Source organism: Halobellus marinus (assembly GCF_032113415.1).
GTDB classification, from domain to species: Archaea; Halobacteriota; Halobacteria; order Halobacteriales; family Haloferacaceae; genus Haloquadratum; species Haloquadratum marinus.
This window is the reverse complement of sequence record NZ_CP134948.1, coordinates 115343-173013: the sequence shown is the minus strand read 5'-3', so window position 1 is coordinate 173013 and position 57671 is coordinate 115343. Positions and strand designations below refer to the sequence as shown.

Below are 57671 nucleotides of genomic sequence, written 5' to 3'. Positions count from 1 at the left end.
GCGGATCTCGTCCGACGGGACGTAACTCTCGGCGAGCATGTCCGCCCGAAGCATGTGCGCGAGCCGTTTGGCGTCGATGCGATCGGTCTTGACCGTCGCATCGGCGATGAGCCGGTTCTTTGATGGATTAACGAGCGTGACGTCGAGATGCTCGTCGAGCATCTCGTACACCGGGCGATAGTGGCCGGACGCTTCGATTGCAGCTTCGCCACCGGCGTACTGTTCGGCGAGTTCACCAAGCCGGTCGTTTGGCAAGCGAATCTCGTCGTGCAGGTTGCCGTCGCCGTCGACGACGGCAACCTGCGAGTATCGGGTGTGGGTGTCTATTCCGAGGTACATATGACGCCTCCGCGAGGGCTGTGGCGTGAACAGGAAATCCTCCTATGCGTGCTCTCTGGCACAAGTTTCCGCGTCTTGTCACGGCCTAGGACCATTCTCTAACCACGTGCTTGATGCACTGGATTGTTATCGGCCTCAGCCAGCCCCTAGCACCTTGTTCACGCTCCAGGGACATAGGTGCGGGATTTTCATGGATTCTCTACTCGAAACCCAATGTGAGTCGAGTAAACGCATCGACCGCTTGTACCGCAAGCGCACGAATCGGCGAAATCACGCTCAAGACAGCCTTGTTCGTGACCTCGTAGAACGCCTATATGACGAAGGTGTCTCGACGCTGCACGTGGGAGACATCAAAGGCGTTCTCTCAACGCACTGGTCGCCGCGTGTGAACGAGAAGACGCACAATTTCTGGGCGTACCGCCGGTTCATCAACCGCCTCAAAGACGTGTGTGAAGAGTACGGAATCACGGTCAATGAGGCGTCAGAGGCGGACGAGTCAAGAGTGTCCTGAGTGCGGCGAGCGCAAAGAAACAGTTCGTCACGAGGATTCGTTGACGTGTCCGTGTGGATTCGAGGGACACGCTGACCTCGTTGCCTCGGAATCGTTCCTGAGACGGCAGAACAACACAATAGGGTTGATGGCACGGCCCGTGTACCTCAAGTGGAACAATCACGAATGGCGGGAACACCACAACCCGCTCTCTCTCGCGGTGGAGACAACAGCCAACGAGGAGTACACAAATCAGAGTACCGCTACACGCGGGAATATCGCTCTCGGGGACTCAGACGACTGAGACTCCCACGAGAGGAATCCCACGACTTCAGTCGTGGGTGGATGTCAATCCTCAGTGTCCATACCAAGTTCGTCACGGATGAGATTGGGATTGTCTAAGATGACCCGGAAGCAGGCCATGTAGAAGTCCCAGTTCTTGTTGAGTTCTGTGTCGTGAGATTTCTTCCATTCATACTCGATGTCATCCCAGAGACCCTCAACGGCGTCGACGACCTCGGGTGAGAGGAATACGTTATTATTTACATAGACATCAGCAAGCGCTCCCAGCTCCCTATCTGGGTTCGGGTATTCGTGGGTATCAGGTCCTCCAGTCGTGCGTGACTCTTGTTCAACTGCCTGCTGAGCAGCCGATGGATCATCAGAATCCACTTCGGCTATCTCCTTAGTGTCACCCGTGGTATTTTCGGGCAACGATTCAGCGCCCGAACTCGAGCTTGGGTCCGAACCGGAGACTCCGAGCTTCTGTGCCCGCTCTGAAACATCGCTCATCTGTGCCTCAAAGTCGTCTTCAGAGGGATCGTCACTCATGCTTCCACCTCTTGGTCGGCCGCCGCAGCGCGAATATCTTCGACGGTCATCGCCTTTGCCGCTTCAACATCCAATCCGAGCGTCGGTGGTGATGTCTGCTTAAGAATCAATTGAAGGAGTTCGTCGTATCGTTCGACTTCGTCGTTCCGGAGCGATTCTGGGTGAGCGTAGATTGACTGCTGGCTCTTTTTGGCCCTCGCGAACGCCGCTCGATGGTCAGTAATAACGCCCTTCTCGTCGAAAGTTTCATTGAACCACTCGACCATTCGCTTGTTCTCGTTGGTCATCTTCGTCGAGTTAACCGTCATCAGGAATGCGAGATACTGAATCTCGAGATCGTGCATCATTCCAAGGACCTCATATTGGTCGAACAACAGATCTGTCGAATGCGGCATCTCCGTCTCCGGCTCCATCGGCACGACGATCTTCTCGCCGGCCGTGACCGCGTTCTTCGCGTATGGTGAGAAATCCGGTGGGCAATCACAGACAACGTAGTGATAGTCGTCTTCAAGTCGTTCTAAGAGTCGCCCCAATCGGTTCTCGCCGGCATCAGCCGAGTCTAGGGGTGTTTTATTTCCATTATAACTCTGGTTGCTGGGGATAAGATCGAACTCTTCGTGATCGGTGTGGATGAGGTCGTTCACATTATCCCAACTTTTCGGATCTAAAAGGATTTCATCTAGCGAGAGCGCGTTCAGGTCTTTGTAGAGGTCTCGCTTCCCAAGGTTTGCGGTGAGAGTGCCCTGTGGGTCAAGGTCGATGGCAAGCACGTTGAAACCGCGAGCTGCAAGACCGCCCGCAATGTTCAACGAGGTGAATGTCTTGCCAGTGCCACCCTTCTGAAACGAGATGGCGAGTACTTCTGGGTAGGTGTCGGTCATAACTACCCTCAAATTGAATTCATACCGTTATAATTGTTCGTCAGACGATTACCGTTCAGAACGGTACTACCGTTAATAATGCTATTATCGATTTGCTTCTATTCCTCCAATTCGGCATTTTAACCTATGTAGGGCCTATTCTGATGCGACAATAATAATGGTAATACCGATTCTAACAGTATATACGGTATTACTATTATTACTACTATTGTCAGTAGTACCGTTATTAGCGATATTACCGTTAAAAAGGCTATTGCTGTTAGTACTATTTGTTACACTATTTCCATTATTCACGGTAACTACATTTTGAACATTCAACATATTAGCACTACTATGACAGACATTAAGATCGCTACCGACTGGGGCACAGTGGATAGATGAGTACTACCCGTCGGAGTCCTGGTCGGGCACATCTTTCTGGCTGGTCGCTGATTCTGAAACGCCGTCTCAGCCATCTGAGCGCGTTCACTCGCCTCGATATGTGAGTAGTGCTCACGAACAACCTCCTCGGAGTTATCCAGGTGTCGTGCAGCCTCCGTGTACCCGAACTCCCGAACCATCACCTCGCCGGCTCCCCGACGAGCGCCGTGCGGCGCCAGATAGCCGTGTTTGTCGTCATCCAACTCGATGTCTGCGTCCTCTGTGAGTCGCTGCAAAATCCGCCGTGCGCTGTGGGTCGTCAACGCCGGAGGGTCGACATCGTACTCGACACAGAGTTCGATCATCGAGACGTCCCCATCGTTCACCCGCTCGCGATGCAGACTTTCAGCCTCTTTGCGCGTATAGTCCCGCTCAACGAGTTCGTCTTTGAACGTCTCGACAAGGGTGGGATACGACAGCGTCGTGAACACGGGCCAGTCGTCACTCGATGGGTTCAGTACTGACCGGAGGCGTTCGAGTGACGGGATCGCAGACGGTGGGACAGCCCTATCGCTCCATTCACCCTTCTTCCCGAGGACGGTGATTGTGTTGTCCTCGAGGGAAACGTCCGACCACCGGAGACCGTCGCGACCGCGCCGGGCGTCGGCGACATCGCCAGGACTTCCGCGCCGCGGACGCCCGAGAAGCACAGGAGATAGACGAGCGCCCGGTCGCGACACGCTTTGATCGCCTCGTAGCGGTTCTCACCTACTTCGTCGATGGCTTCGTGTGCCTGTTCGTCGACGTACTCCAGGAGTGCCGTTCGCTGCTCGGGTGACCACGCCTGTTGGCGCTCGGTCTTCCGTCCGTCGTCTTCTGGAAGTGGCTCTTTCGCCCGTGATTTTAACGCCGGATTTTCGTCGAGATATCCCTCGCGTACTGCCCATCCGCAGAACGCCGAAATGTGGGCGTAATAGTTCTGCTTCGTGCTTTCAGTCCAATCCTGTGTCGCGAGATGGCGAGCGTATTGGCGGATATCCCGGATAGTCAGCTCCTCGAATGTCGTAGGCGAACGCGGGCGCTCATCTTCGAGGAAAGTGAGAAAGCGGTCGAGTTCGCGTTTTGCATCTCGGCGGTACGTCCCACTCTTTCCTTCCGCTCCTTTGCCCTTGTCCGTGAGGTAATCCTCGACGACGTCCGCGATCTCGACCGGCCGATCATCCTGGCCGTCCGTGTGGCCCTGGCCGTTCCCAGAAGAACTCATCTCACTCACCGCCTCCGTGGAACCGTGCTTCGAGGGCTATCTGGGCGGGAATACCTGGGATGTCGGGTGGAGTCGGGATTCGCTTTGGTAGACGGCGGCCACCTGCTTGAAAGTACGTACTCTTATCGACCTAAGAGTACTCACTCGACTCTCGAAACCGTGACTCGGTAAACACACGATACAGAGCCTCTAACGCAGAAATACTGTGTTTTAGGGATTCAGATTTAGTTAATAAATCGTATGATGCTATATCGAAAATTCTAGGTTGGAAGTTGAGACTACAGTGGGTTTAGCGGGGCTGTGATGTACGGTTTCGGGCGAATTTTCGAGGCGAAGCTGCTTCGGATCTACTCTCGATAGTCTTCTACGCCGTACTACTAACTAGACCGGTGAATTTCCAAGATACCCGGCAGCGTTGCCACTCAGGAATCCGTATTGTCCCGGACAGAGTCTCTCTCTATCCGATTCCGGTCTCCTTCTTCAGCAGCGTGAGCGTATTGTCGGCCGTCACAATGGGTGAGTGTTCGTACTCACCCGTCAACTCGACTTGGACGAGCAAATCGACCGCTCGCCAAATCGAGTACAAAAGACACGCGAATGCGAAGTAGAAGAATCGGAGCTCGAAATTCTTCGACGTCGTCGCCGCCATGAACCGCTTTATCGACCTGTAGCCGCTCTCGATCTCCCATCGATACCCGTACTCAGTAAGGTGCCCACTCCCGCAATTCGTCATGAACACCGAGTACTGTCGGTGGTCGTCGTACTCGGAGTCTTCTTTCCGGCGGTAGATCAGCGTCGTCTCGTGCCATTCGTTCTTGCCGAGGTGGAGCTTCCGGTCGGTCTCGTAGCGGTCTTGATCACGTCGAAGCAATCGCTTGGCCTGGGCTTTCTCGCTGGTCTGCATCCGCTTCGGAACGACGTAGGAGTGCCCGCGCTGGCTGATCATCTCCAGGACGTGCTGGCTATCGAACTCCCGGTCCATCAGCACGTTATCGACGTGAACGAGCTCTTCAGCCGAATCCAGCAAATCCTCGACGATTTCCAGTCGTGCCTCGCCCTTCCGGACGGGGCGCGCGTCCAGCACAATCGGGACAGCATTCCCGACCAACTGCACCGTCGCCCACTGATAGGCATACTCGTCGGTCTTCTCCTTCGTCCCGATGATTTCGTCTTCGTGCCCCGTTCTATCGCCGGTGAACGGATCAGCTTCGGTAATGTCGATCGCGACGATCCCGGCTCGAAAGAACTGCTCTGTCTCCGCAACTTCGTTCAGGAGCCGAGTGACGGCCTGCTGGTACATCGCTCGAACCTGTTCAATCGAGAGGTCTCGAATCTGCTCGCGATGGGCGGCCCAGCGGCGTCCGATCCCGAGTCGACTCGTAGAGGAAACTGCGAGCCCCTTCGTTCGCAGCCAGCCGGTCGCGAAGTCCGAGGTACGTCTGTAAGTCCCAGTAGGCGTTCTCGTGGATTGCACATCCGTCGCCACGATTTAGTGAGAACGCCGGGAAAACGACGCGGCTGACGTGATCGGTGATCGTTGCCGCCTCGTTGAGGATAGCTTGATCGTCTGGGTCTGATTCGTCCTCTTCGTCACCGTGAGATGGAAGCTGTCGCTCTGGCTCGCGGGACTGCGACATCCGCGTTCTGGGCTTTGATGAGGATGGTCCGCGCAGCTGTCTCGACTGTACTGCGAAGCTCGGCAGTGAACCGTTCGTTCCAACTGCGCCACAGCGTCGACTGGTTCGGGACATTTTCTAAGCCCAACTGTTCGCAGAGTGCTGGGTGGCATTCGAGATACTCGATCAGCGCTGTTTCGTGATCCCACCCATGGCATTCTTTCAAGATGAAGACGCGAAAGAGGGTATCCATCCCGTAGCGAGTCGACCCCGCGTAGCGGTCAGCGTGCGTCGAATTCTGAAATACGCCAGCGGAAGTGCGCAGATGAAGTTCTCGACCGATTCGTGGTGGTCGTGTCTGAACCAGGTCTGCGAGACTATCCGAATATCTGATTCCAAGCCGTCAAGCGAGTTTCGCTCGTACAGCGGCGTCGCATCGTACACTGGCCAATCAGCATATGGGCGGTTGGCAATCCGTTGAAAAACACTCCGGCGAGACTCACGAGTTGGTGCCACTACGAGACGCTGAACACGACTCGCTCAAAAACGCCGCTCTCTCGATGGGTTGTACTGATCGATTGGCTCGCCCCTCCTGTTCGCGACATCTGGTTCTGTATCGCCCGACTCGTCGTCAAGGACGGATTTCAGGATAGCGTAGAAGTGCCAATCGCCGCCGTAGTGGTAGAGGTAACGGATCCGATCGCACTGCTCGAGGCTCGGCCGTCGACCCCACCAATTGTTACCGCGCCTGTATTCTCGAGACGGCGGTGCGAAAATCCTGAATCAGCTCCAAGTGACTGGTCGTATGGAAACGAGCTGCACGGCACAGGTAACCGTCGTTACACACGCGACGACCGCTACCCGCCTCCCAGCAACCCGACTCGATTTTTTTACCATCTCCATCAAATAAGACGGTGTGGCACCGACCACGCACTACGAGGAAGTTCAATACTTCCGACAGCCGTGGCTGTGGGCACTCCTGACTATCAGCGGCGTCCCCGCCGCACTGTTGGGTAGCGTTAGCATTCTCAGCGAGGCCGATGCGGGAACAAACGTCCAGATGTGGATCGGACTCGTTCTCGCCCTCGTGTTCGGCCCATTCGTCCTGTTGTACCGTGCGAACCTGCGAATCGAAGCCCGCGACAACGACCTGATGTTGCGTCTATGGCCGTTCCACCTCAGAGCGCGAACGATTCCCTACAAGGAAATGGATTCGATCACCATCACCGAAATATCTCCGATTACCGACTTCGGTGGTGTCGGCGTGCGATTCCAGCCCTCGTTCTATCGCTGGGGCATTCGATTTGACGGCCCTGTCGGCTACATCGTCGACGGGCAGCAGGCGATCCGGATCGAGCGGGCTGGTGAGAAGTCACTCGTCGTAACCTCGATCGATCCCGACACGCTCGTCCGAACCGTCGAACGAGTCGGCAGAATCGGTGGTTGAATATCGGGGGAGTCTGTTTCGGATCGATCCTGTCCACCACGATTCCGTTCACTTCCTGTCACGGGGTCGTATGCTCGGACATCCCTGATCCATCTTGAAGTCTGAACCGGCGGTGTCAGGTCGGTAACGCGAAAAACAGCGCGGCAATAAAGAGGACGAGCGCTGCTCCGATGAGCGTTACAATGTACATCCCAGCAGCGACTCCGAGGCCAGCGATAGTCCGAGGCGTCAACCACTGCTCAACCGACCGTTGCCAACAATACAGACGAACACCTATGATTCCGAGTCCCCACACGATTATCGGGTATGCTATAAGCACCGCGATAAGTCGAAGTTCTCGAAACTGCGGATCGCTCTGCGTGGACCCGATATGAAGCACCTGCCAGCCAACAACGATGGCGACCCCCTGACCGAGTGCGATCACACCGACCAATAGCAAATAGTTCACCGGGAATCGATCAGTCGGCCAGCTATCGAGTCGGGCACGAAAGTCCGACACCGTGAGTGATGGGAGACATCCGAGGGCAACAACACCGATGACTGCCAGATACTGCAACAGCGTCGTCGCGAGCTCTCCGATGGACGAATACGGAATCATAGTGCTTGTGAGCGTTGGCTACTGTATATTCTTGTTTTTGACTTAATGAGTGATTGAATCCATACTGTGGATAACCACCATACGTGGTCGCTACAGGCTAGCGGTTTGCTGGTTCGAACGTTTTCAGGCGAGCGCTGCGTGATGTTTGTATTCGTCACGCACTGGCGGATTCCTTCGCGGATGGCTCTTCGTCACGAAGTCATAGAGCGGTTAGTGGATCCTGATCGGTTCCATCTTGGTTTTTGAAGCTGTCCACGGGTGCCTCACGGGACACTCCGTGTCACAGTTCTATGGAGTTCACGACTCTTCATCTCCTGTAGTTCAACAAAGCCCAGACTACGAACGTGGTCAAGAAACAGAGGATTGCTCCGTCTTGTGGTGACAGCGCTACCGCACCGACGGCGAACGAGCCAATCATCCAGAGGGTGACGAGCAGTCCGTTAGATTCCATACGGGGTCTCTGTTCGCCGACCTGTATGTATCCCCCCGAACGATTTCAGTAGCCGCAACGGACTGCGGATATAGATCAACGGTACTGCAGCGCAAGTATCAACAAAACGGCCATCCCGCCGACAACGAGCATCGCGACAAGGATACGACTCGAGAGAGTGCTCATTTTTTCGTCGGGGATCGCTTCCGGTTCGAAGTACCCCGAGAGTACTCCACCGCCGAAGAATGCTAACGTGACTGCGGAAATACCCACAGCCAGCGATACGGTCCTTGATTCGATAAGAGCAGTCTACCTTATTCAGAGACTCATGAGCAGCATCGATAACCCAACGCCTGAGCGGTGCTGCATATCCTCGGTCGTTCAGCGGTCTTTATAAATCGGTGGCGCCAAGAAGTGAGTGGGAGAGAAATCCCGTAGCGTGACATACAACTACCGATTGATTGTGACAGGTCATCGATATAATTTCGGACGCATCATCGGTGATCGGGTGTCGGACGCAAGTGAGGTGCTATTTTCGGTGGTTGTATCCGAATCCGTCCCTCTCCGCGGCGTGGCATGTGGGTACAGTCCTGCAGGCTTCATCTTTCCCGACCGGTGAGGCGGTCACGGTCGCTCGGTCGCAGGGGAACGCGTTATCTAGGACAGACGCACGGTGTAGGCCGCGCCTGAACTGGCGCTCGTATCATTTGTCGACGACCTTTCCTGTACTAACCTGCACCTACCAACCCGCCACTACCAGCTCAAATCGATTTTAAACACTCAGAACGCAACAGCAGAGAGCAATGGTAAGTCAGGACCGAAGCGGATTCGACAGATCAAAACGCCGTAGGAGGAGTTCACCACCGGTCGCGACGACCAGAACACCGAGACACGGTGGTAGCAGTCCAACGACCCACACAAGAAGGGCAAACAGCCCGCCAGACTCACCGCCCACCAAGAGAACAAACTCGCCGAGAACCCACGTCACGCCGAACAACCAGACGAGCGGCGTCCACGTTTCGTGGCTGACCAACAGGTACACCGGAAGAACGAATTGACCCGCGATTACGATTGCAAACCCGACCAGTACGGGGGCGACGAGGGGTGCATCTCCGACCGGATCGAACGCGAACCGCCAGAACACCAGCCGAACCCCTGCCCACAGACCGAGCATGGTTGTCGCGTATGTCGCTCCACTGCCGACTAGCAGTTGACGTCTCGTCGAGAACCGCCGACCAACGACCGCTAAAGCAACAGCCCCAACCGCAACCACCACTGCGACGCCCGTCGTCAGCGTCGGATCGAACGCGTGACGTGGCGTGAGCTGTCCCAGAACTGACCCGTTCCACGCGGGTATCTCCGGACACAGTGTCGCGTCCGTTCCCATCATCTGGAGTTGCCACAGGAGTAGTGAACCACTCGTCTCTGTGTCCAACGAGTGAATTCGATCGATAAATTCAACGGCTGGTGACTCATCAGGTCAGATTACAGTCCGAACGTCTCGTGCAAGATGGAACGCGCATATTCATCGGATCACACAGACGCAAGGCGGAAGCCCACGACTTCACTCGTGGGTAACTGACTATCCCACCGTTGCCACTATCTCGCGGACGACGGGTGTCAGAATAAGTATTGCAAAAGCGCCTAAAATTACCCCGAATAGCAACAGAAACCCTCCCCGACCGGCTTTCCTCAACGCGGTGTTTCCTGAATCGTCGTTCATCACCGTCAGGTGAGCTTCCTCGGACATCATAACTGCATCTGCATCTGTGACCGCTTCCGCTGGTACTGGGGTAGCTTTCCCAACAACCGTGATTTTCTCGCCAACGCCGATCGTTCCTTCACTCACCTCGATGGGTTTCGTGGTGTCGCCCAAGACCGATGTGTATACTGATGGTTCCACCTCCAGCCTGTCATCGGCAAGTTTTTGCTCGATTGACTTTTTTGTACTTGGTGTTTTCGTCGTAGTATTCAGCGACAAGCTCTCTTTGTCGGGATCAACGAGGATGTCAGTGACTCCATCAGAAATAATGAATGATTTATACTTGGTTGCAGAGTTAATCCGTGTCCGACCGCTATCCTGTACTACTTTGCGGATATCGTACTCGTAAGCGACGCACTCATCACCTAGTATCGGTGACACAAAACCATCGTCAGGCTGGGCTGGACGAACGCGACCCTGGATTTGAACCAATTCACCGGCTCCGATAGCCTCATCGATTGGCATTGAATCCGTGGCTACTATCCCCCACCAATCCTGTATCGCTTTGACCCCGCTGGTCGTCGCGTACAATGCTGCCCAAGCCGCTACGGTTCCAGCCAACAGCTTAGGCAAAAATCCATCAACAGTCAGTACAGCCTCCCCAGACAACGATATAAACGCAAGAAAATGTCCCACAAACATGTTCCATACTTCTGTACCCAGCCAAATGGACATATCGATTGGGCACTTATTCGGTTGTCACCTGTTCTAACCACTGACCGAACAGCGGGCAATATTCCTCGGACACCGGTGTGAACGCCTGCAGTGTAAGTACTCGGAATCCTGAGCCAGGTGATTACTAACTAAGTTCTCCGTGTCGGTTACAACGGTACTGACAGGAAACATATACAATTGTTGCCCCCATGCGAGATAGATAGCGCGTATCGGTCAGCGCCATCGGCACCGTTCGCTCGGCACAGGTATGAAGATTCCAGCAACAGGTGGGCGAACGCAGTGCATATTTATCCCACGCGGGTAATCACACGCTCGATGCCCTCCATCATCGACCAAACGCTGTTTAGCGAGCCCTCTGGTCGTCCCCTTGGACTGGTGTTCCTCTGTGGCGCACTCCTGCTGGCCGGGCAGCAGGGGTACTACGTCATTGTAGAAGGGGCAACACCGTTCTACGCTACACTGTTTATCAGCGTCGGGATGGCCCTCTCCGGCATTGCCGAGTCCCTGCCGAAACCCCGCCGACGGGAAGCTGGTGTCCTGCGACTCACGGCGCTTGCCGTACTGGTGAGTCTCCTCGTGACCATCTTCCAGCACCCGACCTCATCACTGCGTGAGAGACGGAAGGTCTTCGAGCCCACCGACGTTCTGAGAGCGCTGTTCTCACGAGTACCCTGCTGCATACACCCTCTGTATCGGTCACACCGCTACTGACAGAAATCGAGTAGTTCGTCGAGGCCGTGCTGACTCGATGGAAATTCTGCTATCCCAGCGGAGCGTGAATCAACTATGGGACGCAAGAGACCGAGCTGTATGCCGTGCCGCAGAGCACGTGGTGCTGACTGGTCCGAGTGCGAAAGAAGCCGAGTTATGGGCGTGACAGCCCGGATGCCGCGGCGCGCGGCATCCGGGAAAGCCCGCATAGGTGCAGTTCTGATTCACGCACCGGCGTTCCAGAGTGACAACCCATGTACCTTGGAATTGACCTCCACAAGCGGTACGCACAGGTGGCAGTAATCGACGGCGACGGCGAACTCGTCGAAGAGGTTCGCGTCGAGAACGCGAACCTCGACGACCTCGCTCGAAGCTACGCTGGTTCCCGTGCGGTGATCGAGGCGACCAGCAATTACTACAACGTCTACGATACTCTCGCGGAGTACTTGGACGTGACCGTCGCTCATCCGGGCAAACTGACGCTCATCGCTCAGTCGGACAAGAAGACTGATCGCGTCGATGCCAAAGAACTCGCGCGACTGCTTCGGCTCAACTCCGTTCCGGAGAGTTACGTTCCCACCGACGAGATCAGGGAAGCCCGCGCACTCGTGCGCGGGCGACAGACCCTAATCGAAGACCGGACCAAGTTCGCCAACAAGATCCACGGCTTGCTCGCCGACAATGGCATCACCCGGGAGGTGAAGCCACTGAGCGTGAAGGGACGAGAGTTCCTCTACTACTTAAGATAACTTCTGAAAGTCAAGGAACTTCTTGCACCACTTTTTGGCATAGCTAACTCGCTGTGTCACTTTTTCGAACACGTCTTTGACGAGATCGTGAAATTCGTCTTCGTCGGTGACGATGATTGGTGCCATCGTCCACTTCAGCTGTTTCCAGACTTGCTCGATTGGATTGAGATGCGGCGAGCCTGATGGGAGAAAGATGAGGTCAATCCCGAGTTGATGGGCTCGCTTGCGCGTGTGTTCACAGATGTGTGAGCCGTGCTTGTCCAAGACGAGCAGAATCCGCTGCCCCGGATTCTGCTCGCGGACCCGTTCTAACACGGTGCAAATCTGTTCTTTCTCCTCGTTCTCAGTCCAGCGAACCAGGCTTTCACCGTTCAGTGCGTAGAATCCGACCGCCGAGTCCTCGGTTTTGACCAACGGCCGTTCAACGTGTGGGTCATCGACATACCACACTCGCCGCGAATTATCGTACGGCTGCGGTTGTGACGCATCGAAAAATCCGACGACTGTCCCGCCATCTGTACAGATATCGTCATCAACTACCCAACCATCTTCCTCATCATCTTCCTGTTTGTTGTGAGGTTCATCGTCATCGGTCTCGACGAGCGCGTCAGCGACGCGCTCGTCGAGGATCTCCTCCGGATTGTCTGGCCGGTTCGGTCGCTTCGGCCGCGGTTTCGCGTACGATAGACCGAGATTCCGCAGGAACTGACCGAGGTAATTCGGACTGTACTCGACGCCGAACTCCTCGTTAAGAAGATGCTGAATCTCCTGTGATTTCCAAGGTTGCCCCTCACGAAGTAATTCGAGCAGCTCCTCCTGTTCATCCTCGTCGAGTTTCGGGGGCCGACCGCCCCCGAAACTCGGCATCAACTCCTCCAGTCCACCCTCGTTCCAGGCTTCTGCCCAGCGATCACCTGTGGCCGCCGACCGGCCTTCGCGGTCGGCGGCCTCCGGGATCGAGTCACCCTGATAGAGGTTCTTCACAAAGCCGAGACGCCGAAGCCGATGCTCGTCTTTCGCATCTCGCAGCAACTCATCAATTTCTTCCTCGGAGAGGTGATGCGTGATCTCTTTCCGACGCGAACGTTCCATTACGCAAGCGTCAACCTTAGGTCACAAAAGTTTTCTTACTCATTACAGGAACTCTCGCTCCCGTCACCGTGGGACGCGTTGTTGGAGTCGTACCTCGACGTGATCAAGACGCTGACCGAGAAAATATCACAGCTCGAAGCGGCGATTGAGGAGCGCGCTGGGTCTCTGACCGAGACCCAGCTGCTGATGACCATCCCTGGTGTCAGCTACTACTCCGCGTTGCTGATTTACGCGGAACTGGGTGAGGTCGGTCGGTTCGACAGCCACAAGGAGGTTGTGAGTTACATGGGGCTGAACCCGACGATCCGCGAGTCGGGCGACTCGCGGATCGAGGGTGGTATCTCGAAGCGTGGATCTGGACGGGTCCGGTGGATCCTGGTTCAGAGTGCGTACACAGCGGTGTACACCTGTGACGACGAGTATCTGAGCCGGTTCTTCCACCGGTTGAATAACCGTATGAATTCTGAAGAAGGCGATCGTCGCGACAGCACGAAAACTGCTCGTGTCGATGTACTACATGCTCAACCGAGAGGAGGTGTACGATCCGCCCGGCGTGAGTAGCTGAGGACCTGAGGGCCGCCGAGCGGGCGGCCCTCAGCGGCCGGTCGGTGCCAGCGGGAGCGACAGCTCTCTCTAATCACGTTTCCCGCCTGGCGGGTGAACAGCCAGCCATCACCTCGCTGTCTGCCAGTTTTACGATCCCGTCACAGAAGTTGTCGACGTGGTGCAAATCATTATTGTGTCAGCCGTTGTTTGTTCGGCCAGCAGAATTTCCATAGGTGCAAACAGTGCGACGATCGCGAATAGAACGGCGACGACGACGATTTCGCTCAAATAGATGAATATCATCTCAACGACATCCCACTCGAAACATAGGATCCCGATAGTGAGCAGTAGATGCATACCAATCGGCGAAAGGTAACCCGGAGGGATCCCGAGCCGTTCAGCGATCCCTGTTTCAGCCCTCCGCAACATCGCTGGTCTGTCGTTCAGATAGCGGCGCCGTACTGTTCGTTTCGCTCGACGACGGCGTACCCTTGAGCTTCGAGCGCTTCGTCCCGGTACCGGTTCGCGACGATTCGCTGGGGAACCCGCCGCAGGCCGAATCGCCGATCCGCCGTGTACTCGTACTCAACGACGGTCCCGTCGTCCCGGGTGTCGACGGTGACGACGTACGTCGACCACGGCTGGCCGTCCACCGTGACTTCCAACTCGATCCGACGGCTGCCATCCGGCGTCCGATCCGTCCGGGTATCGACGGTCACCTCGACCGACCGCAGGCCGAAGAGATACGAGAGCCGGTACGTGACCACTTCATCTCCAGTACGGATCTCGTCAGCGATACCCCACTGAAACACGAGGATCGGTGGTGTCGGCCCAGTGAACGACTCGGCGACGGACTCGGCGTCCTCGTCGGTTCGAAGACGGACGGTCCCGCGTGATTCGATGATCGGGGCACGCGCGACGATGATCAGCAGTCCCCCGACGACGACTGCGGGTGCCAGCGACGTCGCGATGAACGTACCGAGGAACCCAGCCACGGCGAGCACGACGATCAGCGCACTCAGCGGTCGTTCACGTCTGAGATATCGCTGCGCGGCGGCGCGTGCCTCCCGTGGCCGGTCGACAGTTCGTGTGGAGGGCATCGCGAGAACGTTATGCCGATAGTCAATTAGTAGTGCTGATGGAACGGAGCCGACGTAATGGTATACCAGACACGGGAGCGATGACTCTCCCTCGCAGGGAGGCCGTACCGACCAATACGGGAATCGTTCAGAATCCGCGCTCCGCAAACGCCGTCCGTGCCCGTTCGTATGCCGTCTCACCGCTACTCGTGTAGAGCGACGGGAGATTCACGCGACGCCGATAGGTCGTTTCTCCCTCGGTGTACGTGATAATAAGCCGGGGGCGTGTCAGTCCTTTCTGGCCATCCGTTGCAGAGACCTCCTCGATCGTGTCGAGTCGAATCCGATCCGGCGATCGGAATCCACGCACGCGATCCACCAGCCAGAGCACGATCATCAGACCAGCCACGATACCTAGAAGTAAGAAATCGCCACCGCGGACCGCGCTGACGGTCCACCAGAGTCCGATTGGAAGTGCAAGTATGTATCCGACAAAGATTCCGTTGTGCCACCACGTCCCACTCTGCCAATATTCTTGATAGAGCGACTGAATGTAGCCGGAAAGCGACTCGTCGAAGTGCACACAATCCTCGGAGAAGCATGCTGTGCCGCGTTTTGTCGGAAACGACTCGATGGAGGACATACGAGGCTCTCTTGATTACTCCGAACGGTCCGCGTAAAGTTGCATCACTCCGCATTCCGGGCAGAGGAGTGCGGAGAGCGGAAGTCGATGCCCGACACCGAGTCGGTCGAGCATACCACCGTCTCTTTCAGTTCCAATATAGAGGCCTCTGGCCCCGTCAGCAGTTACGTTCGTCCGCTCCATTTGGACGTTGCAATTCGGACAATAGCCTGCTCCCATTAGCGTCATACTGGGATATGCTATCGATCCGTAAAAAGATTCGAGCGCTGTTCCGGAGGTCGAAACGCTGTTCTCGGCCCTTTTTTCGACGAATTCAGGCGTTATCTCCCGCATGGCGATCCAGCCACGAGCTGATACAGTTCCCCCGACGGTGCCGAACAAAACGGAAGTTCTCACTCCGTTTCAGGGTGGAAGATGTCCTCGATATCGCAGTCGAAAAACTCCGCGAGCGCAAACGCCAGTTCCAAACTCGGGTCGTACCGCCCTCGCTCGATGGCGTTAATCGTCTGTCGGGTCACGTTCACGGCATCGGCGAGTTCTTTCTGTGTCACGTCCACTCTCGCTCGCCGGACTTTGAGATCGTTTTCCACGAGTCTCACACCGACTGTCGTCTACACCACTCGTACAGTCCGAAGCGAGTGGCAACCATACCCAAGATCAAGATTACGAGACCCTCTTTGGCCGTCACTGGTACGCTTTCTGCCTCGACGATGAGGAACAAAATCATTCCGAAGGCGAGGGAGACTCTGAATGCAATCTCACCCGAACGGTACGCAAGGTGTTCGATCCGCTCGTCAATTCTGACCTCGTCCGCTCGCTCTCGTTGTCGTCGGTACCAGGCCACGCCCCCGCCGAAGGTGGCCACGCCGGCGACAACTGCGCCAGTTTCAATCACGAGGCTGTCCGTGGCGCCTAACCCGATGCTCGCCAGCAGTACGCCGAGCAGTGCGGTGAGTATCGGAATGATTCGCTGGAGCCCCATCACGAGTGGATGTAAAATGTTCTTTCCATTTAGTCGTTGTCCCATTACGTACGGGCTTCGTCGATCTCTGCTCATAGATCGGCACCACGCTGGTTGCCGCGTTCCGCTTCACTACCTGCGGTGGGCTCTACGTACCGCGTTTTGACGCTGTGACAAGACAGATGACGAAAAGCGGCCGCAGTCGCAGTGTCGATCCGTGAGGTCCCCGGCCCGAGATTCGTCTCTCGTGTGGAAACGAGCATCCATACTTATCAATCGCCCACCCGGATTTCGAATATGCCCATCCCGATCGATAATTCCCTCCCTCCTGGTGAATCGAAAGCACGGATTGCTGCCGCATTCGTCACGACTGGCCTGTCACAGTGGTTCGGCGCTCGATACGCTCGCGGCTCAGCCATCGGTGCCCGAACGGGTCGCTGACCGATGGGGGCTGACGACTGGACCGCCGTCGGCAACTGGTCGGAGACGTTATCACGGGAGCAGCAATCCCTGGTTCACGGGGCGCTCTGGTTCGCCGTCGTTTCGCTGACTGCGTTTCTGCTCACCGAGAGAGCTAGTATCGAAGCACTCTCTGTTGGAGCGATAAGTGGTGTCCTGTACGCAGGGGTGGTGTACGTATGGAACCCGTACTGAATGGAGTCGGCCGACGTGTCGAGCCGCCTACCTTCGTACTATGACCGATCGGGCCCCCGAGGTAGCACTCCCCGTCGCCGGACTGTTCGGAGTGGTGAGTGGTGCCGTCGTCTATCAGTTCCTCCTTCCGGATTGGTTCCCCGCGCTCGCCACGGCAGCGACCTACGCCGGGGCGGCGTATTTCTACCTCGCGTTCGACATCCCCCTTCTCGGGACGCACGTCGAGTTCACCGACCGTGAGCATAAATTCGGCTATGCAGTCGGTCTATTCGGAGTCAGCGTCGGGCCGTTGGCGGTCAGCGAATACGCCGGGCTGTCGAACTCGGGGGTGCTCGGCGTCGTCGTGTGGCAACTCGGGCTGCTCGCGTTCTTGCTCCTGTCGGCGACCGCTGCTCACAGGGCGTCCTGAATCGACGGGGTCACACCGTTCGGATGACTGTTCGATCCGGCTCGGATCCACGGGAGACGGCCGCCCAGATGCGTCTCAGCTCGCCGTGTAGAGGAGTTGTACGAGGACGGCGGTCATCCCGATGGCGATCAGGAACGCCCAGCCGGTCACGCGGACGCGCCGTCCGTACTCGGGTAACTCGTCGCTCTCCGTCCCGAGTATCGTGACGAGCCGACTCGGACGTCTGAACGGACTCGGCGGCCGCGGTTCGGGGAGCCGCCGCCGGAGCCGCCGGTACCGACTGAACGACTGGACGCCGTACAGACACAACGAGAGGATCATGCCGATCCAGAAGGCGGCCGCCGCGAGCAGCGGGAGGCCGACCGGTCCGAGGAGGTCGGCCTCGACCGATCGTGCCGACCCCTCGCTCAGGCTCAGGATGCCGAACGCCAACCCGACCATCGAGAGCCAGAACGCCACGAAGCAGACGAGGAGTGCCCGTTTCGACAGCCGACGGAGCCTTTCGTCGTTGCGTTCGACCCACGTTCGGGACGGCGGCGACCGCACCTCGCGCTCCGGACGGAGTTCGTGCTGCCCCGGATGCTTCGATCCCAGTCCGGCGAGTACGACGATACACAGCAGGACGCCCCCGATGGCAACCGCTCGCGCCGGCCACGGGGTCCGCTCCCTGATCAGGAACGCGTTGCTCGGCTCCGATGGCGGCACGTATGCCCGAACCGTCGTCCCCGGCTCGTACGACCGAACGACCGACTGCGCGTTCGACCGGTCCGAGTAGGTTCGGATCGTCGGCCCGGGGAACACCTGCTCGCTCGTGTACGTCTCGCCTTGATACTCGTACGTGTACTCGATCTCCGGTTCGTAATCGATTCCTCTGCCGGCGTCGAGTCGCTCCACGCGTGCGTTATCGACCGTCCCTTGGACGGCGACGGCGTCGCCGACTGCCTGTCCCTGCTGGACGTAGCTGTACCCGCCGGCCCCGACGAGGGCGACCGCCAGAACCAGCAGGTAGACGCCCTTTCGTGAGAGGTGGAGGGTGGTGAGTCCCACGGGGAGTTCCATCTCGGTCGCGAGTATGGCAATCCAACAGTATGAGAGTGATGTCTGCCGCACGCATATCCGATCCTCAATCTAACATCCGAGCGGCAGCCTCGCCCGCGAGTGCCGTCAGGGTAAACGCCGCCGCAGCATCGAGGAAACTCCCGTCCGATCCGGACACGACGATCAACAACCCGACGTAGGTGACGAAGGTAGCGGTACACGCGGCGCCCGTGCGGACGGCCGCGGAGGCGAACCGTGTCCCCAACAGGCCGTGTGACGTGAGCGTCGTCGGCGTCGAGACGCCGAGGACGATCAGTCCGAAGAACGCGGCGACGCCCGCACTGACGCGGAGTTGGATCGCGTACGCGCCGACGACCGAGAGGACGATGGCGACGGTGATACCTACATTCTCCGGCGTGAGGAGTCGGGTTCGAACGTCGCGGATGGAGGGCACGTTCCGGGCTTCGTATGACGCAGTATAAACCCTGTGCGGTGCGGGTCGCCATCGTACGGTTCGGTCCGGATTCGTCGCTGTCACTGGGCATCCCACGCGTCATCGCTCCCGTGCGCTCACGCCGACGGATCGGACGGTCGGGTCGCGAGGTCGCGAGCAGTTCCGCGTGACGAACCGTAACGGAATTTTGCATTGACACCTCGGATTCGGTAGATGTCCAGATTTGGATGGCTCCGGACCGCCAGTCGTGGCCTCGCCGTCGCCGCGCTCGCTGTGCTCATCATCGGGGGCCTCGTTACCGACGGTCGGGTACGGACGACGGCGTTCGCGCTCGTCGCGGTGTGGCTCCTCCTCGGTTTCGTCGTGGTGGGCCTCGATCACGCACACGAAGCGGGGCGTCTCCCACACCACCTCACGTTTGCCGCCGTCTTCGTCGCGGGATGCGTCGGCGGGAGCCTCCTGTGGGAGACGACGACCGGCATACTGCCGGACCCCATCGCCGCCGGCATCGGCGTCGGCGTGTGGGTGGGGGGCTCTTGGGCCGGGAGCAAACCCGCATATCGTGGCCCGCTCGACCGTGTCCTCGACCGCGTCGGTGGACCGGGCGGATGACGACGCCACGGACGCGACCGCGGGAGGCTATCGACTGCGTGATCGTCGTCGATGTGTCCACGGAGCTGTAGGGGCGGAAGCTACGACCGTCGCCGTGAGAGAGATCCGACACGGGTATTCTTGAGGACTGCTCCGATACGTTACGACGGTGCCATCACACGTGCCCGCCGAGACGTCCCGAGCGGACTGGACGAGCCCGGACTACGTTGCGACCGTCGTCGGGGTCCTCGCCGTCGGCGCGCTCGTGTTCGTCGCCGCGCTCACTCGCTCCAGTCCGACGGTCGACGACGTGACGTTCGTGGTCTTGAGTATCACTATTCCAGTGACCCTCGCCTACGAACTCGCCCGGCGCTGGCGATGAGCGTCGGCCGTTCGTCCACGCCGGTATGAAACGCTGCAAGACCTCGCGTCCACAACTCGGTTGATATATGCGTGTCCACCCACCGACAGAGTGGCAAAGACATCGCGTGGGCAGCGTTGCGGCCGTCGCCAATCTCGTTCCGCTGGTCGGCGTCCTGGCCCTCGGCTGGAACGTCTACTCGCTGCTGGTGCTCTACTGGATCGAGGGACTGGTGACGGTGTTGCTGGCTGCAGCGAAGGCGCTGTTCGCCGAACGCGGCTCGCCGGGGCTCCCCGATATCGAGCCGCTCCACGAGCTTCGTGAGAAGCGTGGCGGCTGGCGTCCCCTTTCCCGGCTGCCCGCGGTCTATCCGCGGAACGTTCCGTTCGCGGCGTCGATACTCGGGTTCTGGACCGTCGCCGTCCTCCCGGCGAGCGTCCTCTACTGGCTGGCGGCGACGCCGGTGATACGCCCGTCGCGGTCCCTGCTCGTCGGTGGTGTCGGACTGGTGATCACACAGCTCCACGAGTTCCTGTCCGACTACCTCGCCGGACAGGAGTACGCCGACGTCTCCGCCCAAGAGATCCTGCGTGAACCCCTACAGCTCGGCCTCGTGACTCTCACGTTGGGTCTGCTCGCGAGCGCCGGCGACCGATCCGGTGGACTAGTCCTCCTCACTGGCATCGTCGTCGTCAAGACGACGACCTCGGTCTATCGGATCGTCACTGATCACACGGACCTCCCAGTGCCGTCCGTCCTCGACGGGGCGTTCGACGGAAGCCACGCCGAGCCACGTCCGGATATCGACACCCCGGACGGACCCGTTCGTGGACGGGTATCCGTCGACGCGGCACCCGTCCTGCTCGGCAGCCTCCCGATGATCGCGTTCGGGTTCGCTCACCGGTCCACGTTCGCTATCCTGATCGGGCTGGCGTTCGCCGCACTCACCGGTGGCTGGGTCTGGCTCGTCTTAGGGCAGTGTTCGTCCTCGTCGTCGCCAGTGTGCGTATCGGGAGCTACTACCTGCGGTACGGGACGATCGAGTATCGCCGGTACGAGGAGCAACTCGTGGCCTACGATACGGCACTCGGAGCCGTCCAGTGGACTGCCCCGGTGGACTCGGCGACGTTCTCGATCCGCAACGCAATCCCGGACCGACTGCTCGACACCGGCACGCTGGAGGTATCCGGGACCGATCCCGACGACCGTGACACTCAACTTGGCCCGGTTGCCGACCTCGGCGCAACGATCGAGAGGCTCGAACTCCCCGTAGCGGACCCCGCTCGCCCCGAGCGTGATTCGGCCGTCATCGCATCTGCCCTGTTGCTCGCACTCTTCTTTCTCGCTGTTCCCGCTGGTCTCGCCCTCAGCCCGAACGTCGACACCGCACAGCTGATCGGACTCGCCATCGGCGTTGGACCGATTTTTTTGCTGCCGGTCGTGCTCATGATCTGGGCGGCGCTCAGGCGAGTCTAGGCGCTGCCTATCGTATTTGCGATCACCCGGACCCATTCCTCGACGGGAACGGAAACATCGATCCGATTGGAATTCGCACTGTCAACTCAGACGGAACCGATCAGGTAGCGAGATTCGAACTGTCGACCCCGAGACGCGAATACGATACCCTATTCCCCGATAATGACGCCCACCGAGACTGACACTGGCGGTCAGGTCGTTACGTGGACGGCGTTCCCGGACCGCTCCACCGACCGATTTCGGCTCGTGGTATTGCATCTCGCTGCCGGTGTTCCCCTGATCATGGGGCTCGCTGTGTTGGTGCTACTCGCAGTTACTCTCGCGAACGGACTCGCCGTAGAAAACGTCGGACCTGCCATCCTCGTGGTCGTTCTCGCACTTATCGGTGGTCCTGCCTCGTTGGTGTATCTTCTGCTCGCAGTCGAGTACGGCTCCAAGCGCGAAGTGCAGAAGCTGATGCCGTCGATTGGGTGGTTTCGCCTTCGCTACATACCGGTTAGCCTGCTCGGTGGTGGTATCCTGTTCTTGTCGTTGGGAATCCAGCCCGGACTCCTGCTCGTGTATCTGATCGGACTCATCGTCTGCAAGACGGCTGTCGACCTTCGGTATACGATCGGTCGGATAGATCCGGACACGGCAAGCCTCCAGCAGGTACGCGGTGCAGCAGCCGCGGAATACGCTGATGACGCGGGGCTGGACACAAGCGACAGGCGGGTGCGGACGTTCGATCTCTCGCCGCTCAAGTGTGTCTACCAGCGACAAATAGACGATTACACCGTCTTCATCCCCCGATATCGGCCCCGAGGACGGTGGGGTCGACCGCTCGTACTCGTCGTCCCGAACGACACCGCCACCGAGGTCAGGAGAGCTCTCGATACCGTGACCCGGACAAGCGACTGGACGTCCGGCACTGGATTGGACCGGGCAGTTCAGAATCGTCCTCGGGGGTCTCGGGGTACTCTTTCTCGGAGCGACGGGAGGATTCGCCGTTGTCGGGGGTGACGCTCTGCCCATCGTTGCCTATGTGGTCGCAACTCTCGGGCTGTTGGGGGCGGCAATGGTGTTACTCGCGTTGCGCGGATGAGCGGCCGGAACAGCGTGTTCAGTATATCCTATATTCGGAGAATTAGTGAGCGTGGGTCAGCAGTTTCAACGTAGAACACATACAGCCTCCATGCTGATTACAATCTCTGGGTTCAGAAGCCGTCATCTGACAATCTTCGAGGAAGTTGCTCTGAACGGGCTAAACGTAGGACACGAATCTTGCACGCCGCCTCGTCTGTCACTCGATTTCGGAAAGCGAGTCGTACTCGCTCCAGCACTCACAAATTAAATCGTTGACAGACGTGATTTCGTCGGGTAGGTCGCTGAGTGACATCCCGCCACCTACCCGTTCACACTCATCGGCGTGCACAGAGAAATCCCCACGTGCCTTGACATCCTCCTCCGCGTAAACGCAGAGGAATCGAGCGGTGGGAGTTTCAGGTTCGCAGTCCAATCACCGGACTACCAGCCCTTTCCGGCACGGGTAGTCCCACAACGTTGGACTAGTGGATTGCTTCCCACCGTGTCGGCTTCATCGCCCCCCTAAAGGCGGGTGTGTTCGCGTTTTAATCTCTATAAAATCGGTAGGACGACTCCCTTGGTGTCACCAGGCAGTGATCTGGGCACCCGTAAAAAATGGGTAATGGTGGGTAAGACTGATATAGGCGTGGGCAATAGTGGGTTACAGGATGAAAGTCGACGCCGACAAACTCCAGACGAACGAGACTGACAACCGGGGGCGGGTGTATCTCGGGACTGAGTACGCGAACAAGCGCGTCACAGTGGCTGTCGTCGAGGTCGAGTCCAAGACTCCCGACGAGGAGGAACTAGCCGCTGCGTATCGTGAGGCATCGGAGAGCGCTAGTGAACTTGCCGACGAGTGGGACGGGGCGTCGGACGAGGCGTGGTCGGGACTTGATGAATGAGCGACGACACCGAGATTCGGCGCGGTGATGTCGTTATAGTTCGACTCGATCCTGCCGAGGGCCACGAAATGCGGAAAACACGGCCTGCGGTGGTGGTCCAGAACGATGTCGGGAACAAGAACTCTAATACCACAATCGTCGCACCTGCGACGGGAACGTACCGAGGCTATCCCTTCGAGGTACTCGTGGAAGCGTCTGGCTCACCGTTCGAGAAAGACTCCTCCGTGCGGCTTGATCAGATTCGAGTCGTGTCTGTCGAGAAGCGAATCCATTCGGTGGCTGGCAGTCTCGCCGACTCGACAATGGGCGAGGTCGACGACGCGCTCAAATTGAGTCTCGGACTCGACTGATCCGGAAACGTTTTGCGAAGAGACCAGTGTCACTGTTTATCCTCAACGCTCGGGTGTGACTCGCTAGGCGCGTGTTTGCGCCAGGATTCCGTGTCCTCTGTGCCAAGCTGCTCGTTGAACAGTGCAGTCGCCCGTTCGTAGCCGCTGTTTCCGTCGAGTCGCTCGGTGTCGTCGGTCACCGCCCAGTACGTCGCCTTGTGTTCGACCAGACCACGGTCCTTCAACCGTGAGAGCGCAGTGCTGACCGCCCCCTCGTCGACGCCGATTTGGGAAGCTATTTCGCGGGCCTTGAATGCACGGTCGCCGTTAGCGGCGAGAAATCCAAGGACCTGATCTGGGACCGAAAGCTCCGCGAGTTCGTCCTCGGTCGTGTTCTCGAAGGTGTCTCGGTCAATAGACATCGTTGAATGAAGGTACGTTATCCGCTGTAAAGAGTGTTAAGAGTGAAAGCTATGAAAATTTTGAAGAAGAAATCGTTGATCGTACGCGGTTCCAGAACCGTATGCATTGAGACGACCGGTCTCAACTTTTGTTCTGTGGGGAAGTTAGACTACAGTGGGTTTAGCGAGGCTGTGATGCGTGAATTTGACCGATGCGATCGTAGAAACTACCTCAGATCACTCTCCAAGCGGCCATTCTTGTCACACTTCCGATCGTATGGGTGGATACTCGAGACTTCCAATAGTGTAGCCACTCAGACGGCGCGCTAACCCAGACAGAGTGCCTATCTACCCGATTCCAGTCTCCTTCTTCAGCAGCGTCAGCGTATTGTCGGCCGTCACGATCGGCGAATGTTCATATTCACCGGTCAACTCAAGCTGCACCAACAAATCGACTGCTCGCCAAATCGAGTACAGCAGACACGCAAACGCGAAATAAAAGAATCGAAGGCCGAAATTCTTCGACGTAGTGGCGGCCGTGAATCGCTTTATCGATCTGTAGCCACTCTCGATTTCCCACCTGTAGCCGTACTCGGTGAGGTGGCCACTGGCCCCATTCGTCATGAACACCGAATATTGCCGGTGATCGTCGTGCTCAGAGTCTTTTTTCCGGCGGTAGATCAGCGTCGTCTCGTGCCACTCGTTCTTCCCAAGATGGAGTTTGCGGTCGGTCTCGTACCGGTCTTGATCGCGCTGGAGCAATCGTTTTGCCTGGGCTTTCTCGCTAGTCTGCATCCGCTTCGGCACGACGTAGGAGAGCCCACGTCGGCTGACCATCTCCAGAACGTGTTGACTATCGAACTCCCGGTCCATCAGGACGTTATCGACGTGAACGAGCTCTTCAGCCGAATCGAGCAAGTCCTCAACGATCTCCTTGCGTGACTCCCCTTTTCGTACCGGGCGGGCATCAAGGACGAGCGGAACTGCATTGCCGACCAACTGCACCGTCGCCCACTGGTAGGCGTACTCGTCGGTCTTCTCTTTCGTCCCGATGATCTCGTCCTCATGGCCCGTTCTATCTCCCGTGAAGGGATCTGCTTCGGTGATGTCGATCGCGATGATCCCGGCTCGGAAGAACTCCTCCGTCTCCGCGACTTCTTCCAGCAGTTGAGTCACCGCCTGTCGGTACATCTGGCGAATCTGTGCGATCGACAGGTCACGAAGATGCTCTCGGTGGGCATGTCCTAGCGGTGTCCGGTCACGCGTCGACTCGTAGACGAAGCTGCGAGCCCCCTCGTTGGCAGCCAGCCCCTCGCGAAGTCCGAGATACGTTTGTAAGTCCCAGTACGCGTTCTCGTGGATCTCACAGCCCTCGCCACGGTCCAGCGAGAATGCTGGAAAGACAACGCGACTGACGTGATCGCTGATCTTCGCTGCTTCTTCCAAAACAGTCTGGTCGTTCCGATCGGTCTCAACAGACTCGTCGTCATGGTACTGGAGCTTCTGTTCCGGGTCACGGGGAACCGCGACACCTGCGTTCTGGGCTTTGATGAGGATCGTTCGAGCCGCCGTCTCGACTGTCTCACAGAGGTCGGCACTGAAGCGCTTGTTCCAACTCCGCCAGAGTGTGGACTGATCGGGGATGGTATCGAACCCGAGCGAGCGACGGGTTTCTGAGTGCTGCCGGAGATGGTCGACGACCGCTGTTTCGTGGTCCCAGCCGTACACTTCTTTCAGCAGGAATGCCCTGAAGAGCTGTGGCATCTCATATCGAGTTGGACCGGAATATTGGTCGTGAGGATTGAACTCCACGTAGGAAAGTGGATACTGACAGACGAACGCCTCGACCGAGTCGTGAGCGCTGTGTTCAGAACCAGATTCCCGAGACGGTCCGGAAATCCTCACTGAGCGCCGTCAGTGAGCTCTGGTCGTACAGTGGAGTCGACTCGTACGCTGGCCAGTCAACGTGCTGACGGCGGGCGATTCGTCGGAAGACACTGCGTTGAGACTCGTAAGTCGCAACCACTGCCGAAAGGTAGCCCAGACACATTCAAGAGTTCGTCTACAAAAACTCGCGACTCTGCGCTCACCATTCGGGAAGGTCCCAGTACCGTCGTTGAGATGGCCGACCCTTGCGGCGCCCGTGCCAACGCCCGGTTCGATGAGATCGAGGGGACGTTTCATCGTACTGGATTCGACGGTTCCGAGCGCGATTCTGGATCGGTCGAGAGCGTCGAGGGGCCGGAGACGAACACCAGCGCGACCGAGATTAGTCCGAGCCCGACAATCAAGACAGCCAGTGACTGATTGCCGGTTTCAAGCAATCCCGACCACCCGAGTGCGCCGTTAAATGCACCATGAGCGAGGACTACGACCGGGACGCTACCGCCAGCACTGTTGAATAGCCACGCGAATATGATTGCGAGCGTTAGGCCCATCACGGCAAACGGAACGAACGAGAACTCCGACTGGGACGTTCCCGGAAGTACGAACAGCGGGAGATGCCACACCACCCACATGACCGCGACGATACCGCTTGCGACAAGCGCGTTATGCCGTTTCTGAAGACGCGCCTGGGCGAACCCGCGCCACCCGGGTTCTTCGAGTCCACCGAGCACGAGGCCGATCAAGATGGCACCAGGAAGGGTGGTGAGTGGGTGGAGTCCAGTGAGTCGAAACTGACCGTCGGAGAGTACCGAGTCAATGGCGACGAGGGTGACGAGACCGACGAGTGGGCCCCCAATCGAGACAACATACCAGACAGGTGAGACACGCCAGCGGAACAAACGGTCTCGGAACCCGTCAAACGAACCGACGAGCAGGGCGACGATCACTCCTGCAACTAGCGGCCCCAATCTGCCGATCAGGAACAGAAGGGTACCGACGGGTCCCATCGGGTCGGGTTGGAGGTACTGCAACCCCCACGCCACCCAAGAAAACGTGTACGCGGTGGCAGCGTACGCGGGGATCGGGTACCGGCGCGCGAACGTCGAAATCCGGGACATGAGTTGTTCACCCAGCGACCGGTGGTCGGAAGTCGCTCGTTCGATGGTCGTGTGCCCACCGGTAGTATCCCCAGACCCCGATTGCGACAGGGCCAGCCACGGCGAGGAGCAAAAGGAACTGGATATCTGCCGATCCCTCGGAAGCATACCGAACGTTAGCCACGATCGGCGCGAAGTTGTACGCACCGTGCAGCAGTCCGACAAATATCACGTTCCGGGTCGTCTCGTAGAGGACTCCAAAGACGAGCCCTGCCACGAGCAACAGAAGGAGATTCACGGGGAGCTGGGAGACATCGAGTCCGGCGACTAAGAGTCGCTGCGGGACGTGCCAGAGGGCAAACAACACTGCGGCGACGACGATCGCGAGGGCTTTCCTGAAGCGGCTCTGTCCACCGCCGAGGAGCGCAATCAGTTTGGTTTGCAGGTAGGCTCGGGCGACCAGTTCCTCGGCGATTCCAACGAAGACCCAGTTGATGAGGGCATATACGATGATCAAGATGGGTGTTAGATCTGAGTAGCTCCACGAGAGCTGGCCCCCGGTTACGACTGCGACCAAGAGGAGAAGCACGTTCAGCACGATGATGATGCCGGCGAACCAGACCGTCCCCGACCGAGCGTGCGGCCACGAGAAGCCGACGCCCCGAGCACGGATGCCTTCCAAGCGGAGGACGCCGTACCCGACACCCAGCATGATCGCCCCGGGAAACACGTTGAGGACGACCCGCCACGGATCGGTCGATGACAACCCGAACACTTGCTGGAGTGTCGGTGTGACGTAGGCGGTCCAGCCAGCGAGGAAGATCGCCATGAACGCGATAAACGCCCCCAGAAGCGTGAGCCCGCCTCGGAACGCGAGAGGTTCGACGTTGTGTGAATCCAGACCAGTGTTTTTCATCAGAAACACCCCCACTAACGTGCTTATTGCTCTCTCGGAGTGCCCGATTCACGGCTCGTCGACTGTGCGTTCGAGTAGAGGTACGCGCCCACGTAGCCGCCGACCGCGCTCAATCCGATGATCCAGGCGAACAGCAGCGGGAACATGACCAACAGGATAATGGCGAGTTCCACGCCTCCGGGAACCCCCAGCGCCGATGGCTGCAAAAGGAAGAGCCCGAAGCCCAGAACGAGCACGAGGAGTATCGGGACAACCGCAATCCCGCCGGAGATGGCACCGGTCTTCGCACCGCGCTTCGGAGGTACCTTCTGTAGATAGCCCGCAATCCCCCCACCGAGCAGTGCGGAGAAGCCCGTGAACGAGAGGACGATCGTTACCACTGCGCCGATGGCTGCATTCTTGAGTTCGCTTCGTTCGACCATGCTAGATGATCGAACTGGCAACAAAATAGAGTGCACTCCCTGTTCCAGTGGGCTGAGAACCGCCTTCTGAACTAATATAATTTGGATTTACATATCCATACGTGATGGCCTCGAATCCCGCCTCCAGCCAGTCATCGGGAGCCGCTGAGTCTACGCTCTCTACGACCATTCGGCGAAGCCTCGGTGCTCCTCTCCAGGTACAGACGTACAAGAACCTCCTGTATCTCGCCCTCGCGTTCCCGCTCGGACTCGTGTACTTCGTCAGTCTCGTCTTCGGCGTGGCGCTCGGCGTGGGGTTGCTTATCACGTGGATCGGGCTGCCGATTCTCCTCGTGACGCTCTTTGCTGCGACGGCTGTCGCTGGCTTCGAAGCCGCGCTGGCCAGATATCTCGGTGACGTGAACGCCTCGGTACCGACGTTCCTCGCAGAGTTCGATGTCTCTGACGGACTCGTCTTCCCGGGGAACGGGTTCGTCGACGCTGTCAAACGACTCGTAACGGCCCGAACAACCTGGACGAGTGTCGTCCTCGTCCTCGCGAAGTTCGGGTTCGGACTGCTCTCGTTCGTCGCACTCACCGTCAGTGGTGCGGTTACGGGTGCGTTCCTGGCAGCCCCGTTCATCTACGACGATCCGGACGTGGTCCTCGGGATCAGTGGGATGGTCGTCGACGGCGACTACACCGTTGGGCCGTGGGTCGTCGACACGTTCCCGGAGGCACTCGTGGCTTCCGTCGTCGGTGTTGTGTTCCTGTTTGTCGCGCTCAACCTCCTGAACAGCCTCGCCCGATTCCACGCCCGGTACACCGCCAACCTCCTCCAGGTAGACGACGAGGGGTTGTGAACTATCATGCGTAGTCTACATTCGGTTCGCAAGCGGATTGAGGAGCATCGGGTCCTCGCGTTCTTCGTCGGTGCCTACGCGATCACCTGGGGGATCTGGTTTCCGGTACTGACTGCGATCGATCGAGGGTGGATGGCGTATAACACGACCGCTATCCTCGTGCTCGTCGCCGGGAGTTTCGGACCGCCCATCTCGGCCGCCATCGTGACGTACCTGACTGGCGGGAGCCTGAAGAGCTGGTTCTCACAGGCACTTCGGTGGCGCGTCGCACCGCGCTGGTGGCTCGCCGCACTCGGCCTCCCGCTGGTTCTGTACGCCCTCATGGCAGGGGTCCACCTCCTGCTCGGTGGAGAATTGAACTGGGGCGAGGTCAATCCGCTCGCGTCCATCCCGCTGGCGTATCTGAACATTTTCATCTGGGGCGGGGGCAACGAGGAACTCGGCTGGCGGGGGTTCGCGCTTCCCTACCTGCAAGAGCGATACAGCGCCCTCGTCTCGAGTCTCATCATCGGCGTCGTCTGGGCTGTCTGGCACGCACCTGCTGGTATCATCGAACGCGGCGTCACCGGCTGGGCGGTCGACCTGCCCATCTACGCGGTCATCGTGATCGGCATCTCGATCGTCGCGACCCTGCTGTACAATAGCACCAGGGGCAGCGTCCTGCTCACGATGGTGTTCCACGCCGGCGTGAACGCAGGACAGGGACTCTACCCCGTCGAGGGGATATTCACGCCGACCGGCGAACTCGCCCGCTTCGTGGCGTGGGCGGTCCTCGTCGGCGTGCTCTTGCTGGCGTTCGGCTGGCGGAGCCTCGCTCGTGGTGACGTCGCCGGCGCCGCACAGGCGGGGGCACGTGTCCCGGATGGCGACGAAGCGAGACGCCCACACCTGACGGACTAACACCATGACACTATATTCCACCTCCCGATCCGCCGACGGGGAATCGTCGATCGAGTTCGAGCGACGGTTGGGACCACCGGCGCTGTTGCTCGGTGTGACGGGGCTGATCATCGTGGTCGTCCCACTCGCGATCTACCCACACCTCGAGAGCCGGTTCGGCTTCTTCGTCGTCCTGTCGGCGACGTTCGCCGTCATCGCTGGGGTAGGCTGGATCGCTCTCCGGCTCGACGGGGTCACCGCTCGGGCCGTGGGGCTCGGTCGGGAGCACATCCTCCCGGGCGTACTCGCCGTCCTCGGGCTCTACGTGCTGCTCAACGCCGTCGGTGCCGGAACGGTGTTGGTCTCCGGTGAGGCCATCAGCATCGAACTCTCGGACGAATACGCGTCGGCCGGGATGTGGGCTGTCGCCGGGATCGCGTATCTCGCGTTCAACGGGATGGCCGAGGAATTCGCGTTCCGGGGCTACCTCCAGAACAAGGTCATCGCGCTATTCGGTGGCAGTAACAATCGAATCAGAACGGCCGGCGCGATCTTCGCCGGTGTGTTGCTGTTTGCCCTCATCCACATCCCCCAGCGGGTCTTGATCGGCGGCGTCACGTCGCCGGTTGCCATCGCCCAGTCGTTACTGGGGATCGTCCTTCTGGGGCTCGTCCTCGGGGTGCTCTACGAGTACACACGCAACGTCGTGTTCGTCGGCGTCCTGCACGGGACGTTCAACTGGCAGCCGATCGTCGTGGCAGGGGCCCCAGTTTCCGAACTCGCGTTGGTCGTGGGCATTCCGGTTCTCGTCCTCACGGCATGGTACTACCGGCGGTGGGCGAGCGGGAAGAACGCCCCCGAGTTCTCCCCGCAACGGCAACTAGGGGTGAGTCGATGACCACCTGGCAGGACGGAGCGCTGAGGATTGGGGCATGGAGGGAACCGTCGTCCACTCGTTCGGCAGCGCATCGCGTATCGCACGGCAAGATGCTTCGCAGTTTCACCATCACCTCATGAATTCAACCCACACTCACGACACACCGACGTCCGAAGAAGTGCATACTGCTCGCCGGGGGCTCCTCCTCTATTTCGGTGTGGTCCTCCTGGTATCGGTCCCGCTCCTGTATCTGATCATCAGTGCTGGGACCCCCATCGAACAGCAACTCGAGTACATCCTCCCACTCATGTGGACGCCAGCAATCGCCTCGGTCGTCGCACGCGTCGGAAACGGCGAGGGGTTCGATGACCTGTCGTTCCGACTGAGGCGTCGCCAGGTGGTCGTTCGGGTACTCCAGGCGATACTGTTCCCGTTCGTCGTCGGCGCCATCGCGTACGGTGCAGCCTGGGGAGTCGGTCTCGTCGAGTTTGCTGCTCCGGTAGGAACGTCGGACCCGCTGTCGGCATTCGCTGGCGACCTGCTCTTTGCCGCGACGATCGGAGCAGTCGTCGGTGTTATCTCAGCAGCAGGCGAGGAGATCGGATGGCGGGGATACATGACCTCTCGGCTGGTCACCGCCGGGGTACCAGCCCCGATTCTGACGGGGGGCGTTCTATGGGGCTGCTGGCACGTCCCCGCGATTCTGACTGGACAGTACGCTGCGGGACGCTCCCGGATGCTCTCGGCGGTCTTGTTCGTCGTCGTGGCCGTGTCACTGACAGTGCTCTGGTCGGCGTGGACGCTGGAAACCGGGAGTATTTGGCCGGCGATACTGGGTCACTCCGCGTGGAACGCCGTCATTCAGGGGCCGTTCGACACGTTTTCGAGCGGTGCGCTGGCGACGACGTGGGTCGGCGAGTCCGGACTGCTCGTCGTCGCTGCGACGATCATCGTCGTTGTCGTATTCACCTCCGATCGAGTTACCAATCGACTCGAATTCTTGTCGAGTCCCTCTCACTGAGCCCATCGATTCCGTGTAGCAGCACGTGGGGACTATGGTTCCGACTCTCGGGAGTGTACTCACGAGCGTCGAATCCGGGTCACAGTGAGACGCGTCCGTCGTGACCAGTTGCCGAGCGACCGAGGAGACCGGGGTCAGTCGGTCGCGGGACCCGTCGTCTGTGGCCGAAAGTCCGTCGGCCGTGCGTCCCTGGCCCACCGCCGGTAGAGCAGAAGGGCGACGATGGCCAGCGGATAGACCAGCAGCGAGAGATCGGTCATCGGCTCCCCGGTCTCGCCGACCACGAAGACGGGATTGAGGTCGAACGTGCCGTGGAGGAGCCCGACGAACACGATATTTCGGCTGAGTTCGTAGAGCGTTCCGAGGACGACCGTATAAATCGTTATCGCCAGAAGTGACAGGAGTATCTCCGGACCCACAATCCCTCTGACGACAACCATCTGCGGGATGTGCCAGAGCGCGAAGAGCGCGGAGGCACCCAGGATACCGACCGCCATGCGGACGCGGTCGGTTCCGCCACCGAGCATGGCGACGACCTTGTTCTGGAGGTAGCCCCGGAAGGCGAACTCCTCGGCGATGCCGACGAATATCCACAGCGTGACTGCCATCCCGACGACTTGGCTGGCTGGAGCACCCACCGGGAGACCGTTCGTCGGACTCGCGGGCAACCCCAGCGCCACCGCATCGCCGCGGAACACCAGGAGCGCGTACGAAGCCACGTTGATGACGAGCCAGATGGCGACAACCAGGACGACGCCCGAAACCACGCGTTCACGATCGAGTCCGACGTCCGCTACAGAGACTCCTTCCCACCGGAGCACTCCCCATGCAAACACCGCGACACTCGTGATTGCCGTTGCGGTAAAGAGCCTGCTCCAGAACGGTGTCCGTGGCAACCGCGGATCGGCCAGGAGAAACATCACAGGCACGGCAAGCGTGGAAACGAGAAAGAACACGAGAACAGGCCGGAGTGAGGGCGAAAACGACAGTTGTGTAGCTGTCGATGGCTCGTTCCAGGTGCTGCTGGGGGAGTCTGTCAGTGAGTTATCCAGGGAGGTCATATCCAGAGATAGTGTAGCTTCGCTACTAAATCGCGGCTACAGGTCCCGACTTCTGAGAACACGATACGGAGCGGTACCATTCGGCAGGCCGCGTCTACATGAACATCGGGTCCGCACTCTCGGATGGTTCCTTTCGAGATCGGCAAGCAGTGGTATCGAGAAGTCGTTGTATGTCCGCAATTTCAGAGATACGGTGCGATACCACTGTATACGCCGACCAAGATGATCGCGTCGTAGAGTCCGTGAATGAGGATCGGGATCAGCAGATTCTCTGTGTACTCGTAGACAGCCCCGATGATGGCTCCGATGACCACGATGAGCCCGAGATTGAACAGAACACCGGGCGCGAGGAGACTCACGTTTCCGAGGAGGTAGTTGGGTATGTGCACTGCGGCAAACAGGAGTGACGCGAGGGCGATTGCCCCGGTGGGCCCGAAAGCGCGACGCAATCGGCCCTGAATCGCACCACGATAGAAGAGTTCTTCGCCCGGACCGACGAAGACGATCGCGACGACTGCCATCGCAAGGAGCACCCACGGCTCTGCAGCCCCGGCTTGAGCGAGCGCGTCAGGTGGGTTCTCGAGTCCTGTCGCTGAATAGACGAGGGTCTGTAGTCCATATACGACGAACATCATGACGAGCCCTCCAACCAGCCACTGGACGCCGTTCTTCGAGGGCTTACGGAACGGAATCCCGTCGAGCCGGCGAGTCAGATACACTGCCCCGATACCGATCAGTGCGAGTTGATTGAAGACCACGATTACGACGATCGCCGTCGGGTCAGCGAGCGTGAGTCCGACCGCGGACAGAATTGCTGCGCCGATAACACCAGTAAGCAGCGATTGGCCCACGATGGCAACGAACAGGAGTCCGAGCGCGACGAGCACAGCGAGAAGTCGAGGGTCAAACCGTTGGAATCGACCTTCTCTGTGTGGTTCGGTGGTGCTTTCAGTGGACATATATGAACATATGTTATAATATCCGTAAAGTATCAGGATCAATCTCGGCGGCTGGGAACGGAGTACCTACGCGGCCCTCTCGGATGGACACTGACACGACTAGAGAACAGATCGCGGTCCCACTTGTTCAGTAGGACTACTGGTGGCCTCCGGACCGTGCTCATTACGGGGATCCCACACGACGAAGACGACTCCTGCTTGAGGCGGCGGTTCAAACAGCCATCCGTCTGATGGCAGATGATGGGATGGCTACCACTAGACCTGACCACAAGGAAGTCGAAGACCGTATGCATTGAGACGGCCAGTCTCAACTACCAGCGTACGAGTGAGCCGCTCACAGGGCCTAGGGACGACCGACCGACGACCAGGGGGGTGCTAACGCTACATCCCTCCGCTGTTGTCGCTGTTGCCTGTGCCTGTCTTACCTATCTCGCCGGTTTTGGACGCCTGCCCACCAGCTACACGGCCGAACTCTGAGAGTGTGTGGTTCGGGTTCTGATTGGGGCCGCCCGAGCCGATCATCGGCTGCGATGCCCGGCGACCCATAGAGTGTGCGAGATACGAGTTCCCACCGACACCACCGACCATTGCGGCTCCACCGGTCTTCGTCGCGAACTTCGCGCCCTTATAGACGGGGCGAGTCCCAGCCTTTCCAGCTCGGCCTACGCTTCTGGCTGTATCCACGCGTCCCTTCTTTTTCTGAATGCTGTCGATCTGGGACTGCGCCGCTTCGACCTCTTGGCCGGCGTCATGCTGCTCGGTCTTCACGGACTTGAACTTCTGTGTGAGGTTGGCAGAGCGGGAAACCCCGTCCGTTCCCATATAGCTCATCTTCACGTCATTCGTGAGGGGGTCGGTCTTGAACTTCGGCGTTTGTCCTTCGACGGGCTCGGCGTCGAGGATCCCCTGCTCTTTCGCCTCGGCCATATCCATGTCGCGCGACGCCATTGAGTTCTGGAGGAACTTGGCCTGCGAAGCGGCCGCCTGTTCATCCTGTTGCGCCTCGTCCAGAGAGGATCTGGCCTCGCTAAGCTTCTGTGTCGTCCCGACGTGATCGAATTTCTGGGCTGCCTTCTTACCAGCGGTCTTCTTCGCTTGCCCTACCATACCCTTCGCTCGGGTCGTCATCCGACTTGCTAAGCCTGACCCACCTGCACCCACGTTCGCACTTCCGGCGCCTCCGGCACCTGCACTCGAGGCAGACGCAGACGCGCTACCGCCCGATGCACCTCCAGCAGTTCCACCGGCCGCCGCGCCACTACCGCCGCTACCGCCTGCTGCACTGCCGGCCGCGGACGCACCGCCGCCTGCTGCACCGACAACGGCGCCACCGACGGCCGCCGTGACAGCCATCGTCGTGACCGCAGCGGCTTCACCAGCCCCGATGGGCTGGCCTGCCCACGAAATGAGCTTCCAGATTGTCACGATGAGCAGGACCGGGAAGATCAGCATTAGCGCAAGTTCGGCAAAAAGAAGGCCGGCATTCCCAATAAGGCCAGTCTTTGCGGTCTGGAGAATCGCGCCGGCCTCGATGACCTGGAACGTCAGCACAATAATGGCGATTACAGGTCCAGCCAACAGAGAAAACACACCCATCCGCGTGAACGTCGCGCCGACGCTGCCGACGGACTTCAGCGGGCCTCGTCCTGCAAACCAGACAACCGCGAAGAACGGCGTCCCGATGTAGGCCATCCAAACCATAAACCAGCGCAGGAGCAGAAAGAATATCGACAGTATTAGCGCCAGGACTGCGAGAATCGCAGCGACTACCGAGACGATGAACTTCAGCGCCCACACGCCGGCTGTAGTGGAGCCTCCAAGAAGCCCGTTCCCGTATCCGTAGTTCACACCCGGAGCACTTGGGTCAAGATCTAGGATGGCGACCGTTACAGCGTTTGTTGCATCAATCGCGAACCCCACGCCGGCTGGGAGATGCCAATAAACAGCAAGATCCATTCGTCTTTAGCTAAGACTCACACCTCGGTTGTGTAGCGGTAGCGAGCGTCTCCTGTAAGATCGGTCGTTGTTGGTGGATCTTCTGAGCATCCTCGATCAGCCGCTCCAGCAACGGCGGTGGCGAGTAGCCAAGGTACTCTCCGAGTTCGTGGAGGATGAGCTGGGCGTGCGACCGGAAGGTCGCCGCCCAGCGTTCCGGCGGAAACACGATCTCGTCGTCGGCCTGCTCGGTGACCAGATCCAACAGCTCACGACTCACCAGCAGTGACAGCAACGCCGCATACAGCAGAATTTTCACCACATCCGGGTCGCTTGTGTCGAACTCGTCCAACTCGTACTGCGTCTTCAGTTCACGAAACAGCGTTTCTACCTCCCACCGACACCGATACAACGTTGCTAAATCCGCCGGGAAAAACTCCTCTCTCGGCAGATTCGTGATGTACAGGTGGTAGTCGTCGGCGTCCTCGTCGCGGACGCCGACGACGCGGAATCGCTTCGTATCCAGCGAGCGCGTTCCCTCGTACTGGCCCCGCTTGAACTCCGCTTCGACCTCTACGTCGATGTACTTCCGCGAGAGATCATCGACCACATCGTGGATCTGCTTACCCTCCAAGGGAATGGCGCGCCCGCGCCATTCCCGCAATTCCTCCGTTATCAGCGGATTCGCGTTCTCTTTCAGCCGACTCACGAAGTAGCCGTCGTTCTCATCGATCAACGCGAAGCGGCGGTACTTGAAGTACGCTCGATCGAACAGAACGAGCCGTTCTTGTAGCCACGATCCCGTCTTGAACAGCGTGCTGTCGTGCGTTTTCTCGTCCGTCACGTCGATCCGTTCAATCGTCTCATCGGTGGCGTTGTGGAGCAGGTGGAGCTTCGCTCCAGCCTGCTCCTCGTGACGGGCTTGGAACTCATCAGAAAGGAACTCGTGTAACCGCAATACCGTTCCATCGGCGATCATCACGTCCCTGAATCGGTCGATATCAGCGTCAACGGTGTCGGGAACAGCGACCTCGTCGAGACCATGCTCGACGAGGTCGCGGAGGTACTCCGCCAGCGTTGGTGTCAACCGGTGATAGAAGCCACCGGGAGAGATCGTTTCATCAGCTGTTGAGTTGTAGCAGCGTCTGAACCCGGCGAGTGTTCGGCTCTCGCCTGCGGCGAAGCCGAACACGAGCGCCCACACGAGAACGGGAATCTGAAGCTTCCCCTCACGCTCGACCACGCCGAGTTCCTCGGCGTGCTCTTCGAGGAACTCGGAGGGAAACAGTGTAGTGAGCCGACGCATAATTCTCGATGAGGAGGCGTCTTGGTACACACTTGCCGCCTCCTCATTCCTCTCGAAAAGAAGCCTCGATAAGCCGCTGCTGTCACGCGGTTTCTCTCTTAGCTAAAGACGGATGCAGCAAGATCATCACGACACGGACGACGAGGTCCAACAACCCGGATTCACGATCTTCGCTGAACGGCCACGCGATGAGCGCGAGCGCGATCATTATCGGAAGCAAGACGAGCGATATCTCGAATATTCCAGTCCACGCGTTGGCCGCCGTCGCTGATTCATATGGGTTCGGGATCTTCAACAGACCCTTGATGAGTTCGTCCGTCAGTGCGGTCGACACTTCGATCGCAATCGCTTCGGCCAAGTCCGCAAAGAACCCGAAAATCGCCTCCGCTATCGCCTCGGGAATGTCACCCAGCCCGAGTTGGAGCGGGACGAACGTCATCAGCAGGAGAGGTTCGACCGGTATCGCCATCGCCATTAACGGTCACCAGAATCGGATGTCAAGGAGTTCGTCGTGTCGTCGTCAGCGATACTCTCGGGCTGTTCCTGCGTCGTTCTGTCTTCTGCGAACGCACTCGACAGTTCCATGTCCAGCTCCCGATTCGACACCGGAGGCATTTCGGACGTCTCAAAATCGGGCTCCGCATTGGGATCAGCTTCACCGGGGCGCATCGGTCCCTCGATTTCCTCAATGTAGTCCCACGGGTCGAGATTGTCGTCGATCATATAGTGCTCGAAGTCACCGGAATGGATCTCGAGACGGCGGCGCCCGTGCTTTGTCGTCGACAGCAAACATCCGGAGTATCCGGACTCCTGTCCACGTGGAGCCGATTGGAGGTACTTCACCTCAGCCGGAGAAAGATCGAAGTACTCCTTCGTCGCGTCCGACACAGACTGTGCATAGAACAAGAGCTTGATGTCGCAGTTCTCATAGATTTCGCGGCGAGCGTCCGTCCGCATGAACTCGTGAGCCGTCTGACTCATCAGGGTGAGGCCCGCGTCGTAGTGGCGTGCGTGCCTGATGAAGAGATTGATGAGATCCCGCGTCGATTCACGCCCCAGTAGGTAGTGGGCCTCATCGAAGGTCACGTCGAAGCGATCTGGCGACCGTTTGGCCTCGAGGTACGCCCACTGGAGCATCGCATGGAGGATCAGCGGCATCTCGCCTGTATCGGCAAACGAACTCATGTCCATCACGACGAGACGCGAGTTCAGTTCGAGGTTTGTTTGGCCGTTCAGGTTCGCGTTGATACCACCTGGCTTGAACGACTCGAACTTTGGTTCCAGCGCCTTCGCGACCTCCTGGTGCTTCTTCGAGGGCGTGATTACTGCCATCGGCACAGAAATGTGCGTCTCCGTGACTGGGTTGCCGTCCTCGTCGAGAATGTCCAACTCCTGGAAGTGCTCGAGCACTGCCTCGTCGACGAGGTCCGATTCGAGCGCCTGGATAAAACCGCCTTCTGTGATGATTTTCACACCCTGGATGAGATCGTCGATGATGGGTGATTCGTTCGCGTAGGTGTCGTACTCGCCAAGGATGATCCCCTTCGAGAGGTATGCGTAGTGCGTCGCTTGGATGAGCATACCCTCTTCCGCAGCAGGGAGCCCGCCACGGTCTTCGTAGTGGGTGTTCAGCATCTCTACCACGGAACGCACCGTGAGCGGGTAGGTGTCCTCGGACGCTCCAATCTCACCCGTGGGTGCTGAGATGTCCATCGGATTGACTTTCTGCGACCCACCAAAGCGGATGACCTCACCACCCAGTTTCTTCGCGAACTGTGGATAGTCATCACCCGCCGGGTCGAACAGGATGCACTGCACCGTGGGGTCAGTCAGCAGTCGGCGGTAGATTTCGAGTTTCCAGCGTAGGACTTCCCAGAGCCAGTTTTCCCCGAGATGGTCATCCCGAATCCGGAGTGGGCGTAGCGGTCGAGGATTACTGGACGCGATGTATCGTCGAAGCCCATCATGATGCCGTCTTCGTCGTAGATCGGCGGCTCGACGAGGTTGAACAGCGTCCCGAGAGCCTCAAGCTGGATGGGGTGGACGTTCTTGATTGTGTCCGTCGCGAGAGGGACAATAGTCCCATTACCCTCGATCTGTTGGTGGTGTAGTACCGTTGTCTCGACGTCCTGTTCCGCGAGAATGGTGTCAACACGCTCGCGCATCTCGTCGAGTTCCTCGTGCGAGTCCGCGGCAAGTTCCATGTAGATGGCGATGTCAAAGACCTTCGTTGTCCCGCGAATCACGTCTTGAAGAATCCGTAGGAGGTCCTCGCGCTCCAATTCCTCTTGGTGGGTGTCCGTCCGACCCTTTCGGGACTTGAGCGTGAGCGCCGTCGTGGTCTGCGTGTAGCGGCGCTGGAGTTGTTTACGTGTCTTTGCCGGGTCTCGTGGTGTAATGTGCAGCGAGAGGCGGAGGTTTACGTCCGCGATAGTAAGCGGTACGAGCCACCCGAGGTTGACTTTCCGAGGGAAGGCCGTGACGGTCATAATTTGCGTGACCTTCTCTTCACGGACTTGGAACTCAGGGTGGCGCTCCATTGCTCGCGGTGCGACCAGCTTCTTATCAAGCATCTCTCGCTCTTCGAGGGATTCCGTAGGAGAGACAAGCGGAACTTCTTCGGCCTGGAGCTGGTAGGCCGCCCACTCGATGTTCTTCCGGGTAGCTTCCCGATCGAGGAGTTCTAGGTATTCGAGTGCGACCTGGGTTTCCTTGCCGGAGAGATCGTCGATCGGAATACGTTCAGGCTCGTCTTCCTCGGGTTCGTTCTTTCCGAGGAGTTTCTCAAGGGGATTCATTTTGTAACCTCAGATTCATTTTCAGTCGTCCCGGGGTCCGTGGTGTCAGCGCCAGTATCAGCATCGGGGCCCTCTATTTCGACGCCGTTGGTGTCGACCTCGACAACACCGATATCAGTGTCACGACACTCATCGAGGTCAACGCCAGCGTCTTCATCGTCAGTGTCATCGACGGGGATGGAAGGAATGCCTGCGCCCCCACCGTCGGTCGCCACATCAGACGCGTCGGGGTCAGAAGCGACTACTAGGTTCGAGAGGTCCACCTTTTGTCGCGAACGTACCGCGAGGACGACAGCGATGAGCAGCGCGAAGATGCCCACCGCGTACACCTCAAGCGTGAACGTGGTCACGGCGGGATTTGAGTCCCAGTCTTGGGGATACGCTCCAAGGAACAGAGTGAGTGCATAGCCTGCCGCTGCGAGGCCGGCCACTGCGAGTCCCTTCGTTCTTCGCTCCGAAGGGAACAATACGACAAGACTCAGCACGAATCCTGGCAGACTCGCCGCAGCCGTCGCGAACGAAACGGTCCGAGCCAGCCAGTAGATGTCCGTACCGCGTTCGGCGATATTCATCGACCAGATGAACGTGCCGAGCGCCCCCACACTGAGTATGAGGCTTAGGAGGCCCAGAAACACACCCGCGTAGACCGCTCGCGGGACGACTGGGAGTGATCCGTGTCCAATAGGCCCGATATTACGAGCGTACCAGCTCAGGATACGCGATTCTGCGACGCGCTCAACGGAGTCCGGGTGTGCGTACCCACCATCACCAACCGCCGCCAGCGGGTCGGAATCAAATTCGGAATCTGGTTCGGGTTCGATTTCGGGATGTTCGTCGGAAGCGCGATCGAACTCGTAGTCACCATCCTCATTCGCCTCGGCCTGTGCCGCTTCTTCGGGAGTATAGGCTGCGTTGGCGACCTCCTGTGCCCTATCGGCCGGGAGTGAGAAGCTACCTTGCTCGAACGAGATAGGTGGCTTCTCTCCGTGATAGACTTCGTAGAGGACCTCAAGGACAGCCGGGCGAGTGTCCAGAATCTCGGCTTCCACCTGCGTCTGGGGGAGCTTCGACGCCACACGCTGGGCGCGGGCTTTCACTTCCTCGATATACTTAGCTTCGTCATCGACCTCAACGTCGTTCCCGCTGGGCATCAACGACTGGATCTGGGCCTTGAGGCCATCGTCAGCCTCCTCATCTTTAGCGACTGCGACCGCGAAGTAGAAGTCGCGGTCACGAATTTCCGCGACATCGACGACGCCCCGGAGCCACTCAGTGTGGTACTTTCGGCCGTAGTCGAGCAGCGGCGACTCATCCAACGGGTCAACATCTTCCTCGTCGTCGCCCGAGTTGATGAGCATATTTTCGGCTCCCTCAAACTGCTTGAGGTAGGGTTCGGGATCGTATGCCGTCGTCATCGAGAGGATCTGTGTTGGGAACTGAACCCCGCGAAGGAACGTCAAGAACGATAGATAGAGGCTTTCTTTGTGTTCTTCAGAGAGGATTAGCCAGTCTCGAGGCTGTATCTGCATCACCATCGCATAGGTGGTAGGCGTTTCCACGACGCCGCCGTCACGGACATTCTTGAAATCCATGAGGTCCAGCGTCGAACCGGCGTCTTCGTATTCAGTCATTTGTTTGTCCTCCATACGTCGCGATCGGCCAATCCGCGTCAAGGCCGTCGTCCGAGTCCATTGGTTCGTCCGTCTCCGTCTCCGCGCCTGTCTCGTCAGCGTCATCACGAGCTCCGTCAGCATCGGCGACAACTGGCTTTGAGCGTCCCGTGATCCACGCCTCAAAGGGTTCGTGATACGCGAGATCGTCCTTGTTAGGCTCCGGAGGCTTCCAGACGTAATCCGTTCGCCCACGCAGGTGCCGTGCCATCGCTGCTGCATATTGCAGAGGGCGCTGTCCCGGCGGAGTGCGGCTATAGATGAACAGTCCCACGAGGAATCCGACGAACACCAACGGGAGCGTCACCAGCAGCGGGAGACCAATAGTGTAGAGTATAAGCGGGAGAATAAGGGGCGGCCCCATCGATTCGGCCAATTTGCGGGCCGAGACACCGAACATCTTCGAGGCGAGAAGATTAGATGCCACCGGAACGTCCTGGCTCATTTCGCCACCTCGTCAATCTCGGAGTCACTCTCTGCTTCGGCCTTAGTGTCGGCCTCAGTCTCGGGTTCCACTTCGAGATCGGCGTCCGATTGATCAGGGGCCGAAACCACATGCTGGGTTCGGAGTGCCGGCGGCCACGTTCGTTCAGCAGCGAGAAGCCGCTGTTCGGCTTTCAGCATCATCCCACGCCAGGTCAGTCCGAGACCTTTCCGAACCGAATTTAACCATTCATACTCCTCTTGAGATGGGATATTGATTCGCGTATTGTAGTCCGAGGGACTCGACGACCGACTCATCGGAAATCACCGTCGTATTCGTCAGCATAGCCCTCGTAATCATAGCGCGGGTCGACCATATCCCACTCGTCGTGGTCGCCGTGGTGTCGAAGCACATCTTCGACATCCTCGTGTGCGTCCGCGGGGTGAAATGGTCCACCACCTTCGGCGGCCTGTGCCGCTTGAGCATCCCAACGCTCGTATTCTCTTTCCCGGGTACGTTCGGCCGCAACCGACCGCTGCATATGGTTGGGAGCGGGGGTGCGATTCTCCTGCACCTGAGCGACGGCAGCACTCAGGTCAAAGTGCTCGGCATCCTTATCGTCACGATCACCCTTGCTATCGACGTCACTACTGCCGTTCGCGTTAGCGTCAACATCCGTATCTGTGAAGCCAGACAGTGGGATTTCGGTCGTTGAGCGGGCACGTTGCCGTTCGCGAATCTGCTCGTGCAGTTGCTCGGTGACATTTGTTCGCTCGGTAGAAACGCCAGCGTGGTCACCCGGTCGAGAGTATGCGAGTTCTGGGTGTAACTCAACGAGGGCTTTGAGGAGGTCTATACTTTCTGCGTGTTTGGCTCCCTCAAGGAGGACGCCGCGCCATATCATCCCGTGCCGATCACGGAGATCGCGTAGGCGGTCAGCTTCTTCCCGAGAGTACCAGTCGACTTGAATTTCAGGCATGGGAGGGTGCTCGCATTTCCGGGCTAGAGGACGTGCCCTGTTTGGAGCTCACCGGACAGACGCAGTCACCCTCGCACGTGTCGTCACGTACAGGCGACTCGCGCTCGTCCTGGAGGGGCGAGCCGTCACTCGACGTATCGGTGAGCGACTGGATTTTAGCAGGACTTGCCATCGGCCTTCATAAGCAGCAGGCAGTTAAGGACTTTTCAAATCTACAACAACTGTGGTGAATGTAGCGCATGTGGAGGGTGTGGGTAAAGAGAATATTTAGTCGCAGATAGCCTCAGATTAGCCACTCCAAGCGTCGTCGGCACCGCTGGCGACGACAGAACACCATCTCATGAACCCCCTCCAACTAGAGGCGCTTGAACTGTTTATCGACTGGCTCATTCCCGTCGGTGGAGTACTGTCGGCAAGTACCGATGTTTCCCATCTTACAGGATCATACATTCGAGGAATCACCGGCCCATTCGTACCACTCGGATGGTATCGGGCCATCTCCACGTTCACGCGTATACTAGCAGAACTCGTCGGGTACAGCCACGGTCCTCTCCTACATCCTGTCGTTGATACTGCGGCGAGCGCACTCCTGCATACCGACACCCACACACAGCAGGCATCGGTTATCCCACTCCAGAGTGGCCCCGACCTCAGCACGCTTATTTCCGATCTAAAGGCCGCTGTTACACTCCCTGGTTGGGTCGGGAGCGCACTCAAGTGGACGGGTCTTATCACGCTTGTCATCGGCATAATTGCGTACTTCATCAGCCCGTCCATCAACAACCGCCGTCGAGGGTTCGCGATGGCAACAACCGGGCTCGTCCTCACCATCATTGGGTTCGCCTTCCCGATCTTCATCAGCCTGATCCACTATGTCCTCTCAGGCTGATTCACGTCGGGACGGAGAGACTGGATCGGCACACGAGAACAGTTGGGCCGATAGGCTTAGACGACGTATATACGCTATCTACGCCGCGTGTGTAGCGAAACTCACTACCACAACTAGTGTGGGGATGAAGGCCACCGCGAACGCTTTCCGGGACTGGTCACACGGATTCCGCATCCTCGTGATGGTCCTTTTAGCGACCAGCCTCGTGATCGCACCCGTCACCGTTGTCTACGCCGCAGGTATCGGCCCAATCTATGACATTCCGAGTCCCGAGCCTGGCGTCGATAAGACCTACGACGAAACCTATCGTGTTCTCGCGAACAACGACGCGGATGCCGATCCCGCAGATGTCAGTTACACCGGCTATTTCGAGAACGACTACCCGGCCTACCCAGTCGACCTCGGGCGGGCTACACTGTCACCCTCGCAATCGCTTCGGTACTCCACAACAAGCGATGTCTACATTACAGATCTCTCCGATTACAATGCGATTCCCATTCAGGATGAGTGGAAACCCTACTCCAGCATGCCGTTCTACACAGAAACGCAGTTTATCAACGTGCATGAGAAGAACACCTACGACGGGCCCAAAAGTAACGACGGTGAGTGGTTCGTGCGTGCCACCAACCAGTACGGCGAGTGGCGACCCGTCTACAACGCCGACGTAAAATGGAATCCAGACACCGAAGAACTCTACGTCTCAAACCCTGATGACGCCCTCGTTCACCAGGGCAAGCACGAGAGCATCATCTCACGGAACCTCCACGCGGCCGAACAATACACGAAGTACGCACAGGACTCAGATCGGATCGCCATCCCGAAAATGAACGGTGGGGAGCTTTACCCCACCTCGAGCGGCGCGAGTATGTCCCGAAAATGGGGACAAAGCGACTTCAATACAGTCCGCGAGTCATGGGTCGGCATCAACGACCTCTTTGGCGGTGCCTGGTATCGTGATAGATACGTTTCCGGGTCGACCCCAACCCGGGGTGCGTACGTTCCCTATGATCACCGAGCCGTTGCCCCAGCAGATTTCAGTCGAAGTGCCACGTGTACGAGATCGCACACGCACGGAAACAGTACACACTCTCATACCTACCCGAAGACCGAGTGGGCCGAATACGATCTCCTCGATTCGACGGCGAACGTCACATCCGTCCGACTCGATCGTCCCGGATTCACGGGCGAGTCCGAATGGAACCGATTCGGTAAGGTAACCTGGATCGCGATTGAATCTATATCGAGTGAGAATCTCGAATATCCTCGAGGGGAATACACCCTGACGGCGACCCTCGAAGTCACCAGCGAAGTCGAAACTCGGTGGGGTGTCACCAGCTCGAAATGCAGTGAATGGTCGCGAACGAGTGTGAGCACGAACACTCACACGACGAAATACAGCGTCCCCGTTACCATCACGGACTGGGATTCCCCGAATCTCGAGATCGATGTCGCTCACATCGACGGCGCTGGTCACGACCGCCTCGCCGTGAGGTGGAAGGGCAATCAAGACTTCCCGAGCGACCCCTGGAGAAGAATCAGTGTCAATATCGACAACAAAACCATCCACCTCACCTCTCCGTGGCGGTTCTACGGTATCTCTCGCAACGACGAGGTAGAAGTCCTCACCGGAGGCGGACCAACCTCCCACAACGCGACGCACACCCACAACGACCGCTGGCCTGCCATCTACCGCTACGAGACAGGCGTCGCCAACGTCACCGCCGCTTTCCCACAGAAGGGTGAAGACAACCAGGTATGGGGATACACGAAGACCGTCGATAGCCAAGTTTCGACGACGCTCCCAGGAGCACCACTTCCTGCCAACGTCAACGATCCCGATAACGATCAGCCGACCGACCTCTACACACACCACGTCATCGACGTCAGATCGAGTGATCTCGACACAGGTGAGACTGCCACCGTCGACGCCTCGAATCCGTTCGGTGCTCCACTCGACGGGAAGACAGTCTCCGGCGAAGACCAGCTCGAAGTCTATAGCCAACCATACGAGTCAACCGTCCTTCAGATGACAGAGGTTAATGTCTCGTCTACCGGCGCGGATCACGATGGCGTCCTCGTTCTCACGGACACTGACGGCAACTCCATCAAAAATAAGGAAATCACTGTCACCCAAGATGACGGAACGACATCGACGGTTACGACTGACAATAATGGCCGTGCCAAGATCGCGTGGGACGGATCGGTTCTCCGCGCTCGCTACGACGGCGACGTGTTTTGGTCACCCGGCGACCCCTACTACAAGGGTGACCGACTCCTCTATATCCTGCCGCCCTCACCCCTCGATTTCGAGGCCGTTGGCGCAGTCGGGGAATACATCTCGGCATCAATCAGCAATGTTCTCATCTTCGTCGAGTGGCTCGCCCTCGGGATCTTCGCCGTGTGGTGGGTGCGGATGCGTCGTCGCACCAGCAAGGGGAAATCAGGATGAGCAAGGTTAGTGAATTTACTGAGCCCGCAATCGAACTCCTCGAAATCGCGACCATTATCGGGCGCTACGGAACCCTCATTGCGCTCGTCATCGGTATCATCGGCTGGTGGGGTTACGCGAAAAGTCCTCGAGCGATGGCCCGCTTCCGGGGGATGGCCGTCGGTGGCGGAGCCGGCTACATAGCGATCGTCGCTATCGATGTCATCTACGAGGTTCTCGTGTTCATCCTCGGAAGCAAGTTCCTCCCGGATGGGTGGCCCTACGGCGCCGTGACCGGCGTTCACGAAAGCAACCTCTCCCAGCTCGCCACCGCTCTCAGTATCGTCCTCCACAGCCTTGGCCTCGTCTTGTTCATCATCGGTGTGACGTGGTGGGCGTTCGGCAGCCGCGATTCGCGTGCCGAGTCTCGCGGCCGTCGTGGGATCGTAATGGGGCTCACTCTCATCGGTGGAAGCATCGGAGGCAACGTGTTCAGCGTTTTCGCGTGGATTTTGCTATGACCGGCAACGGCCAACGCCCGGACGCCGGAAGAGATTGTGATGGAGATCTCGACCGCAGGCAAGAACAGGGACTTGATCAGGAGCAAGAAGAGTACGGCCCCACGAACCAACCGTTGCTCCCCGAAGGCACAATCGCTCGGCGAATTATTGACCGTCTCAAGAACCCCTGGGTCATCGCTATCCTCATCGTCGTTTTCGTACCGATGGTCGTATGGGTCGGCTATACTGTTCACGCAGACCTGACTTCTCCCGATTACGGGACTGCGACCATCTACGACGAGAACGGCGACTACCTCGCGTCTGTCGAGGGAAATGTCGCCGCCACATGGCGAGAACAATACACCGGCCTCTCGAATACTGACTCTCTTGAAGATGATCACGGGGTGATTTTTCTCCACGACACAGAACGAGAACGCACCTACGTGATGCGGGACATGGCCTTCCCCATCGATATCATCTTTATCGACAAGGAGGGGCGGATCACCGTGATCCACCACGCTGAACTCGAAAACAGAGATCCCCTCACAGAGTACCGGGGCCAGTCGAAATACGTCCTCGAAGTCCCCTACTACTGGACCACCGAGAACGGCATCGACGTCGGTGATACCGTCGAGTTCCGGTGGGGCCCCCCGCGTACCGAAACGGGTGGGATATCGATAGCCTCCAGTAGCGGCCCTCACAACGATGTCCCGATCAATTCGAAACGCCGCCCGACGGCCAGCTCTCCGTAATCCGTGCTACGTCAGTGGGGAAAGGAAACTGGCGTGAAAAAGAACATGTTGTAGGTGGGTCGTTCGTCTCAGTCTGAGTCGCTAGGATGTGCGTCGGACATTGACGGAAGGTACTTGTTCTCGATCATTTCAGCCTGTGGGAAGTCGATTTTTTCAAGGATTTCGTTGATCGCTTCGTCGTACGACTTCTCTATCAGGGGGTTATCGTTCTTGTAGGCGGTCAACCGCGTATGCGTATCCCGGTGGAGGCAGACGTTGATCGTCGTCTCGGGGTCGCGGTCGGTGTTATCACTCGAGGTGGGCTTGGAGCTGTTTGTTGGCACTGCAATCACCTATGGACAAGGAGGCACTAGAGGGTGTTCCAAGTCCAACAATTAGGTGTGCTATTGGTAACCACATAACTGTTCCGGTGAAACCCCCGTAATCCCGCCCGTTGACACCCTAAAACCGCCGTTCTACATCTGCCACATTAGATGTAGTCTACTCTTCTTTATAATAGATTCTCACCTCTTCCCGGTGGGTAACATGAGCACCCTCCGAACAAAGAAACTCCTGAGAAAGCACAGCACATCCCTCGTCTTGGGAATCCTCGTCCTAGTCGTTTTCGTGGATCCAGTCGCCGCGCAGAGTGGGCCCCCAGCCGATTTCGAGGGTATCATGACCAATCTATACGACACCGTCCTGCTCGTTCTGAAGTACGCTGGCCTCGTGGCTCTCGCCTTTGGCGCGATCGTGTGGTTCACTGCCCGGAAAAACTCCGACCGCGCTGAGAACGGGATGTGGCTCATGATTGGTGGAATGAGCATGACGATTTTCTACTTCGGCGTCACGATCTTCGTGGCTGTCTTGGAGTGGATCGCCACCCCGTAAACCGTCTAGACTGGCCAGACGGTACGGACGCCTTCCCCGCTCTCCACTCGTGCGCGAATTTCCAATTGTGGGGAGAATTATGTCACAATCCAGTAGCGGCTGAATCAAACGACACAACACAATCCAAAATGACAACAAACAGTCCAATAGTGTGCCTATCTAACCGAATCGCCCGATGGGTTGGGACTCACTCGACCGTTGTACAGTGTCGGCGGAAGGGTGTGTCTACTCGCAAGAAGATGGTGGGCCAATGACTCCCCCATCCACGGACCCCAACCGGGACGATCATGAACAGGACACCCTCCACGATCGTATCAACTCTTTGTCGTCAACGCGCGGAGAAGACTCGACCGAATCGGGACGGGACCACCTCACTCAGAACCAGGAAGAATCGACCAACTTTGACCACATCCCTCCGACCGAGAACGGGGTCGATCAGGAGAACGAAGAGCGTGAGGAGCAACTCACTTCCTACGAGGTCAAGGGCACGACTGGGCCGGGAAAGAAACTCAATGATCCGGTCGAAGCCCGGCCATATATCCACATCTCCCCCGCCCGTGAGCAGGTCACGCCCGGGAACGTCATCGCGGGGCTTTTTGGCTTGTACCGGGCGGGCGTGACGAGCACTTCGCGGTTCAATCTCAAAGCCAGCCTCGGCCTCAAGGACTACAAGAAGACCTTTGAGTTTATCATCCACAAGCCGCGGAACACGAAGCGATTCGACTTCTATATCTCCGTGACGCCCTACGAGGCGACTGCGTTCAAGACGCTCGCCGCAAACGTCGCCGCGATGTATCCCGAGTCCTTCGAGTTCGAGATCGTCCCGTTCAACCCCGTCGCGGCGTTTGCCTCAGAAGACGGGAACGCCCGCGTTGGCGGGCGACGTATCGCTACGCTCGACGACATTATCGACCTCGAGAACCTCGCTGGCTTCGAGGACCCCGAGGTTTTTGTGGATCATAGTATTGGAAGCGGGCACAATCTTTCTTCCGAGCAGGCTGAAGAACAGCTCGTCAGGGAAGGCGTTCCGCTCCGTCCCGAGGAAATCCGTGAAGAGAAGCGTCCCTCGCTCGTCCGGTGGAAAGGCATTGCCTCAAAAAAAGACGACTGGATGACGCTGCTTCGGCCGTTCAGCGATTTGGCTATCGACAGCGACGACCAGTATCGCTCGCCGCTCAGTGTGCTCCTTGAGCAGGCCGTCCACACCGACGATCCGTTCATCTTCCAGGCCACCTTCAGGCCACGCTCTAACTGGACTAGTGAGGCTGAAACCCACAAGCGGAACCTCAAAATGGGCAACCACGGGACGCTCTCCGCGTTTAAAAACGAGTTTGCCCGGCAGATGTTTGGAACATCCGACCAGGAACGCCGAAACATCCACCGTGGAGACATCTCCGAGCAGGTCGGAGGGTCCGTCAGCGCCGGCGATGATGACAAGATCACGGGGTCGCGGATGGAACAGATCGACCGCAAACAACCCACCACAACGTTCGACCTCACACTCCGGGCTGCTTGCGACGAACAGACTGTCCAGAGTATCTCAAACGCGTTCACGTCGCTCTCGGGGCCATATTATGGCATCGAGGGGGAACTCCTCGGGTTCAACAATAAAGAGTTCGCCCGTCTGTGCCACGCCCGTCAGGCCAGCATCAGCGGTTTTACCGGGCGCTTCAGTAAAGGTGACCCACTCATCTGTGCCTCTCCCGACGAACTCGCGAACTTCGTCGTCGTCCCGCACACGGACGCCCTCCCGCGAGCCTCGCGTGGGTCCTCGGGCGGGTCACCCGACGCTCGCTCGCCACTCACGGCGACAGATGAAGACCTGCTCTCGCAGTACGATTACGGAATGCACATCGGGTACGCCGAGACCGCCGTCGACAACCGGCGAGACATTCCCATCCGTCTCAGTGCAGAGCAGCTGACGCACCACATCCTCCGCGCAGCGACGACGGGCGGCGGGAAGACAACCGCAATGGTCAACGATGCGCTGTCGGCCTACCAATCGTTCGACGGCCCCATCTTCGTCTTCGACCGGAAAGGTGGGACGATGGCCGACGAGTACAAGAAAGCACACTTCAAGCAATTCGGCAACCTCGATGACGTCCTCCACGTCCCTGTCCCGGGGCCGAACGACGAGGTGCTTGCTTTCCCGTACTTCGACATTCGACCGCAACTCGCTGCCGGCGTCTCACGCACGGTCGCCGTCCAAGAGAAAGTTGACCGCTACAACGAACTCCTCGTGTATGTGCTGGGCCGAGAAATGACCCAGCAGGCGTTCGTCGCCCAAGAGATCCTCAACAACCTCATCAAGGCGATGTTCGACCCCGTGTACGGCCGGGACGCATGGCCCATCCAAGACCTGTTCCAGGTTGCCTACGAGATGCAGCAGGGGCAACTCCCCGAAGTGAGCGACCGGACGCTTCGCCTCGCTCTCACGCGGCATCTCCACGCCGACGAGCAGCGGTTCCAAACGTCGATCGATGCTGTGATGAACCGCATCACGAAGCTCGCTGAGCGGAGCTTTGTCTGGCGTGTCCTCAATTTCGTTCCCGAGTGGAACGGTGAGAAGGGCTGCTACGCCAACCAATCGCCGATGTTCGACATCCAGGACGTCCTCGCCTCGAAGAAGGTCGTCCTCGTCGATACGGGTGACCTCCGGCCCGCCTCGAGCAATCTGTTTACCTTCATGCTGCTCGACTACATCTGGTCGGGCGCTCGTCTCCGTCATCGACTCAGGAACACCCCGCCGGTCGAGGATGGATACGTTATCAACCTCATCATCGACGAAGCTGCGGCGATGCTCCAGTCCGAACTGGTACGCGACGACATGATTCCTGACGGGCGTGAATTCGGTCTCTCCCTCGAAGTCATCGTCCACTTCGCAGAGCAGGTCAAGGCCGATGCCCTCGACGTCTCCTCGTACAAGGAAATTCTGCGGAACATTAATACGAAACTCATCGGGAAACTCGCCGTCGACGACGAACTCGTGATGACGCTGTTCCACGAAGGCATCGAGGACGAGGAACTCGTCGACCGGATCACGTCGCTCCCGCGTGGAGAATGGGTCGCTCAACTCCCTGACACCGGATTCATGACCGATATCCCCGAAATCGTGACGATGCTCCCCGTCGATATCCCCGACGGTCACAGCGATTCCGACAACCCCGTGATCAACAAGACCGTGTCGACGCAGGGTCATGTCTTCAGCGACATCAACGCAGAAATTACCCGTACCACGCGGCGTGACCACTGCCTGCTACCCGGAAGCAACACCGACGCTTCCGACGAGCAGCTCTCAGCCGAACACAGACGCGGCATCAACGGTAGTGAAAATAGCCAGAATCGTGACTTCGAGATTGGCGTGTCCGGCGAGAACCGAGACGCAAACGGCGAAGGCAAGAAGACTGGGTCCAACCCTCAGACGCAACTCGGCACGGGGAGTCCGAACACCCCCAACACAGAGGGACAACCCCGATCGAACGAGCACGGCGAACAGGCCGAATCAGGGGCTAGTCGAGTTCCCGCAGACGACCTCACAGACGATCTCGGTTCACGCCGCCCGCCGCGAGAGACGAGCGATGAAAACGAGACCGATGGCGGGGTTCCACGATCAGCTGATGAAGGAGACAGTAATCTGGGAGATCGAGTTGACGGCTTTCTGTACGGTGGAGTTGACCCTAGCTCCGAAGATCCGTCCAAAACCGACGATACAGACACCGACGAGGAGAGAGGAACAAGTGCCAACAATACAGACGATCAGAGTGCGTCTGATGCACCCAACGAGAACGCCGCTGAGAGTCCCGACAAAGAGGATAGAGAGACTCGATCAGGTATAGATAAGAGTCTGACAGTTGAAGAACGCCATTTCCTGACCGCGATTGTCACCACAGTCAACGGCAACCACCCTGCCTACGACGTTGTGAACTCGATGGAGAGGATAAAAAATCAGTTTGATGAGGTAGACGAAGAGAAGCTCGTCGAACTTGGCTACCTCGAGAAGCAGACCGAAAATCTGCGGGTCTACTACACTGTGACTCGCGACGGCCAGCGAGCGTGTGGAGCGAAGGTCGCGACCGGCGAAGACCAAGGCGATGTGAACGAGAAGACCTACCACAAGGTGATGGTAGAGGCGTTCGCTCGCTCACTCGCCCGTGACCCGAACAATCACTATTTTGTTAAAAAATATACGCCACTTCACGGGACTGATGTGAAGCCAGACGTGGTCGGCTACGATGGCAAAGATCCCGTCATTATTGGAGAGGTCATCTCAAACGTCCATCCCTCGCTGATGGTCAAGCACTATGACGACTTCAACAGGTTCGACGTCGAGATGAAAATCTGGATTGTGCCCAATCTATCAGTCGCATGGGATATCACTCGAGCCCTCGCAAATGCTGGCCGGATCGACGAACTGCCCCCCAAGAGAAGTAAGCGGACCTACGAGAAGCTCACCGAAGCCATCTGGGGTGAAGATGGTGAGTGGACGTTCGTCGGCGCTCCAAATCTCCTCGATGATCTCGACTAGTCACATCCACGCATTCGCACAAAGTCCGCGCACGACGCGCACGAGCAGTACGGACGCTGTACCCCGCAAATCCGCCTTTTCTAACACCTATTCAGTGTCAGCACTTAGCGCGCGCGTTCAAGGCACTTTAGAGGCTCTAAAACGGTATTTCGAGGCTCAAAGCGAAATCACCGGGTTTGCGGGGGTTTCGAATGCTCGCAACTTCGCGCAAAATTCGCGTGTGACGCGCATCGGCAGTATGGGAGCTCTATCGTCAGAATCCGCCTTTTCTAACACCCCTTCAGCGTCAGCACTTAGCGCACGTGCGCAAAGCGCTTTAGACAGGCTATCAACCAACCAGATCGCTCCATTCGACACCTCCGGAGTGATTTTACATAGTATTGGATACGGGAGGGGGATCATTCGCTCACAATTCGTGTGCTGTCTGTTGGTTTTCGCCCTGAGTCGGGGAAAATCGACGAAATCGGTTTGTCTCGCCCGACGAAACGAGGCGACGAGGCGGACTGACAATAGGTAATATCCATGCCAAAAGTAGACGTAGCTAAAGACGGGATCCCGGACAAAATCCGCACTATCAGGAATTGGATTTGCTGGCGTGAAGGTATGCGTGACGGAAAATCTACCAAGATTCCGACTAAACCATATCGGACGAGTGGTGACATTAATGCCGACGTTACCAACCCCGAACATCGCCGAGACTTCGACACCGCCTGGGATTCACTCAACGACTCTCGCGTGAACGCCGATGGTCTGGGGTTCGTCTTCAGTGACGACGTCACCATCGTCGGTATCGACCTCGATAACTGTCGTGATTCTGATACTGGTGAAATCAAGGAATGGACGCAAACAATCATCGACAAGGTCGGCTCATATACGGAGGTTTCCGCTTCCGGGACTGGTGTGCATATCCTCGCAAGTGGGAAACTTCCGCCCGGCGGAAACCGGAAGGGCCCTATTGAGATGTATGACTCCGGACGGTACTTCGCTACGACTGGTGCTCACGTCGAGGGAACCCCCACAGAAATCCGGAAGCGTCAGGATGAGATAGAGACCGTTCACCGCGAGTTCATCGAGGATGGCGTGAGACCAGGTGGACAGACGACTCTCACCAGAGGGACAGAAGTTGAAGATTCAGAAAGCAGAGGTGACGCGGATGGTCGCCGCGGCATCGAGGCCCGGGCGCAGCAGAGTGCGAGTTCGCTCATTGAGCGTTATGGAGACGCCTTCAAGAGCATCCACGACCCCGCAATCAAGGAGGCCCTCGAGCGGGTCGCGACGAAGTACCTTCCCTCCAAGTGTCCGAGTACGTTCGCCGACCTCGCGGGACCCGGTGTGGACCTATCAGATCAAGAGATACTCACGCGGATGTTCGACTCTCAGGGAGGTGACCGCAGGCAGCGTCTCTACGAAGGCGACGCCTCGATGTGGGGGTCCCATGACGCCGATTATCCAAGCCAGTCCGAGGCAGATATGGCGCTCGCTCACAACCTCGCGTTCTGGACGGCGAAAGACCCCAAACGGATGAACGCACTGTTCGAGGAATCCGGCCTGCACCGCGATAAGTGGGAGCGACGTCACTACGGGAGTGGCGCAACCTACGGCGATGTCACGCTCGCCCGTGCACTCCTCCGGGTGAACGATTACTACGAAGTCCCGAGCAAAGATGGTGTGAAGTTCTCGAAGGCCGATTCCAACGGCTCGGATTCATCGTCATCCTCGGGGGCGGACGACCACGATCTCCCGCCGATGGATTTCAAGATTGGCTCCGATTCCGAGCCGTCCGAGACTGTCAACGCCGCTACGGACGAGACAAACCCACTGCACAGCGAAGGGGCGAACGGGGGATCCCCCGCCGTCAATACCGATGTCCATCCTACCCTCGAGGACGACGAAGAGTTCATTCCCGTCAACCCCGACGAAGATGGCGACCCGGCAGCAGTCGCTGACGCCTACGCAACTAGGCAAGAACCGGAACAGGGGAACAGCCACGCCCGGGCCCATAGTCATGACGCCGCTTCGTCGACGACCACACCCAAAGGTTCCACGACAGCTGGGACAAGTGCTGATGATAGTCCTGTCTCAGGGCAGAGAACGGCCGGGCCAGGGGCCGCGCCGCCGACGACGGATGGTCGCGAACCCGCTGACCCGCGTGGGGTGGACACCGATTCCGACCTCGACGAGAGCACCCAGCGAATGATGGAAGCGTCCGCTCGCGACGCCGGGCCGGGATGGGAACGCACCGACCCGACGCTCAATGATGACGAGAAGTACCCAGCGGATTGGACCATCGGTGAGATCCGGGGCTACTCCGCGACCGACCAGGCAATGCGTCTCGCTCGTGAAGACCAGCGAATTCTCGCTCGGAAACTCGACCGGCAATCAAGGGAACTCGCCGAACTCAGCGAGCAGGGCGAGGAGAACGAACGCCTCCGGTTTGTCCTCAGGGTCTACCTCGAAACGATGGATGAGCTGATGGAGGAACGCGCTCAGTATCGTACGCAACTCAAGCACCTCGGGGAGCTCTCGAGAGACGCTGCCGAGCTCCCAGACGACCCCGTGAAGCGAGTCAAGCAGATTATGCGTCCGAAGATTCGGCGCGAAGACGCAAAGACGGCAAAAGAGACACTCACAGGAATCGACGCCGTCCTCCAGGAGTACGAAGAGGCGAACGAACGTATCAAGGCCGAAGAACGCGAACGACGCAAGAAACAGGGCTTCCTCTCGCGACTCTTCAGGTAACGGCGCTGTTCCGAACTGTTCGGCCGGCGGGCTGATCGCGCCGTTCGTTCCGTGTGTACCCCCGCTCCTCGCAGCGTGAGTATTGGACCCCAAATGGGGGTGAGGGAAGTGAGATGTACGACAACATCAACCCCGATGAGCGGCGTATCGACAGCGATTTCAGCAGATCAGCGACCGAAGCCAAAATTGAGCCGCGAGAACCCGTGAGCGTTCAGTTCAAGACCGGCGATGGCCCCGAGTTCAGGAAGCCCGACCATGACCCACATGGCGAGACGTTCGCCGCGGTCAGCCATTCCTGGGCGTCGTGTGACGGTGGGTGTGGGATGTCGGGCCTGGTCCCGACCACGCTCCTCGAAGATGCCGACGGACTGACCGGGTGGCCGCCATTCGACATCCTCTGCGAGGCGTGTGCCGAAGCTCGCGATCGCGACGACTACACCTTCTAGTCGTCGAGGATGTGAACGCGATTCTGTACGTACTGCTTTCCGACTAGACGGCTCGGACGGGCAAAGTGCCTCTGTTCTCTCGGTTTCCCCAGCTCCTCGCAGCGTGAGTTTTGGTCCCCAAAGAGGGGTGAGGGAAGTCAGAGAGGGGCGCAGCGGTGACTGCGTTCATTCTCGCCGAGATCCGGGGTTCAACCTCGGAGCGAATCAGTCCATACGGCGGCGGTCGGGATGTCCCAATCGTCGCTTTCCGGTTATCCTGCTTGCGTCTCCCGTGAGTATTAGCCCCCAAAGGGGGTGAGGGAGAGCGGGTGGGGTGGGGCGCGACGGTCGAGTGCCCAGTCCCGAAGCCGTTTCTCAGAAATCCCCTCAGAGAGTGACAAACATGTGTGCAAACATTACCACAGACGTAGCACAGCGCGCGGAAGACATCAGCGGCGAGTTCGGCGAGATGGGCGTGGAGATCCCCGTGTCGAGCATTGAAGAGCGAATTGCGGCCCTGCAGGAGTTCTCCGTTCCGATCGAGACGGCGGTCGAGACGACAGTTCGTAACGTCATCAACGACTACGACCTCGAATCCAACGACCTCTCGGACGGGGTCAAGGCGGTTGCCGGCTTCGTCGGCACCGGTAACAGCAGTTCCCGGGGCTTCGACCGGATAGCTCTCGAGGATATCTCGAACCTCGGTGACGAGGAATGGGTGGACGTCCGGGCGCAGATCGTCGACCTCTGGGAGCCGCACTCCGATTCCATGCGGCAGGTCGGCCTCATCGCCGACGAAACGGCCCAAATGAAGTTCGTTGTCTGGGCGAAGAACACTGACTCGCTCCCGACACTCGAGGAAGGCGTCACCTACGACATCACCTCGGCGGTCACGAACGAGTACGAGGGCAAGTACTCCATCTCGCTCAACAAGGCGAGCAGCGTCACGGAGTCCGAGGAGGCCGTCGAACCCACGGACGGGTCGATTCGCGCCACTGGGACGCTCGTCGGCCTCGATGAGGGTTCGGGCCTCATCAAGCGCTGCCCCAGCGAGGACTGCACGCGCGTCCTCCAGAACGGTCGCTGCTCCGAACACGGTGACGTCGATGGCGTGTTCGATCTTCGCCTGAAGGCCATCCTCGACGATGGCAACCGTGCTGTCCGCACGCTGTTCAACGCTGAGATGACTGAGGCAGTCTCCGAAGTGAGTCTCGATGACGCCATGGAGATGGCTTCCGAGGCCCTCGATCCCAGCGTCGTCGAAACGGAGCTCCGTGAGTTGCTCATCGGCAGGACGTATGATATCCGGGGCC

The 57671-nt window shown here is 58.5% G+C and carries 54 protein-coding genes and 6 pseudogenes (2 of these 60 running past the window's edge); 26 read left to right on the top strand and 34 right to left on the bottom strand.

From position 1 onward, the window contains the following. Positions 1 to 339, bottom strand: the 5' portion of a protein-coding gene (locus RJT37_RS20280) for an IS110 family RNA-guided transposase (RefSeq protein ID WP_311174185.1). 654 nt of this gene lie to the left of the window's left edge; the window shows 339 of its 993 coding nt (coding positions 1-339); the start codon lies at positions 337 to 339; its stop codon lies beyond the left edge, outside the window. 220 nt (positions 340 to 559) lie between these two features. On the opposite strand from RJT37_RS20280, the pseudogene RJT37_RS20275 reads away from it, so the two are divergent. Then, positions 560 to 1133, top strand: a pseudogene (locus tag RJT37_RS20275) (zinc ribbon domain-containing protein); the annotation flags it as partial. 44 nt (positions 1134 to 1177) lie between these two features. On the opposite strand, the gene RJT37_RS20270 reads toward RJT37_RS20275, so the two are convergent. From RJT37_RS20270 to RJT37_RS20250, 5 genes and pseudogenes are all read right to left on the bottom strand, one after another. Further along, positions 1178 to 1660: a hypothetical protein gene (locus RJT37_RS20270; RefSeq protein WP_313690537.1), complete on the bottom strand. Its 483-nt coding sequence runs from the start codon at positions 1658 to 1660 to the stop codon at positions 1178 to 1180. Further along, positions 1657 to 2541, bottom strand: a complete 885-nt coding sequence (locus RJT37_RS20265; protein ID WP_123124699.1) for a ParA family protein — start codon at positions 2539 to 2541, stop codon at positions 1657 to 1659. Before RJT37_RS20265 ends, RJT37_RS20270 begins: the two co-directional genes overlap by 4 nt. A 314-nt stretch (positions 2542 to 2855) precedes the next feature. Beyond that, the gene (locus tag RJT37_RS20260) at positions 2856 to 3392 is read right to left on the bottom strand and encodes a hypothetical protein (protein ID WP_313690530.1); all 537 of its coding nucleotides are present in this window, start codon (positions 3390 to 3392) and stop codon (positions 2856 to 2858) included. Between the two features lie 23 nt (positions 3393 to 3415). Next, the gene (locus tag RJT37_RS20255) at positions 3416 to 4165 is read right to left on the bottom strand and encodes a tyrosine-type recombinase/integrase (RefSeq protein ID WP_313690528.1); all 750 of its coding nucleotides are present in this window, start codon (positions 4163 to 4165) and stop codon (positions 3416 to 3418) included. Between the two features lie 457 nt (positions 4166 to 4622). Then, a pseudogene (locus RJT37_RS20250) lies at positions 4623 to 6297 on the bottom strand (transposase). Between the two features lie 400 nt (positions 6298 to 6697). Here RJT37_RS20250 and RJT37_RS20245 point away from each other — a divergent pair. Next, on the top strand, positions 6698 to 7228 hold the full coding sequence (locus RJT37_RS20245) for a hypothetical protein (protein WP_313690525.1): 531 nt from the start codon (positions 6698 to 6700) through the stop codon (positions 7226 to 7228). 115 nt (positions 7229 to 7343) lie between these two features. On the opposite strand, the gene RJT37_RS20240 is transcribed toward RJT37_RS20245, so the two are convergent. The 4 genes from RJT37_RS20240 to RJT37_RS20225 form a co-directional block, all read right to left on the bottom strand. After that, entirely contained in the window at positions 7344 to 7826 is a 483-nt protein-coding gene (locus RJT37_RS20240; RefSeq protein WP_313690523.1) for a hypothetical protein, read from the bottom strand. A 526-nt stretch (positions 7827 to 8352) separates the two neighbouring features. Next, entirely contained in the window at positions 8353 to 8529 is a 177-nt protein-coding gene (locus tag RJT37_RS20235) for a hypothetical protein (protein WP_313690521.1), read from the bottom strand. A 538-nt stretch (positions 8530 to 9067) separates the two neighbouring features. Beyond that, positions 9068 to 9691 carry a hypothetical protein gene (locus tag RJT37_RS20230; RefSeq protein WP_313690519.1) on the bottom strand — a complete coding sequence of 208 codons (624 nt, stop codon included), beginning with the start codon at positions 9689 to 9691 and terminating at the stop codon, positions 9068 to 9070. Between the two features lie 147 nt (positions 9692 to 9838). Continuing rightward, positions 9839 to 10627 (bottom strand): hypothetical protein, encoded by a 789-nt coding sequence (locus RJT37_RS20225; RefSeq protein ID WP_313690517.1) that lies wholly within the window; start codon positions 10625 to 10627, stop codon positions 9839 to 9841. Between the two features lie 381 nt (positions 10628 to 11008). Between RJT37_RS20225 and RJT37_RS20220 the strand changes: the two are divergent. Continuing rightward, positions 11009 to 11290 (top strand): annotated as a pseudogene (locus RJT37_RS20220) (DUF8011 family protein); the annotation flags it as partial. Positions 11291 to 11658: 368 nt separating this feature from the next. Next, a pseudogene (locus RJT37_RS20215) lies at positions 11659 to 12138 on the top strand (IS110 family transposase); the annotation flags it as partial. 6 nt (positions 12139 to 12144) lie between these two features. Here the strand turns inward: RJT37_RS20215 and RJT37_RS20210 are convergent. Beyond that, a complete protein-coding gene (locus RJT37_RS20210) occupies positions 12145 to 13245 on the bottom strand; it encodes an IS630 family transposase (protein WP_313690516.1) in 1101 nt (366 codons plus the stop codon). Between the two features lie 42 nt (positions 13246 to 13287). Between RJT37_RS20210 and RJT37_RS20205 the strand changes: the two are divergent. Then, positions 13288 to 13810: pseudogene (locus tag RJT37_RS20205) on the top strand (IS110 family transposase); the annotation flags it as partial. 424 nt (positions 13811 to 14234) lie between these two features. On the opposite strand, the gene RJT37_RS20200 reads toward RJT37_RS20205, so the two are convergent. The 4 genes from RJT37_RS20200 to RJT37_RS20185 all read right to left on the bottom strand — a co-directional run bounded on the left by RJT37_RS20200 (position 14235) and on the right by RJT37_RS20185 (position 16495). After that, the gene (locus RJT37_RS20200) at positions 14235 to 14891 is read right to left on the bottom strand and encodes a hypothetical protein (RefSeq protein ID WP_313690513.1); all 657 of its coding nucleotides are present in this window, start codon (positions 14889 to 14891) and stop codon (positions 14235 to 14237) included. Positions 14892 to 15018: 127 nt separating this feature from the next. Then, on the bottom strand, positions 15019 to 15513 hold the full coding sequence (locus RJT37_RS20195) for a hypothetical protein (RefSeq protein ID WP_114586263.1): 495 nt from the start codon (positions 15511 to 15513) through the stop codon (positions 15019 to 15021). Positions 15514 to 15905: 392 nt separating this feature from the next. Continuing rightward, positions 15906 to 16103: a helix-turn-helix transcriptional regulator gene (locus tag RJT37_RS20190; RefSeq protein ID WP_114586262.1), complete on the bottom strand. Its 198-nt coding sequence runs from the start codon at positions 16101 to 16103 to the stop codon at positions 15906 to 15908. A 5-nt stretch (positions 16104 to 16108) separates the two neighbouring features. Next, entirely contained in the window at positions 16109 to 16495 is a 387-nt protein-coding gene (locus RJT37_RS20185) for a DUF2178 domain-containing protein (protein ID WP_313690506.1), read from the bottom strand. Between the two features lie 423 nt (positions 16496 to 16918). Here RJT37_RS20185 and RJT37_RS20180 point away from each other — a divergent pair, with 423 nt between their 5' ends. Both RJT37_RS20180 and RJT37_RS20175 read left to right on the top strand, forming a co-directional pair. Further along, a complete protein-coding gene (locus RJT37_RS20180; RefSeq protein WP_049934154.1) occupies positions 16919 to 17128 on the top strand; it encodes a hypothetical protein in 210 nt (69 codons plus the stop codon). 40 nt (positions 17129 to 17168) lie between these two features. Beyond that, a complete protein-coding gene (locus RJT37_RS20175; RefSeq protein WP_313690500.1) occupies positions 17169 to 17537 on the top strand; it encodes a hypothetical protein in 369 nt (122 codons plus the stop codon). A gap of 75 nt (positions 17538 to 17612) precedes the next feature. On the opposite strand, the gene RJT37_RS20170 is transcribed toward RJT37_RS20175, so the two are convergent. Together RJT37_RS20170 and RJT37_RS20165 are read right to left on the bottom strand one after the other, a co-directional pair. Then, positions 17613 to 18596, bottom strand: a complete 984-nt coding sequence (locus RJT37_RS20170; RefSeq protein WP_313690498.1) for a DUF3592 domain-containing protein — start codon at positions 18594 to 18596, stop codon at positions 17613 to 17615. A gap of 64 nt (positions 18597 to 18660) precedes the next feature. Beyond that, positions 18661 to 19029, bottom strand: a complete 369-nt coding sequence (locus RJT37_RS20165; protein ID WP_313690496.1) for a hypothetical protein — start codon at positions 19027 to 19029, stop codon at positions 18661 to 18663. Positions 19030 to 19242: 213 nt separating this feature from the next. On the opposite strand from RJT37_RS20165, the gene RJT37_RS20160 reads away from it, so the two are divergent. From RJT37_RS20160 to RJT37_RS20135, 6 genes are all read left to right on the top strand, one after another. Next, the gene (locus tag RJT37_RS20160; protein WP_313690494.1) at positions 19243 to 19641 is read left to right on the top strand and encodes a hypothetical protein; all 399 of its coding nucleotides are present in this window, start codon (positions 19243 to 19245) and stop codon (positions 19639 to 19641) included. A gap of 148 nt (positions 19642 to 19789) precedes the next feature. Then, positions 19790 to 20002: a hypothetical protein gene (locus tag RJT37_RS20155; RefSeq protein WP_313690491.1), complete on the top strand. Its 213-nt coding sequence runs from the start codon at positions 19790 to 19792 to the stop codon at positions 20000 to 20002. A 67-nt stretch (positions 20003 to 20069) separates the two neighbouring features. After that, a complete protein-coding gene (locus RJT37_RS20150; RefSeq protein WP_313690489.1) occupies positions 20070 to 21254 on the top strand; it encodes a DUF6498-containing protein in 1185 nt (394 codons plus the stop codon). Between the two features lie 365 nt (positions 21255 to 21619). Then, on the top strand, positions 21620 to 22459 hold the full coding sequence (locus RJT37_RS20145) for a hypothetical protein (RefSeq protein ID WP_313690486.1): 840 nt from the start codon (positions 21620 to 21622) through the stop codon (positions 22457 to 22459). Positions 22460 to 23190: 731 nt separating this feature from the next. Further along, complete coding sequence (locus RJT37_RS20140; RefSeq protein ID WP_313690484.1) at positions 23191 to 23427, top strand: hypothetical protein; 237 nt, start codon at positions 23191 to 23193, stop codon at positions 23425 to 23427. Beyond that, positions 23424 to 23777 (top strand): type II toxin-antitoxin system PemK/MazF family toxin, encoded by a 354-nt coding sequence (locus RJT37_RS20135; protein ID WP_313690482.1) that lies wholly within the window; start codon positions 23424 to 23426, stop codon positions 23775 to 23777. The genes RJT37_RS20140 and RJT37_RS20135 overlap by 4 nt, the downstream gene beginning before the upstream one ends. Before the next feature lie 29 nt (positions 23778 to 23806). Here the strand turns inward: RJT37_RS20135 and RJT37_RS20130 are convergent, their stop codons facing one another. The 5 genes and pseudogenes from RJT37_RS20130 to RJT37_RS20110 form a co-directional block, all read right to left on the bottom strand. Beyond that, on the bottom strand, positions 23807 to 24178 hold the full coding sequence (locus tag RJT37_RS20130) for a MarR family transcriptional regulator (protein ID WP_313690480.1): 372 nt from the start codon (positions 24176 to 24178) through the stop codon (positions 23807 to 23809). 327 nt (positions 24179 to 24505) lie between these two features. Continuing rightward, positions 24506 to 26207: pseudogene (locus RJT37_RS20125) on the bottom strand (transposase). 130 nt (positions 26208 to 26337) lie between these two features. Continuing rightward, the gene (locus RJT37_RS20120) at positions 26338 to 27162 is read right to left on the bottom strand and encodes a CPBP family intramembrane glutamic endopeptidase (protein WP_313690478.1); all 825 of its coding nucleotides are present in this window, start codon (positions 27160 to 27162) and stop codon (positions 26338 to 26340) included. A gap of 7 nt (positions 27163 to 27169) precedes the next feature. Continuing rightward, positions 27170 to 28057, bottom strand: a complete 888-nt coding sequence (locus RJT37_RS20115) for a CPBP family intramembrane glutamic endopeptidase (RefSeq protein ID WP_313690476.1) — start codon at positions 28055 to 28057, stop codon at positions 27170 to 27172. Between the two features lie 23 nt (positions 28058 to 28080). After that, positions 28081 to 28479 (bottom strand): DUF5518 domain-containing protein, encoded by a 399-nt coding sequence (locus RJT37_RS20110; RefSeq protein WP_256308564.1) that lies wholly within the window; start codon positions 28477 to 28479, stop codon positions 28081 to 28083. Positions 28480 to 28583: 104 nt separating this feature from the next. Here RJT37_RS20110 and RJT37_RS20105 point away from each other — a divergent pair, with 104 nt between their 5' ends. The 4 genes from RJT37_RS20105 (at position 28584) to RJT37_RS20090 (ending at position 32098) form a co-directional block, all read left to right on the top strand. Then, positions 28584 to 29321 carry a sensor domain-containing protein gene (locus RJT37_RS20105; protein ID WP_256308565.1) on the top strand — a complete coding sequence of 246 codons (738 nt, stop codon included), beginning with the start codon at positions 28584 to 28586 and terminating at the stop codon, positions 29319 to 29321. Between the two features lie 6 nt (positions 29322 to 29327). After that, positions 29328 to 30221 (top strand): CPBP family intramembrane glutamic endopeptidase, encoded by an 894-nt coding sequence (locus RJT37_RS20100; protein ID WP_313690469.1) that lies wholly within the window; start codon positions 29328 to 29330, stop codon positions 30219 to 30221. Between the two features lie 4 nt (positions 30222 to 30225). After that, positions 30226 to 31098: a CPBP family intramembrane glutamic endopeptidase gene (locus RJT37_RS20095; RefSeq protein WP_313690467.1), complete on the top strand. Its 873-nt coding sequence runs from the start codon at positions 30226 to 30228 to the stop codon at positions 31096 to 31098. A 115-nt stretch (positions 31099 to 31213) separates the two neighbouring features. Next, a complete protein-coding gene (locus RJT37_RS20090) occupies positions 31214 to 32098 on the top strand; it encodes a CPBP family glutamic-type intramembrane protease (RefSeq protein ID WP_313690465.1) in 885 nt (294 codons plus the stop codon). A 134-nt stretch (positions 32099 to 32232) separates the two neighbouring features. Here RJT37_RS20090 and RJT37_RS20085 read toward each other — a convergent pair whose 3' ends face one another. The 11 genes from RJT37_RS20085 to RJT37_RS20035 form a co-directional block, all read right to left on the bottom strand. Next, positions 32233 to 33159, bottom strand: a complete 927-nt coding sequence (locus RJT37_RS20085; protein ID WP_313690463.1) for a CPBP family intramembrane glutamic endopeptidase — start codon at positions 33157 to 33159, stop codon at positions 32233 to 32235. 182 nt (positions 33160 to 33341) lie between these two features. Then, a complete protein-coding gene (locus RJT37_RS20080; protein ID WP_313690461.1) occupies positions 33342 to 34118 on the bottom strand; it encodes a CPBP family intramembrane glutamic endopeptidase in 777 nt (258 codons plus the stop codon). A gap of 381 nt (positions 34119 to 34499) precedes the next feature. Continuing rightward, positions 34500 to 36074: a hypothetical protein gene (locus RJT37_RS20075; RefSeq protein ID WP_313690459.1), complete on the bottom strand. Its 1575-nt coding sequence runs from the start codon at positions 36072 to 36074 to the stop codon at positions 34500 to 34502. Between the two features lie 10 nt (positions 36075 to 36084). Further along, positions 36085 to 37359, bottom strand: coding sequence for an IS4-like element ISH8C family transposase (locus RJT37_RS20070; RefSeq protein ID WP_313689887.1), 1275 nt, complete (start codon positions 37357 to 37359; stop codon positions 36085 to 36087). 82 nt (positions 37360 to 37441) lie between these two features. Continuing rightward, entirely contained in the window at positions 37442 to 37834 is a 393-nt protein-coding gene (locus RJT37_RS20065; protein ID WP_313690457.1) for a hypothetical protein, read from the bottom strand. Then, positions 37834 to 39177: a hypothetical protein gene (locus RJT37_RS20060; protein ID WP_313690455.1), complete on the bottom strand. Its 1344-nt coding sequence runs from the start codon at positions 39175 to 39177 to the stop codon at positions 37834 to 37836. The genes RJT37_RS20065 and RJT37_RS20060 overlap by 1 nt, the downstream gene beginning before the upstream one ends. 11 nt (positions 39178 to 39188) lie before the next feature. Then, entirely contained in the window at positions 39189 to 40157 is a 969-nt protein-coding gene (locus tag RJT37_RS20055; RefSeq protein ID WP_313690452.1) for a hypothetical protein, read from the bottom strand. Further along, positions 40154 to 41803 (bottom strand): cell division protein CdpA domain-containing protein, encoded by a 1650-nt coding sequence (locus RJT37_RS20050; protein ID WP_313690450.1) that lies wholly within the window; start codon positions 41801 to 41803, stop codon positions 40154 to 40156. Before RJT37_RS20050 ends, RJT37_RS20055 begins: the two co-directional genes overlap by 4 nt. Beyond that, a complete protein-coding gene (locus tag RJT37_RS20045; protein ID WP_313690448.1) occupies positions 41781 to 42272 on the bottom strand; it encodes a hypothetical protein in 492 nt (163 codons plus the stop codon). The genes RJT37_RS20050 and RJT37_RS20045 overlap by 23 nt, the downstream gene beginning before the upstream one ends. After that, a complete protein-coding gene (locus RJT37_RS20040) occupies positions 42269 to 42451 on the bottom strand; it encodes a hypothetical protein (protein ID WP_313690445.1) in 183 nt (60 codons plus the stop codon). Before RJT37_RS20040 ends, RJT37_RS20045 begins: the two co-directional genes overlap by 4 nt. Before the next feature lie 113 nt (positions 42452 to 42564). Beyond that, on the bottom strand, positions 42565 to 43230 hold the full coding sequence (locus tag RJT37_RS20035) for a hypothetical protein (RefSeq protein WP_313690443.1): 666 nt from the start codon (positions 43228 to 43230) through the stop codon (positions 42565 to 42567). A 340-nt stretch (positions 43231 to 43570) separates the two neighbouring features. Between RJT37_RS20035 and RJT37_RS20030 the strand changes: the two genes are divergently transcribed. The 4 genes from RJT37_RS20030 to RJT37_RS20015 all read left to right on the top strand — a co-directional run bounded on the left by RJT37_RS20030 (position 43571) and on the right by RJT37_RS20015 (position 47799). Further along, positions 43571 to 44119: a hypothetical protein gene (locus RJT37_RS20030; protein WP_313690441.1), complete on the top strand. Its 549-nt coding sequence runs from the start codon at positions 43571 to 43573 to the stop codon at positions 44117 to 44119. A gap of 124 nt (positions 44120 to 44243) precedes the next feature. Continuing rightward, positions 44244 to 46568: an Ig-like domain-containing protein gene (locus RJT37_RS20025; RefSeq protein ID WP_313690438.1), complete on the top strand. Its 2325-nt coding sequence runs from the start codon at positions 44244 to 44246 to the stop codon at positions 46566 to 46568. After that, positions 46565 to 47068, top strand: coding sequence for a hypothetical protein (locus tag RJT37_RS20020; protein ID WP_112077719.1), 504 nt, complete (start codon positions 46565 to 46567; stop codon positions 47066 to 47068). The genes RJT37_RS20025 and RJT37_RS20020 overlap by 4 nt, the downstream gene beginning before the upstream one ends. Next, complete coding sequence (locus RJT37_RS20015; RefSeq protein ID WP_313690435.1) at positions 47065 to 47799, top strand: DUF192 domain-containing protein; 735 nt, start codon at positions 47065 to 47067, stop codon at positions 47797 to 47799. Before RJT37_RS20020 ends, RJT37_RS20015 begins: the two co-directional genes overlap by 4 nt. Positions 47800 to 47867: 68 nt before the next feature. On the opposite strand, the gene RJT37_RS20010 is transcribed toward RJT37_RS20015, so the two are convergent. Next, positions 47868 to 48122: a hypothetical protein gene (locus tag RJT37_RS20010; RefSeq protein ID WP_120083791.1), complete on the bottom strand. Its 255-nt coding sequence runs from the start codon at positions 48120 to 48122 to the stop codon at positions 47868 to 47870. A gap of 202 nt (positions 48123 to 48324) precedes the next feature. On the opposite strand from RJT37_RS20010, the gene RJT37_RS20005 reads away from it, so the two are divergent. The 5 genes from RJT37_RS20005 to RJT37_RS19985 all read left to right on the top strand — a co-directional run. Continuing rightward, positions 48325 to 48669 carry a TrbC/VirB2 family protein gene (locus RJT37_RS20005; protein ID WP_112077716.1) on the top strand — a complete coding sequence of 115 codons (345 nt, stop codon included), beginning with the start codon at positions 48325 to 48327 and terminating at the stop codon, positions 48667 to 48669. 250 nt (positions 48670 to 48919) lie between these two features. Next, a complete protein-coding gene (locus RJT37_RS20000; protein WP_313690429.1) occupies positions 48920 to 53194 on the top strand; it encodes a hypothetical protein in 4275 nt (1424 codons plus the stop codon). Positions 53195 to 53716: 522 nt separating this feature from the next. Then, on the top strand, positions 53717 to 55933 hold the full coding sequence (locus RJT37_RS19995; RefSeq protein WP_313690427.1) for a phage NrS-1 polymerase family protein: 2217 nt from the start codon (positions 53717 to 53719) through the stop codon (positions 55931 to 55933). A 113-nt stretch (positions 55934 to 56046) separates the two neighbouring features. Beyond that, positions 56047 to 56379 (top strand): hypothetical protein, encoded by a 333-nt coding sequence (locus RJT37_RS19990; RefSeq protein WP_112077713.1) that lies wholly within the window; start codon positions 56047 to 56049, stop codon positions 56377 to 56379. 382 nt (positions 56380 to 56761) lie between these two features. After that, positions 56762 to 57671, top strand: partial view of a hypothetical protein gene (locus tag RJT37_RS19985; RefSeq protein WP_313690422.1) — the 5' portion only. It continues 698 nt past the right edge of the window; the window shows 910 of its 1608 coding nt (coding positions 1-910); the start codon lies at positions 56762 to 56764; its stop codon lies beyond the right edge, outside the window.

Coding starts and splice junctions, on each gene's coding strand:
- RJT37_RS20090 (WP_313690465.1), top strand. CDS start 31,214: ATGAATTCAACCCACACTCACGACACACCGACGTCCGAAGAAGTGCAT.
- RJT37_RS20240 (WP_313690523.1), bottom strand. CDS start 7,826: ATGATTCCGTATTCGTCCATCGGAGAGCTCGCGACGACGCTGTTGCAG.
- RJT37_RS20160 (WP_313690494.1), top strand. CDS start 19,243: ATGTCCAGATTTGGATGGCTCCGGACCGCCAGTCGTGGCCTCGCCGTC.
- RJT37_RS20045 (WP_313690448.1), bottom strand. CDS start 42,272: ATGAGCCAGGACGTTCCGGTGGCATCTAATCTTCTCGCCTCGAAGATG.
- RJT37_RS20015 (WP_313690435.1), top strand. CDS start 47,065: ATGACCGGCAACGGCCAACGCCCGGACGCCGGAAGAGATTGTGATGGA.
- RJT37_RS20065 (WP_313690457.1), bottom strand. CDS start 37,834: ATGGCGATGGCGATACCGGTCGAACCTCTCCTGCTGATGACGTTCGTC.
- RJT37_RS20075 (WP_313690459.1), bottom strand. CDS start 36,074: ATGGATCTTGCTGTTTATTGGCATCTCCCAGCCGGCGTGGGGTTCGCG.
- RJT37_RS20035 (WP_313690443.1), bottom strand. CDS start 43,230: ATGCCTGAAATTCAAGTCGACTGGTACTCTCGGGAAGAAGCTGACCGC.
- RJT37_RS20025 (WP_313690438.1), top strand. CDS start 44,244: ATGAAGGCCACCGCGAACGCTTTCCGGGACTGGTCACACGGATTCCGC.
- RJT37_RS20135 (WP_313690482.1), top strand. CDS start 23,424: ATGAGCGACGACACCGAGATTCGGCGCGGTGATGTCGTTATAGTTCGA.
- RJT37_RS20085 (WP_313690463.1), bottom strand. CDS start 33,159: ATGACCTCCCTGGATAACTCACTGACAGACTCCCCCAGCAGCACCTGG.
- RJT37_RS20100 (WP_313690469.1), top strand. CDS start 29,328: ATGCGTAGTCTACATTCGGTTCGCAAGCGGATTGAGGAGCATCGGGTC.
- RJT37_RS19990 (WP_112077713.1), top strand. CDS start 56,047: ATGTACGACAACATCAACCCCGATGAGCGGCGTATCGACAGCGATTTC.
- RJT37_RS20005 (WP_112077716.1), top strand. CDS start 48,325: ATGAGCACCCTCCGAACAAAGAAACTCCTGAGAAAGCACAGCACATCC.
- RJT37_RS20150 (WP_313690489.1), top strand. CDS start 20,070: ATGCGTGTCCACCCACCGACAGAGTGGCAAAGACATCGCGTGGGCAGC.
- RJT37_RS20185 (WP_313690506.1), bottom strand. CDS start 16,495: ATGGGGCTCCAGCGAATCATTCCGATACTCACCGCACTGCTCGGCGTA.
- RJT37_RS20050 (WP_313690450.1), bottom strand. CDS start 41,803: ATGGAGGACAAACAAATGACTGAATACGAAGACGCCGGTTCGACGCTG.
- RJT37_RS20175 (WP_313690500.1), top strand. CDS start 17,169: ATGACCGATCGGGCCCCCGAGGTAGCACTCCCCGTCGCCGGACTGTTC.
- RJT37_RS20195 (WP_114586263.1), bottom strand. CDS start 15,513: ATGTCCTCCATCGAGTCGTTTCCGACAAAACGCGGCACAGCATGCTTC.
- RJT37_RS20140 (WP_313690484.1), top strand. CDS start 23,191: ATGAAAGTCGACGCCGACAAACTCCAGACGAACGAGACTGACAACCGG.
- RJT37_RS20120 (WP_313690478.1), bottom strand. CDS start 27,162: ATGTCCCGGATTTCGACGTTCGCGCGCCGGTACCCGATCCCCGCGTAC.
- RJT37_RS20055 (WP_313690452.1), bottom strand. CDS start 40,157: ATGAATCCCCTTGAGAAACTCCTCGGAAAGAACGAACCCGAGGAAGAC.
- RJT37_RS20270 (WP_313690537.1), bottom strand. CDS start 1,660: ATGAGTGACGATCCCTCTGAAGACGACTTTGAGGCACAGATGAGCGAT.
- RJT37_RS20210 (WP_313690516.1), bottom strand. CDS start 13,245: ATGGAACGTTCGCGTCGGAAAGAGATCACGCATCACCTCTCCGAGGAA.
- RJT37_RS20200 (WP_313690513.1), bottom strand. CDS start 14,891: ATGCCCTCCACACGAACTGTCGACCGGCCACGGGAGGCACGCGCCGCC.
- RJT37_RS19995 (WP_313690427.1), top strand. CDS start 53,717: ATGCCAAAAGTAGACGTAGCTAAAGACGGGATCCCGGACAAAATCCGC.
- RJT37_RS20170 (WP_313690498.1), bottom strand. CDS start 18,596: ATGGAACTCCCCGTGGGACTCACCACCCTCCACCTCTCACGAAAGGGC.
- RJT37_RS20020 (WP_112077719.1), top strand. CDS start 46,565: ATGAGCAAGGTTAGTGAATTTACTGAGCCCGCAATCGAACTCCTCGAA.
- RJT37_RS20040 (WP_313690445.1), bottom strand. CDS start 42,451: ATGCTGAAAGCCGAACAGCGGCTTCTCGCTGCTGAACGAACGTGGCCG.
- RJT37_RS20030 (WP_313690441.1), top strand. CDS start 43,571: ATGAACCCCCTCCAACTAGAGGCGCTTGAACTGTTTATCGACTGGCTC.
- RJT37_RS20105 (WP_256308565.1), top strand. CDS start 28,584: ATGGCCTCGAATCCCGCCTCCAGCCAGTCATCGGGAGCCGCTGAGTCT.
- RJT37_RS20110 (WP_256308564.1), bottom strand. CDS start 28,479: ATGGTCGAACGAAGCGAACTCAAGAATGCAGCCATCGGCGCAGTGGTA.
- RJT37_RS20000 (WP_313690429.1), top strand. CDS start 48,920: ATGACTCCCCCATCCACGGACCCCAACCGGGACGATCATGAACAGGAC.
- RJT37_RS20070 (WP_313689887.1), bottom strand. CDS start 37,359: ATGCGTCGGCTCACTACACTGTTTCCCTCCGAGTTCCTCGAAGAGCAC.
- RJT37_RS20265 (WP_123124699.1), bottom strand. CDS start 2,541: ATGACCGACACCTACCCAGAAGTACTCGCCATCTCGTTTCAGAAGGGT.
- RJT37_RS20145 (WP_313690486.1), top strand. CDS start 21,620: ATGACGCCCACCGAGACTGACACTGGCGGTCAGGTCGTTACGTGGACG.
- RJT37_RS20130 (WP_313690480.1), bottom strand. CDS start 24,178: ATGTCTATTGACCGAGACACCTTCGAGAACACGACCGAGGACGAACTC.
- RJT37_RS20115 (WP_313690476.1), bottom strand. CDS start 28,057: ATGAAAAACACTGGTCTGGATTCACACAACGTCGAACCTCTCGCGTTC.
- RJT37_RS20095 (WP_313690467.1), top strand. CDS start 30,226: ATGACACTATATTCCACCTCCCGATCCGCCGACGGGGAATCGTCGATC.
- RJT37_RS20080 (WP_313690461.1), bottom strand. CDS start 34,118: ATGTCCACTGAAAGCACCACCGAACCACACAGAGAAGGTCGATTCCAA.
- RJT37_RS20255 (WP_313690528.1), bottom strand. CDS start 4,165: ATGAGTTCTTCTGGGAACGGCCAGGGCCACACGGACGGCCAGGATGAT.
- RJT37_RS20180 (WP_049934154.1), top strand. CDS start 16,919: ATGGGGGCTGACGACTGGACCGCCGTCGGCAACTGGTCGGAGACGTTA.